A 56,459-nucleotide genomic window follows, 5' to 3' on the forward strand; every position below is an offset into this window, starting at 1 on the left:
ATTACTGTGTGAGGCTTCTGATACCTTTTGCCTGGCAGCAGATTCCGCAGAATCCGCCGCCGCATCGCGGCATCAAGCGCCCACACTTATCGGCTGTTGGTTGTTAAAGATCGGTTCGCCCACCGCGCAGCGCCTGAATCACCCGGCACCGCGTCGTTTGCGTCGCTGCGTCTGCAGCAGAGAAACGGAATTATGAACAACTTCCAGCGGATCGTCAACACCCATTTCGCTTTCGCTTAAAAAAGTTGTGACTCACTTCCGCGCGGCGTTCACCACAGCGTCGACTGGAACCGCATCAGCCATAGCCGCGTAGCCTGCGTCGCTCGGATGGATGTGATCGCCACTATCGAAAGCGCGCTGCAGATGTTCCGGCTGCGCCCGGTCACGCAGTGCCGCGTCGAAATCGACAACGCCGTCAAACGCATGACTGGTCCGAATCCACCGATTAACGGCAAGCCGGATATTTTCCCGCTCCGGCGGCAGCGAAGCCGGCGTCAACGTCGCGCCGAACACCCTGACGCCATCGCGCCGCGCGGCGGTGATCACTCGCTGGTAACCGGCAATCAGATCAGCGGCCGTGACCGACGTATGCGGAAAATCGCAGTCGAGCCCGCCATGAGGTGGCATTGCCGCGAAGTTGATGTCATTGATGCCAATCAGCAGGATCGCCGCCTTAACGCCCGGGCGGCGCAAAACGTCGCGGTCGAAGCGGCTCGCGAGCGCGTCGCCATAGCAAGGCGAGTCACTCAGAAGCCGGTTCCCGCTGATGCCGAGATTCACGATCGCGGTCGACTGTGCGCCGCTTGCCGCTACCCGCCGAGCCAGCGCATCCGGCCAGCGACGATTCTGGTTCAGGCTGGAGCGCATGCCATCGGTAATCGAGTCGCCGATCGCGGCCACGGCAGCCGTCCGCGACGGCGCCTCCACCGACAAGCCTGTCACCCATACATATTGCGTGAAGCGTCCGCGAAACGCGGCGGCGGACTCGTCGGCTGTGTGACTGCCGGGCTCCGACACATAATTCACCTGATTCGCCACGCGGTGCCACGCGACGATCCGCTGCTCCGGCCCCACCAGTGCACTGATCGCATACGGCGCGCCTTCGACGACGTCGATCGCGAACGGATCGCTGTCCAGCTCCCCGCCCGGCGGAATGCTGACCGCACCCTTGCCGCCGAACGTCACGCGACTACCGGCGCCCTCGACCGCCGCCCCGCCGCCAGCGGAGCGCGCGATGCGCAGTTCCTCGATGACGAGCGGCGTCTGGCCGTACGCATTGCTCAAATGAACTCGCGCCGTCTTCCCCGATAACGTTGGATAAACGATTTGTCGGACGGTACGCCCGGCGACATCTGGCGCGCGATACAGCGGCGGCAACTCGGCGCGCTGCGGAATCGGTTGCAGCGCGGTAGCCCACACGGCGACCCAATGCCCGGGGGCGTCGGCAGCGAACGCGCTCGAGCAAACGACGATGGGAGCAAATTGGGCTAGCAGCGCTGCGCAGCATGCCGCAGCCACGGTGCGAATGGTCATTGGGAGGATCGGTTCAAGGCGAAACGGGCATTGTGCCCGATCGTCCCGGCAATCGCCGGCAATTGAGGGCAAGTCAGCCCGCCCCTGCCCCCTGCGGCCGTACCCGCTCTAACTCACGCCGTTTGCTGACTCATCATCTTCAGCGCGACTGCTTCGGCGACCTCGATTCCGTCGATCGCCGCCGAGTAGATTCCGCCTGCATACCCCGCGCCCTCGCCCGCCGGATACAACCCCTTGACGTTGACGCTCTGGTAATCGTCGCCGCGACGCACGCGTACCGGCGATGACGTTCGCGTTTCGACACCGGTCAGCACGGCGTCATGCATCGCGAAACCGGCGATTTTTTTCTCCATCTGCGGCAGCGCTTCGCGGATCGCGTCGATCGCATAGTCGGGCAGCGCGGTGCTGAGATCAGTCGGTCGCACGCCCGGCTTGTACGACGGCATGACCGAGCCGAGCGACGTGGACGGCCGCCCCGCGATGAAATCGCCGACGAGTTGCCCCGGCGCCATATAGTTACCCCCGCCGAGCTCGAAGGCCCGCTCTTCCCACTTGCGCTGGAAGGCGATACCGGCAAGTGGGCCGCCCGGGTAGTCGTCTGGCGTAATGCCGACCACGATGCCCGCGTTCGCGTTGCGCTCTGCGCGCGAGTACTGGCTCATGCCGTTCGTGACGACGCGCCCCGGCTCGGACGTCGCCGCCACAACAGTGCCGCCCGGGCACATGCAGAAGCTATACACGGTGCGCCCGTTGCTGCAGTGGTGCACCACCTTGTAGTCGGCCGCACCGAGCTGTTTGTGGCCGGCAAATTTCCCGAAACGGCTGCGATCGATGACACCCTGCGGGTGCTCGATCCGGAATCCGAGCGAAAACGGCTTCGCTTCGATATACACGCCGCGGTCGAACAGCATCTGGAAAGTGTCGCGCGCGCTATGGCCGACCGCCAGCACCACGTGATCGCAGCGCAGCGTCTCACCTGTCGACAGCCTCAGGCCGCGCACCTGGCCGTTGTCGATGTCGATGTCCTCGACGCGCGTCTCGAAACGCACCTCGCCGCCTAGTTCGTGGATGCTCGCGCGCATCTTCTCAACCATGCTGACGAGGCGGAATGTGCCGATGTGCGGCCGGCTCAGGTACAGGATGTCATCCGGGGCACCGGCCCGCACGAACTCGTCGAGCACCTTGCGGCCGTAGTGTTTCGGGTCCTTGATCTGGCTGTACAGCTTGCCGTCCGAAAACGTACCCGCACCGCCCTCGCCGAACTGCACGTTCGACTCGGGATTCAACACCGATTTGCGCCACAGGCCAAACGTGTCCTTGGTGCGCTCGCGCACGGCCTTGCCGCGCTCGAGGATGATCGGTCGGAAGCCCATCTGCGCGAGGATCAGGCCCGCGAACAGGCCGCACGGACCCATGCCGATCACGACCGGACGAGGCGTGCTCAGTTGCGCGGGCGCCCGAGTGACGAACTTGTAGCTCATGTCCGGCGTCACGCCGCAATGCGGCACGTCGGCGAGCCGCTTCAGCGCGGCCGCTTCATCCTTGACCTCGACATCGATGATGTAGGTGAGCTTGATGTCGGCGCGCTTGCGCGCGTCGTGCGCGCGACGAAACACGGTGTATCGGATGAGTCCGTCCCGCGCCACGCCGAGTTCCGCGAGGCGTGCGCGAATGGCTGCTTCGAGGGCGCTCTCGGGGTGATCGAGCGGGAGTTTGATTTCGCTTAAACGTAACATGAGTACCGAGATGCAAATGGGCCGCAAATCGCAGCCAATTCGCAATTTTACCGGCGTACGTGCCGAAGCGGGGTCGCGGCCGCTGCCCGGCGAAGTCAACCACATGTAGGCGCAGCCATTTCCACCACGTTCACCCCGTCCGTTACGCCCCCGCTACGCCCGAACATCTGCACTACTCCGATTGAGCACTGGCTTCGCGTGACAGCCACCGCCGCTTTCGGCCGTTTCGCGATCCGCTTACACTAGGGGCCGCTCATCGCTCGGGACATCGGTTCCTGGTCGGCGAGCGGCCTCTTTTTGTCACTGCTGCCGGCTTCACTGCAAGCCCTTGCCCATGAGCACGATTCACCTCACCAACGGCGACGTCGCCGCCGAGACGCTGCGCATCGCGCTGGCCCAGGCGGGCCGCGACGATCGCGTGCAGCCGTTGCGGGACGATCTGGCGGTTGGTCCGCTACGCGGCATTGACGACGGTCCACATGTGCGCGCCGGCTTCTGGGAACGCGTCAGCGCGAACACGCAACGCGACTTCGTGCGCGAGTTTCGCGAACAGGCCGCGGTGCTCGACGGCCTCGCGACCAGCCGCGCGAACCTCGTGGTGTGGCACGGCGAAAGCGCATCCGACCAGCTGATGCTGCGGCGCGTCTGCTACCTGCTGAACCGCCGCCCGCAGCGTTTGAACGCAGTGCGTTTGTCGATTACCGACCTCACCGACCGCCGGGCGTCGGCACATACCCGCGAGGATCGCGCGACATCGGTCGGTATGTTCGCGCCCGACGTGCTGCGGACGCGCCTGCCGGACGCCGCGCCGATTTCCGCGCTGCGCATCAGCCGGCTCGCGCTCGAATGGCAGGAGGTCACGCAGGCTAACGGCGAGACGCGGCGCTGGCGCGACAACGCGTTCACGAGCGGCGGCTTTGCCGAACTCGACGCGCTGATCCTCGAACGCACGACCGACGACTGGCAGCCCGCCGCCCGCGTCGCAGCTCACGTCATGACCGCCCCGCTGGGGTTCCTCGTCAGCGATAGCATCGTGTTGTGGCGCATCCGCGAACTCGAGGCGCAGCAACGCATTCGCCTGCGCGGCGACACGAACGCATGGCGCTCGCTCGAGCTGTGCGCGGTGCCCGCCCCCTGCTCACCTCAATAAGACAAGAACACACGACTACACGACTATGGCCCGCACCCGAGCCCCCGATCACGAAACCCAACGCGAACAGATTCTCGAACTGGCCGCGGCGAAATTCGCGCAAACCAGCTATCCGAGCACGTCAATGGCCGATCTCGCCGCGGCAAGCGGCACCTCGAAGGCGCGCCTCTATCACTATTACGAGAGCAAGGAAGCCATCCTGTTCGACCTGCTCGATCGCTACACAAAGCGGCTGATGCTGATCATCGCCGAGGTGGAAGGCTCGAGCCAGCGGCGCGGACTGAGCGAACGAGAATCCTTCGCGGAGCTGATTCGAGCATTCCTGTCCGAATACGAGACGTCGCACAGCCGACACGTCGCGTTGCTGAACGATGTCAAGTATCTGGTCGACGCGCAGCGCGAGATCATCCTGAACCGACAGCGCGACGTGGTCGCGGCGTTCGCTCGCCAGCTCGCGCGCGCCTACCCCGAACGCGCGACGCGCGATAACCAGACCGCGCTGACGATGATGGTGTTCGGCATGATCAACTGGACCTTCACATGGCTCAAGCCCGGCGGCCGCATGGGCTATCGCGAGTTCGCCGAGCAGGTGGTCGGCATGGTCGAGCATGGTCTTGGAACGGCGCCGGGCAGTTGAGACGGCCGCCTGAATGAACCACCACGAGCCCGCCGAATGACGCAAAGCAACAATATGCAGCCGCACGGAGGGCGGGGCGTTGGATCCGTGCGACATCTTGCCACGAACGCCCGTTCATTTTAATTTCCCTTTATAAATCATCGACTTAAAAATTTCTCGCTGACATTCCAGGCAGTCGCCCTGGATTCTGATACGGGTTTTCCCTAGTTTGCGGCTTCCCTTTCCGCTAAAATCGGCACTGCGGTGCACAACCCCGCCTGATTAAAAGGAGAACCCGACCATGAACACGCTGACCCTTAGCACCGTTGAGCCGATCGTCTCGAAAGATCGTGCGTCGCTGTTTGCTGGACCGGCGCACGTTCTGGTCCGCGAACTCACCGCCCTCGATCGCGAACGCCTGCTCACTCATTTCCTCGCGCTTGACGAAGACGACCGTCTGCTGCGCTTCGGCCAGGTTGTGCCGGACCGAGTGATCGAAAACTACGTGCGCACGATCGACTTTAAGCGCGACACCGTGTTTGGCGTGTTCAACAGCAAGCTCGAACTGAGCGGCGTCGGCCATCTGGCCTATCTACCGGCCGAAGGCGACAAGCGCACTGCTGAATTCGGCGTCTCGGTGCTCGAAAGCGCGCGCGGCCAGGGAATCGGCTCGAAGCTGTTCGAGCGCGCCGCGATCCGCAGCCGCAACACGCACGTGACGATGCTTTACATCCACTGCCTGACGAGCAACTCGACCATGATGCACATCGCCAAAAAGGCCGGCATGAAGATCGAGTACGCGTACGGCGAAGCCGACGCCTATCTGACGCTGTCGCCGGCAGACCAGTCGAGCATCCTCGCCGAAATGCTGCAGGAGCAGGCCGCGGTGTTCGACTACGCGCTCAAGCGCCACGCGCGCCAGGCATCCCGACTGTTCGAGTCGTTCATGCCGGTGGCTGTCGCTGCCTGAATAACCGCTACGGGGAAATGAGAAGGGGGCGGCCGCACGGTCGCCCTTTTTTCTATTTGTGACGCGGCCCACGCCGCGCGCCGGACCGAGCGCGTGGAGCCTAAAGAATAGGTAGCGCCGTCGTCTCCTTGATCTTTTCGAGCGAGAAGCTCGACTTCACATCTATTACCGACGGATGCCGCAGTAACTGATCCTGCACGAAGCGCGAAAAGTGCGCCATGTCCTCCACCTGGACGCGCAGCAGGTAGTCCATTTCACCGGTCATCGCGTGACATGCGACCACTTCGGGCCACGTCCGCACCGCCGCGCCAAATAGATCGGCGTGCGTGGCCTCGCCATGCGGGCTGAACGCGCGACCGCCCCCCTTTTCCAGCCGCACGCTGACATATGCGAGCAGGTCGAGCCCGAGACGCTGTGCGTCGAGCAGCGCCACGTAGCCGCGAATCACGCCGCTTTCCTCGAGGCGGCGAATGCGCCGCAGGCACGGACTCGGCGACAGATTGATCCGCTCGGCGATTTCCTGATTTGATAAACGGCCATTCTCCTGAAGGATGGCCAGAATACGCCGGTCGATCGCGTCTATCTCGGTTTTAGCCATGTTCTGCCAGGTAACGCTCAGATTGAGCCATAAACTGGCTCAAGCCTAGCGACGCACGACTAACTTCGCAAGTTCATGCCTCTATCGCAGTTCTACACTTGCTCTATCCGGTCGCGCCCCGCCGACCGTCCCGCGCGCTCACCGCCCGCGCACTCGGCAACCTTCTCGCATGAGATTGGAGACAGACAATGCAGGTTTCAACTTGGGAGAACCCGGTCGGCACCGACGGCTTCGAATTCATCGAATACACGGCCCCGGACCCGAAAGCGCTCGGCAAGCTGTTCGAGCGGATGGGCTTCACCGCGGTCGCGCGGCATCGTCACAAGGAGGTGACGCTGTATCGCCAGGGCGGCATCAACTTCATCGTCAATGCGGAGAAGCATTCGTTCGCGCAGCGCTTTGCGCGCTTGCATGGTCCGTCGATCTGCGCGATCGCGTTTCGGGTGAAGGACGCCGCGAAGGCCTACGCCCAGGCGCTCGAGAAAGGCGCGTGGGGCTTCGACAACAAGACCGGCCCGATGGAGCTGAACATTCCGGCGATCAAGGGCGTCGGCGATTCGCTGATCTATTTCGTCGACCGCTGGCGCGGCAAGAATGGCGCGGCGCCGAATAGCATCGGCGACATCGACATTTACGACGTCGACTTTGAGCCGATCCTGGGCGCGAACCCGAACCCGGTCGGCCACGGCCTGACTTATATCGATCATCTGACACACAACGTGCATCGCGGCCGCATGCGGGAATGGGCCGAGTTCTACGAGCGCCTGTTCAACTTCCGCGAGGTGCGCTACTTCGACATCGAGGGCAAGGTGACCGGAGTGAAGTCGAAGGCGATGACCTCGCCGTGCGGCAAGATCCGCATTCCGATCAACGAAGAAGGCTCGGACACCGCCGGCCAGATCCAGGAATATCTGGACGCGTACCACGGCGAAGGCATCCAGCACGTCGCGCTCGGCACTGGCGACATTTACCGCACCGTCGACGGCCTGCGCGCGTCGGACATTTCGCTGCTCGACACGATCGACACGTACTACGAACTCGTCGACCGCCGGGTGCCGAATCACGGTGAACCGCTCGACGAGCTGCGCAAGCGCAAGATCCTGATCGACGGCGCGCCGGACGATTTGCTGCTGCAGATCTTCACAGAAAACCAGATAGGACCGATCTTCTTCGAGATCATCCAGCGCAAGGGCAACCAGGGCTTCGGCGAAGGCAACTTCAAGGCGCTGTTCGAATCGATCGAACTCGACCAGATCCGGCGCGGTGTCGTGCAGGACAAGAGCTGATCACGATGATGCATTGCGGGTAAGCGGCGCGCAGACAAAAAAAGGGCGAGGATCATAGGATCCTCGCCCTTTTATTTCGCTGCGCCGCCGCTCGCGTACAAACGGCGGCCGGTTGTCAACCGACGCGCACGATGCGGCGCGTCACGAATTCTGCCGGTACTCGTCGCCGCCGGCCGAACCGTCTATCCGGCTCGTCCCCACACGCGCCGGTGTGACCTGGGCGGTGCGAATGACCGCGTTCGACAGCGCCCCCGTGCTGCCTGGATTCGAGCGCATCGGCGCGCTCATCGCGAAAAAAGCGGCGGAAACCATCAAGAAAGTCTGGACGTTTCTCGTGTTCATGTGTACTCCTTTTCTAACGGTCCCTGCGGTCCCGAAGCCACGCAGAATGCGCGACGTTCGGCATCGCCCGCAGGTGGGGATTAGACAGTGGTTTTCACTGCGGTTCCGTGAATTTGTAGGTTTTACAGCTTGTTACATGCGCAATCGCAATACGGTCAATTTCAACCGAAATGCAGAAAAATTGCTTGCAACCTGTACGCAAGATGCGGCGAACCCGCTCGAAGTAGGGCCGCGCGCGGGCGATTTTTGATTCGCTGCGGCGGGTTTCCACCAGTGCTACCATCGCTTGAAAGCCGTCAATATGACGACCCCGGCCCCAGCATTCACGAGATGCCGGGGGCCAGAAAAGTTTTGGTGATCCCAAGCTGAAGTGGAGGAGTACACATAATGAATGCCCCGCTAGACGCAGGTCAGCGAGCCTCGCTCGAAGCCGCGTTGTCTTCCGTCACGCTCGACGACAAATACACCCTCGAACGCGGCCGCGCGTACATGAGCGGCATCCAGGCGCTGGTGCGTCTGCCGATGCTGCAGCAGGAACGCGACCGCGCCGCCGGCCTCAACACCGCCGGTTTCATCTCCGGTTACCGCGGATCGCCGCTCGGCGGACTCGACCAGTCGCTATGGAAAGCACAGAAGCATCTGTCGGCGCACCAGGTCGTGTTCCAGCCCGGCGTCAACGAAGACCTCGCGGCCACCGCCGTGTGGGGTTCGCAGCAGGTCAATCTGTACCCGAGTGCCAAATACGACGGCGTGTTCTCGATGTGGTACGGCAAGGGCCCCGGCGTCGACCGTTCCGGTGACGTCTTCAAACACGGCAACTCGGCCGGCTCGTCGCGGCACGGCGGCGTTCTCGTGCTCGCCGGTGACGATCACGCGGCCAAATCCTCGACGCTCGCGCACCAGTCCGAACACATCTTCAAGGCGTGCGGGCTGCCGGTGCTGTTTCCGTCGAACGTGCAGGAATATCTCGACTTCGGCCTGCACGGCTGGGCGATGAGCCGCTATTCGGGCCTCTGGGTCGCGATGAAGTGCGTGACCGACGTGGTCGAATCGTCCGCATCGGTCGATATCGACCCGCACCGCACCACCATCATCCTCCCGGAAGACTTCCTGATGCCCGAGGGCGGGCTGAACATCCGCTGGCCCGATCCGCCGCTCGTGCAGGAAGCGCGTCTGCTCGACTACAAGTGGTACGCGGGGCTCGCCTATGTGCGCGCGAACAAACTCGATCGCGTCGAGATCGATTCGCCGCATGCGCGCTTCGGCATCATGACGGGCGGCAAGGCCTATCTCGACGTGCGTCAGGCGCTGACCGATCTCGGTCTGGACGACGAAACCTGCTCGCGCATCGGCATCCGGCTATACAAGGTCGGTTGCGTGTGGCCGCTCGAGGCGCAAGGCGCGCAGGCCTTCGCGCGCGGTCTCGACGAAATTCTCGTGGTCGAGGAAAAGCGCCAGATCCTCGAATACGCGATCAAGGAAGAGCTATACAACTGGCCTGACGCGCAGCGCCCGCGCGTATTCGGCAAGTTCGACGAAAAGGACGGTGCGGGCGGCGAATGGTCCGTGCCGATGGGCAACTGGCTGCTGCCGGCGCACTACGAGCTATCGCCCGCGATCATCGCGAAGGCGATCGCCACGCGGCTCGACAAGTTCGACCTGCCGTCGGACGTGCGCGAGCGCATCGCCGCGCGCATCGCGGTGATCGAGGCGAAGGAAAAGGCGCTCGCGCGGCCGCGCGTCGAAGTCGAGCGCAAGCCGTGGTTCTGCTCGGGATGCCCGCACAACACCTCGACCAACGTGCCGGAAGGCTCGCGCGCGATGGCCGGTATCGGCTGTCATTACATGACGGTCTGGATGGACCGCAGCACCAGCACATTCAGCCAGATGGGCGGCGAAGGCGTCGCGTGGATCGGCCAGGCGCCGTTTACGAACGACAAACACGTGTTCGCCAATCTCGGTGACGGCACTTACTTCCACTCGGGACTGCTCGCGATCCGCGCGGCAATCGCGTCGAAGGCGAACATCACGTACAAGCTGCTCTACAACGACGCGGTCGCGATGACGGGCGGCCAGCCGGTCGACGGCGTGCTGACCGTGCCGCAGATCACGCATCAGCTCGCCGCCGAAGGCGCGGCGAAAATCGTCATCGTCACCGATCAGCCGGAGAAGTACGCGGCGAACGTCGGGCTCGCGCCCGGCGTCGACGTTCATCACCGCGACCAGCTCGACGAAGTGCAGCGTCAGCTGCGCGAGATTCCCGGCACTACGATCCTGATCTACGACCAGACCTGCGCGACCGAGAAGCGCCGTCGCAGGAAGCGCGGCACGTATCCCGATCCGGCGCGGCGCGTCGTCATCAACGAGGCGGTGTGCGAAGGCTGCGGCGACTGCTCGGTGAAGTCGAACTGCCTGTCGGTCGAGCCGCTCGACACCGAGTACGGCACCAAGCGCCAGATCAACCAGTCGACCTGCAACAAGGACTTCTCGTGCGTGAACGGCTTCTGCCCGAGCTTCGTCTCCGTTGAAGGCGGCCAGTTGCGCAAGCCGAAGGCGGCTTCCGGCGTCGGCGCCGACGCGATGCCGGCGGTGCCGGACCCCGAGTTGCCATCCATCGACCGCCCATACGGCGTGCTGGTGACGGGCGTCGGCGGCACGGGCGTCGTCACGATCGGCGCGCTGCTCGGCATGGCCGCGCATCTGGAGAACAAGGGGGTCACCGTGCTCGACGTCACGGGCCTCGCGCAGAAGGGCGGTGCCGTGCTGAGCCACGTGCAGCTCGCGAACCAGCCCGCCGACATTCACGCGACCCGCATCGCGATGGGCGAAGCGAGCCTCGTGATCGGCTGCGATGCGATCGTGACCGCGGGCGACGAATGCGTGTCGCGCATGCACGCGGATCGCACGCGCGTCGTGTTGAACAGCGCGCATACGCCGACAGCCGAGCTGATCAAGAACCCGAACTGGCGCTTCCCCGGCACGAGCACCGAGGCCGACGTGCGCGCCGCGGCCGGCAATGACAACGTCTCGACCGTCGACGCGAATCACTTCGCGGTAGCGCTGCTCGGCGACGCGATCTACACGAACCCGTTCCTGCTCGGCTACGCGTGGCAGCGCGGCTGGGTGCCGCTCACGCACGAGTCGCTGATTCGCGCGATCGAGCTCAACAACGTGCAGGTAGAGAAAAACCGCGCGGCGTTCGAGTGGGGACGGCGCGCCGCGCACGATCTGGCCGCGGTACGCAAGCTCGCGCAATTGCGGGGACACAGCGAGACGGCGGACAGCGCAAGCGGCAAGATCATCGCGCTGCATACGCCGAAGGCGCTCGACACGCTGATCGACAAGCGTGCTGACTACCTCACTGCGTGGCAAAACCGTGCATATGCGGAGCGCTATCGCGCGCTGGTATCGCAGGTGCGGGACGCGGAAACCGCGCTCGAATCCGCCGACGGCCAGCTGCCGCTCACCGAAGCGGTCGCGAAGAACCTGCACAAGTTGATGGCGTACAAGGACGAATACGAGGTCGCGCGTCTGTACAGCGACCCGGCGTTCATCGAAAAGCTGAACGCGACGTTCGAAGGCGACTGGAAGCTGCATCTGCATCTTGCGCCGCCGACGCTATCGAAGAAGGACGCGCACGGCCATCTGATCAAGAAGAAGTACGGTCCGTGGATGTTCCGCGCCATGCACGTGCTGGCGAAGCTCAAGTTCCTGCGCGGCACCGCGTTCGACGTGTTCGGCAAAACCGGGGAGCGTCGCACCGAGCGCGCGCTGATCGGCGAATACGAGGCGCTGGTGCGCGAGCTGATCGGCGGGTTGACTTCGCAGAAACGCGATCTCGCGGTCGAGCTCGCGAATCTGCCCGACGCCATCCGCGGTTATGGGCACGTGAAGGAGAACAACCTGAAAGGCGTGCGCATCAAGTGGAACGAGCTGCTTACGCGTTGGCGTTCGCCGGATGCGGGCAAGACGACGCAGCACGCGGCTTGATCGGCTCCCGCAGCTAAATTGAAAAGGCGGCGGTCATTACGGACCGCCGTTTTTTTTCGCGCGAAAAAAAACGCTACAGAACCGGAATTCCGTAGCGCTTTTGATGACGTGATCGCGAGCGCAATACTATCTACCGCGCCCGCTTCAACCGCGCGCGATACACATTACTTCGCGGTCACCGGCTTGCGCGCGTTCGCCGAAGCGACCGCCGTCATGTTGATGATCCGGCGCACGGTCGCGGCCGGCGTCAGGATATGCACCGGTTTTTCCGCGCCGAGCAGGAACGGACCGACCGTCACTCCCTCGCCGCCGACGACCTTCAGCAGGTTGTAGGCGATGTTCGCCGCTTCGACGTTCGGCATGATCAGCAGATTCGCTTCGCCGGCGAGCGTCGTGCCCGGGAAAGCGGCCTTGCGGACCGCCTCCGACAGCGCCGCGTCGCCATGCATTTCACCGTCGATTTCGAGCGACGGCGCGCGTTGCGTGATCAGTTTGCGCGCCGCGGCCATGCGCTGCGACGACGACGACGGCGCGCTGCCGAAGTTCGAATTCGACAGCAGCGCGACCTTCGGCGTGATGCCGAACTTCTCGATTTCGCGCGCGGCGAGCATCGTCATGTCGGCGAGCTGCTCGGCAGTCGGCACTTCGTTCACGTACGTGTCGCAGATGAACAGGTTGCGGCCCGGCAGCATCAGCAGGTTCATCGCGGCGAAATTCTCGACGTCTTCAGCCTTGCCGAGCACCTGCTCGATGAAGTTCAGGTGCGTGTGGTACTGGCCGATCATGCCGCAGATCATGCCGTCCGCATCGCCGAGATGCACGAGGATCGCGCCGATCAGCGTGTTGAACTTGCGCATCGCGGCCTTCGCGACGTCCGGCGTCACGCCTTCGCGCGCGCCGATCTCGTGGTACGCCTGCCAGCTCTTGTGATAGCGCGGATCGTCTTCCGGATCGACGATCTCGACGTCTTCACCGCACTTGAGCTTCGAGCCCATTTTCTTCAGCCGCATCTCGATCACCGACGGACGGCCGACCAGGATCGGTTTGGCGATCTTTTCGAGCAGCACAAACTGCGCGGCGCGCAGCACGCGCTCGTCTTCGCCTTCCGCGAACACGATGCGCGCTGGAGCCGACTTCGCCGCCGCGAACACCGGCCGCATCACCATGCCCGACCGATACACGGTCGCGCCGAGCTGTTCGCGGTACGCGTCCATGTCCTGGATCGGGCGAGTCGCGACACCCGAATCCATCGCGGCTTGCGCGACGGCCGGCGCGATCTTGATAATCAGGCGCGGATCGAACGGCTTCGGAATCAGGTATTCGGGACCGAATTCGAGCGAGTGGCCCTCGTAAGCCTTGGCGACTTCATCGCCCTGGTCGGTTTCCTCGGCCAGTTCGGCGATCGCGCGCACGCATGCGAGCTTCATTTCTTCGGTGATCGTCATCGCGCCGACGTCGAGCGCACCGCGGAAGATGAACGGGAAGCACAGCACGTTGTTGACCTGGTTCGGATAGTCCGACCGGCCCGTAGCGATGATGCAGTCCGGGCGCACCTTCTTCGCTTCTTCAGGACGGATTTCCGGCTCGGGGTTCGCGAGCGCGAGAATCAGCGGCTGGGTGCCCATTTCCGCCACCATTTCCGGCTTCAGCACGCCGGCGCTCGAGCAGCCGAGGAACACGTCGGCGCCGCGGATCGCATCGGCGAGCGAGCGGGCTTCGGTGTGCGCCGCATAGCGCTCCTTCGAAGGATCGAGATTGCCGCGCCCTTCGTAGATCACGCCCTTCGAGTCGGCGACGAGAATGTTCTTCTTCGACAGACCGAGATTGACGAGCAGATCCAGACACGCGATGGCCGCCGCGCCCGCGCCCGAACAGACGAGCTTGACTTCCTCGAGCTTCTTGCCGACCACTTTGAGGCCGTTCAGGATGGCCGCCGAGGCGATGATCGCGGTGCCGTGCTGATCGTCGTGGAAGACCGGAATCTTCATGCGCTCGCGCAGCTTCTTCTCGATGTAGAAGCACTCGGGCGCCTTGATGTCTTCGAGGTTGATGCCGCCCAGGGTCGGCTCGAGCATCGCGATCGCCTCGACGAGCTTGTCCGGATCCGACTCGGAGAGCTCGATGTCGAACACGTCGATGCCCGCGAACTTCTTGAACAGACAGCCCTTGCCTTCCATCACCGGCTTCGCGGCGAGCGGGCCGATATTGCCGAGGCCGAGCACCGCGGTGCCATTCGTAATCACGCCGACGAGGTTGCCGCGCGACGTGTACTTCTGCGCGTCGAGCGGTTCCTCGTGGATCGCCATACAGGCTGCGGCCACGCCCGGCGAATATGCGAGCGACAGATCCAGCTGGTTCGACAGCGGCTTGGTGGGCGTCACCGAAATCTTGCCGGGTTTCGGATTCTGGTGATATGCGAGAGCGCTTTGCTTGAGTTGTTCGTCCATTTCTAGGCCTGCGAGACGTAAGTGATTGGGCCCGGTGCCCCACACCATTGCAGCGCATTCATCTGTCGGACGGAAAGCCAACCGAGGCAGGGTTCGCACGCGCCCGGTCAGGCGCGATGGCTTACCTCGACGAAGACGGGACGATGTGGAGTGCTTCGCGGGTCGATCAGTGTACACCCCGAATGCTTCGATGCACCGTGTGGTTAACCGGACTCGCCACTGGCGAAACAGCCGCCGCGGATGCTGCGTCGCCGTACGCGAAACTGCGCTTGCACTTGCACCGCGTCTACCAGCTCAGTCGAGTTCGGCGCCGCGTCGCTCAGGAATCAGGAACAGTGTCGCGAAGATGTCCAGCAGATAAATCGACGCCAGCAGCGCAAGCGCCGCCCCGAATGAGTAGCGCGCCGCCAGCGCGCCCACGACAAGCGGCCCAAAACCGCCCACCGCGCGGCCCGTGTTGAACAGCACGTTCTGCGCGGTGGCGCGCGCATCGGTTGGATAGAGTTCCGATATCAGCGCGCCGTAGCCCCCGAGCATGCCGTTCACGAACACCCCCATCGCCGCGCCGCCGATCAGCAGTGCCGCCGGCGTCGTCAGTTGCGCATACACGAACACCATGACGACAGCGCCCGCCTGGTAGAACAGGAACGTCGGCTTGCGGCCGAAGCGGTCGGCGGCGATGCCGAATAGCCAGATGCCGGACGCCATGCCGAGGATCGTCGCGGCGGTCCACAGCCCGGATTTGGTCAGCGAATAACCGAAGGTCTTCGACAGATAGCTTGGCAACCAGATCATCAGCCCGTAATAGCCGAAATTTTGCACCGAGCACAGAATCACGATGCCGAGACTGGCGCCCGTCGTGCGCGCATCGACGAACAGCAGTCTGAGCGGCAGCTTGCGCATGCCGCGCGCGACGCGTTCGTTGAAAAGTGCGGGCTCCTCGACACGGCGACGCACGAAGAACGATGCCAGCGCCGGCAGCAGCCCCAGCGCGAACATGCCGCGCCAGCCGATCACCGGCAGCAGCAGCGGCGTCAGCAACGCGGCCGCCAGCACACCAAGCTGCCAGCCAAGCCCGACGTACGACGAAACCCGCGCCCGCTGCGCCGCCGGCCATGCTTCCGCGACGAGCGTCATGCCGATGCCGAATTCGCCGCCCAGCCCGATGCCCGCAATGGTCCGATAGATCAGCAGGTCCGTGTAACCTTGCGCGAGCGCGCACAGACCGGTAAACACCGCAAAGACCAGAATCGTCCACGTCAGCATTCGCACGCGCCCGTAATAATCGCTGAGCACGCCGAAGATCATGCCGCCCGCGACTGCGCCGATCAGCGTCCAGGTCACGAGCGCACCGGCCTGCGACGAGCTCAGATGCAGGTCGACGGCGATTGCCGGCAGCATGAAGCCGAGAATCAGCAGATCGAAGCCGTCCATCGCGTAGCCAAGCACCGACGCGAGCAGCGCGCGGCCCGCATAACCCTGGTTGACGGTGAGGCGGGCGGCGGCGTCGGTAGCGGGTGTGGCGGCGTTCATTGAAAGCATTCCGTAGGTCAAGGGCCGGCTGTGCACGCGGCGGCCCGGAGAAGTCGCGTGAGTGTAAAGGCCGCCTTACCCGGTCACAAGACGATGCGCGCGGCGAAGCGCTCTCGCCCCGCGGCTCACGACGGACTCGTCCGTACGACCCATTTCGGGTAAAATAACGGCCCACGCGCGCAGCAAAAGCCGGTCCGTGCTCTGCCCCCGGCCCCGTATTCCGCCTGACATGGCGCGGCATACCCCGCTTGCTGCGCCATCGGGCCCCGCGCCCGCTTCTCCCCCCGCTCATTCCGAAGGATCCGCCCATGACAGGCTTCGATCGCCAGACGATCTCCGACACTACCGCCAAGATGCTGCTCGAAGTGCAAGCAGTGCATTTCAACGCGGAGAAACCGTATATTTTCACGTCCGGCTGGGCGAGCCCGGTATATATCGACTGCCGCAAGCTGATTTCGTATCCGCGCGTGCGCCGTGGCCTGATGGAAATGGCAGAAGCGACGATCCTGCGCGACGTCGGTTATGAGCAGATCGACGCTGTCGCCGGCGGCGAAACCGCCGGCATCCCGTTCGCGGCCTGGCTGTCCGATCGCCTGATGGTGCCGATGCAGTACGTGCGCAAGAAGCCGAAGGGTTTCGGCCGCAACGCGCAGATCGAGGGTCTGCTGACCGAAGGGCAGCGCGTGCTGCTGGTCGAAGACCTGACCACCGACAGCCGCAGCAAGATCAACTTCATCAACGCGCTGCGCACCGCCGGCGCCACCGTGAACCATTGCTTCGTGCTGTTTCACTACAACATCTTCAAGGAGAGCGTGTCGGTGCTGAAGGACATCGACGTCGATCTGCACGCACTCGCCACGTGGTGGGACGTGCTGCGTGTCGCGAAGGCCAACAACTATTTCGACACGAAGACGATCGACGAAGTGGAGAAATTCCTGCACGCGCCGGCCGAGTGGTCGGCTGCGCATGGCGGCGCAACGGCTACGCCGCAGTAAAGCGCAGCCGCTTTATGCGAAATGAATGAAAAGCCGCCTGTTGCGAAACAGGCGGCTTTTTTATCGCCGCTGGGCATGCAGATAAATCGATGCGCGATGTCAGGAATCGCTGGCGGCGTCCTTACGCGAATTCGACGACAGATTCAGCAAACCATTGCTCTGAGCATACTTGAATAGTTCGGAGTCTCGATCGATTCCCAGCTTGCGCATGGCCGCGTTTTTCTGCGTGCTGATCGTCTTGATGCTTCGGTTCAAACGCTCGGAGATTTCCTTGATCGTCATGCCCGACACGAACAGGCGTACGACTTCGAGTTCGCGCCGCGACAGCTTCGAGTCGTCGCGCCTGCCGGCTGAATTGACCCGCAACCCGTCGAGCACCGCCTTCACCGACGGACTCATATAGCCGATGCGACGGCCGACGTGCTGCACCGCGAGCGCAATGTGGCTCAGATCGTCCGATTTGTTCACGACCGACGTCACGCCAAGCTCCTTGAGCCGTTTGAGCAGCGCGGCGTTCTCGAGCATGGTGAGCACGACGATCGGCAGATTCGGGAAATTGCGGCGCAAATAGTCGATGAGTTGCAAGCCATCGCCGTACTGGCCGCCGGGCATGGCCAAGTCGGTGACGAGCACGTCGCATTCGGTGGATTGCAGCATTTTGACGAGTTCCGTCGACTGCCTCGCACGCCCAACGACTTGCATACCGGGAAACTTGAGCAGCGCATGTTCTGCGCCAAACAGAATGACCGGATGATCATCCGCAACCACGACCCTGAGCGAAACTTGCATCGTCCTCCTCTGGACGGATAAACCGGTCTCCACAACTTCTAACACGTATTTCGACGTTCCAACCTAAGCGAGTGAAATGCCGTCAGGGCCGCGCGACAATGCCTGCCACTATAGCTGATTTCCTGTCTGCTAATTCCGCGAGACGCGAACATAATGCATCGCAGAGCTAATCAGCGGTGATGTTAGACTTGATTCGACCTTGGGGCACAATTAAGGACAACGACCATCGCGAGGAGATTTGCCTCGCGCCCTGACAGGAGAACCGGCAAATGCACATGCGTTGCCTGGTTGTTTCGCTGGCGTCATCGTGGCGGGATCGATCGCTCGCGCTCGGCGCGATGCTCGCGCTATTCGCGGCGCATAGTGCCGGTGCGCGGGCCGACGGCCCGTTCACGCTGACGAGCGCGAACGTGCGCGGGGGTGGCACCGTGCAAAGCGCGCAGGTGTTCGACCAGAACGACTGCAAGGGCGGCAACCATTCGCCACAACTGACGTGGCGCAACGCGCCGGCCGGCACGCGCGGCTTCGCGATCACGATGTTCGACGAGGACGCGCCGGGTCGCGGCTGGTGGCACTGGGCGGTCGCGGGCATCCCGGCTACCGTCGACAGCCTGCCCGAAAATGCGAGTTCGTCGGGTTTCCTGCAGAAACTCGGCGCGGTCGAAGCGCGCAACGATTTCGATACCGACGGATATGGGGGCCCATGCCCGCCGCCCGGCAAACCGCATCGCTATATCATCACGGTGTACGCGCTGAACTCGGACAAACTGCGTCTCGCGCAAGGACGCCCCGCGTTGATGTTCGACCATGAGATCGGCACGGCCGCGATCGGCAGCGCGCGGCTAGTGGTCAATTACGGGCGCTAGCGGTGGTCGTCGCGGCGCGCCAGCGCGCCGCATTGCGTAGGGTTTCCCGTTCACCTTTCCGCTTGCTTTGCTGGAGCTTTCCACGCGGACGATCGGCATCGTTTTTCACAGCGGCTACGGCCACCTGAAGAAAGTCGCCGAAGCCTATCTGCGATTATCGGCCCGCATTCACCTCGCAACAGGTCACGCCACTGTCACGCCCCGCGCGCATCGTCGTTTTTTCGCGCTGCAGCGCACGTGCGCGGTGTTGAAGTCTTAAAATGGCGTTCCGGCGCGGCGTCGCGCCACGTTTCCAGTGAGTGAGATCGAGATGAGCACGAAAGTTTTTGTCGACGGACAGGAAGGCACCACCGGCCTGAAGATTTTTGAATACCTGTCGCAGCGCGCCGACATCGAAATCCTGCGTATCGAAGAAGCCAAGCGCAAGGACCTCGACGAGCGCCGTCGTCTCATCAACGCGTCGGACGTCACGTTCCTGTGCCTGCCTGACGTCGCCTCGCGCGAATCCGCTTCGCTCGTCGACAACGACCGCACCGTGCTGATCGACGCGAGCACCGCGTTCCGCACGTCGCCCGACTGGGCCTACGGCTTGCCCGAGCTGGCCCGCTCGCAACGCGAGCGTCTGCGGACGGCCAAACGCATTGCCGTGCCGGGCTGCCACGCATCGGCCTTCGTGCTTGCGATGCGCCCACTCGTCGAAGCCGGCATCGTCGCGCCCGAGTTCGCCGCGCACGCCTACTCGATCACCGGCTACAGCGGCGGCGGCAAGAAAATGATTGCCGACTATGAAGCGGGCGGCAACGACAGGCTGAAGAGCCCGCGCCCGTATGCGCTCGGCCTCACGCACAAGCATCTGCCGGAAATGGCGGCGCATACGGGCCTGAAGTCGGCGCCGATCTTCACGCCGATCGTCGGCGACTTTTACAAGGGCCTTGCGGTCACCACATACTTCTCGCCGCAGCAGCTCGCGAAAAAGACTAAGCCGCAGGACGTGCAGGCTCTGTTCGCGGAGTACTACGCGGGTGAAGCGTTCGTGCACGTCGCGCCGTTCAGCGCCGAGGCGAATCTCGACAACGGCTTCTTCGACGTGCAGGCGAACAACGACACAAATCGCGTCGACCTGTTCGTGTTCGGCAACGAGGAGCGTTTCGTGACCGTGGCGCGTCTGGACAATCTCGGCAAGGGCGCATCGGGCGCGGCGATCCAGTGTATGAATCTCGCGATCGGCGCAGCCGAAGACGCCGGCTTGAAGCGCTAGGCGAACCGACCCGCGGGCGTCGGCACCAGGTCGAGCGTCTGCTGTCCCACAGAAAAGCCGGTCATCACAGACCGGCTTTTTGCTTTAAAGCGCGCTCATTTCGCGGGCCTTCGCCGACGCCGGCGTATCGCACAACGGGTTCTTCGAAGAATTCCGGGCAAAAAAAAGCCCACCTAGGTTGGCGGGCTGAATCCATATCAGTGGAGACATGGAGGAGACAAAACGTACTATAGCAAACCGCTTGGTGCGTCGCAACATGCAAATTAGGGTTGACCCTCAATGTTGCGAACATACAACGGTCACATCCCTGTGGTTCAGTTTCCCTTGCCTCTCCAGACGCAAGCTGCTCAATGACGCACTAGCGCCATCATCGCGCCGAAACCGACGAATACGCCGCCCGTCAGCCGATGGAACATCCGCGCGACGCTGCGGCTCTTCAGCTTCGTGCCGATGCGCGTGCCGAACCCCGCGTACACCAGATACCAGCTGACCTCGATCGACGCGAACGTGGCGACCAGCACGCCGAATTGCGGCAACTTCGGCTGCGCCGCATCGATGAATTGGGGCAACAGCGCGGCCGCGAACAGGATCGCCTTCGGATTGCTGCTCGCGACCAGAAAACCGTTACGAAATAGCGCCAGGCGCGAGCGCACGGGCTTCGCCGTCAATTCATCGACGTTTCGCGCGATGGTTTCGTCGACCGGCGCACGCCAGGCCTTGATACCCAGGTACACCAGATAGGCCGCGCCGATCATGCGCAGCGCATTGAACATCGTCGGCCACGCCGCCAGGAAGACGCCGAGCCCCGCCGCCGATACCGCCAGCATCAACACCAGCGCCGACAGGCACCCGGCCATGGTCGCACTTGCGCGGCGCAGGCCGTGCTGGGCGCCGTGCGTCATCACGAGCAGCATGTTTGGACCGGGAATGGCGGAAACGACGAAAACGGTGACGGCGAATAGCCACCAGGTGTGCAGAGTCATCGAAATCGGGGAGAGAGAAAATCGGGCGGCTATTATGCCTCGCCGCCCGTCGTCACTTCACGCGGCCACTCGTATCGATCGCCAGGGTCCGGCGATCGACACCTTTCGTCAACGGCCGGCGCGACGCGTCGCCACCTGACCCAGTACCGCGAAATCCTTCTCGCCGTCGCCGTGCGCAATCGCCTCGATCAGGCTGTCGCGCACCACGCTCGCGACCGGCATCGGAGTCGTCACCGCATCGGCGGCGGCGAGCGCGAGGCGCACGTCCTTCAGGCCGAGGCGCGCCTTGAACAGCGCAGGCTCGAAGCGCTGCTCGGCGATCAGCTTGCCGTAGCCCGAGTACACCGGTCCCTGGAACAGGCCGCTCGTGATCACGTCGAGGAAGTCCTGCATCGCGAGCCCGTGGCCGGTCACGAGCGCGGCCGCCTCGCCGAGCGTCTCGATCGCCGCGCCGAGCATGAAGTTCGCGGCGAGCTTCATCACGTTCGCCTGCTGCGGCAGCGAGCCGATGCGCCAGGTCTTCTGGCCAAGCGCGTCGAAAATCGGCTGAATCCGGTCGATCGATTCGGCCGGGCCGCCCGCGACGATCGTCAGCTTGCCCGCCGCTGCGACGTCAGGCCGTCCGAGCACAGGCGCGGCGACGTAGTGCACGCCGCGCGACGCGTGCGCGGTCGCCAGTTCCTCGGCGAGCGCCACGGAAATCGTCGCCATGTTTGCGTGGATCAGCCCGCGCGGCGCATGTTCGAGCAGCGACGCGGTGATGACTTCGCGCAGCGCGGCATCGTCGGCGAGCATCGAGAACACGGCGTCGCCCGCAAACGCTTCTGCCGGCGTCGCGACGATCTGCGCGCCCAGCGCGGCCAGCGGCAGCGCCTTCTCCGGCGAGCGGTTCCACACACGCACCTGGTGCCCGGCTTTCAGAATGTTTGCAACCATCGCGGCGCCCATCTCGCCGAGACCAATAAAACCGATGTCCATCTATCGCTCCGTCTTCTAAAGAACCCGAAGTAAAGCACACTCATGCGACAAGCGCAGGACAACGCGCAATCCGGGCGGTGCCATACTCTTAGGATGGTCACTGCGACATTCCGTTTCTACGAGGAGCTGAACGACTTCATCGCCCGCCCGCTGCGCCGGCGCGCGTTCACCTGCGTCTGCGCACGCGGCGCGACGACCAAGCACATGATCGAAGTGCTCGGCGTGCCGCATACCGAGGTCGAGTTGATACTCGTGAACGGCGACTCGGTCGGATTCGATCATCCGCTCGCCGACGGCGACCGCGTCGCCGTCTATCCGAAATTCGAGGCGCTCGACATCCAGCCACTGCTGCGCGTGCGCGAGCGGCCGTTGCGGGTGGTGCGCTTCATCGCCGATGCGCATCTCGGCGGCCTCGCGCCTCTGCTGCGGCTCGCGGGCTTCGATACGCTGTACGACAACCATTATCCTGACGCCGATATCGAGGCGCTCGCCGCCGCGCAACAGCGCATCGTGCTGACGCGCGACCGCGAGCTGCTCAAACGCCGCAACATCACGCACGGCTGCTACGTGCGCGCATTGCGGCCGCGCGAGCAGTTGCGCGAAGTGTTCGAGCGGCTCGATCTCGCGCGCAGCGCGCAACCGTTCCGGCTATGCCTGATATGCAACGCGCCGCTGCGGCGCATCGCGCGTGAGGAAGCCGCCCCGCGCGTGCCGCACGGCGTGCTGCAGCGGCATGACCGCTTCGTCACCTGCGACGTCTGCTCGCGTGTGTTCTGGGAAGGCACGCATTGGCAGCGGATGCGCGCGTTGATGGACAGCGTTTCGGCCGGCGAGCCGTCGCGCATCGGCTGACGCCGCGTGCTTGCGTACAATGCAGGTTGATCTATTTCGCAAAGGCCTTTCCGATGGCGATGAAAAAAACCGACCTTGAAAAGAACAAGGCACTGAAACTGGGTAACGCGATGAAGCAGGCGGCCGCGAACCGCGCCGGCAAGGGCGCGGCGACCGAGCCGAAGATCGACCGGCGCGAGCAGCGCAAGCTCGATCAGGCTCAAGGCTTGGTTCCGTTTGCATGCAAGCTGAGCAGCGGGCTGGTCGAAGAGCTGAAAACGCGCGCCGCCACCCATCCGGACGGCCTGAACGGGCTACTGGACGACGTGATCCGGCGCGGACTCGCGGGCTGATCGTCCCGCGCAAGACCCGCCGCAAAAGCAAAAAAGGCCAGAGCGCATGCTCTGGCCTTTTTTGCTGGTAACGCATCTGGCGCCACGGCTGCGTCGACCAACCGGCGGTGCGGCGCAGCGGTACGGCGCGCCCGGCGAGCGGGCGTCGGATCAGTTTTGCGTGCCCTTGTCGTTCGTGCCCGCGGCGGAAGCTTCGGCGGAAACGTGTGCTTTCTTGCCGTGCGTCTTCAGTTGCTTGACGTGATGCTTCTTCGGTGCGCTTGCGGCTGCTGCGGGAGCGGCTTCCGATGCCTGAGCGAAGGCCTGAACGGAAACGAGCGCGATCGAAGCGGCTGCGAGCGAGACGATAACTTTCTTCATGTGTTGTTCCCCAAACCAGACGACTAAGTCAATGTGAATGAATACAACAGCTGCACGGTAGAGCGGGCTGGACTTCGAGGTGCCTTGCGCTCCCCGCGGGAGAGTATTACCCAAGCGTAGGCGGTTTGTCATGCGCAAAACCCGATATGTATTTTCCGGGAGACAGCTTGCTTTCAGCGTGCCTTCGTCTGCCGGGCAAGCCATACGAAGGGCATGACCGGCTGCGCCACAAGCCGGCCGCCTCGCGCCGCGCCAACCGCTGCGGCGCGCTCAAACCAGATTCCGCAACAGGCTCGCGGTCTCCTGCAGCACCGGCAAAACACGCTGCAGCGCTATGCGGCGCCATCGCACGCGGCGGTGATCTTCAGCATGGAAGGCGTGTTCGCGCCGTTTGCGAGCAGGCTCGTGCTCGGCGAAATGCTGGCGGCTCGGGGGTTGTGACAGGTTCGGTGCGCGACTGACGCGCTGAGCGGTCAGCCGGTCTTGCCGATTTGCAGAACTATGCCGCGCGCGGATGAGCGACCGCGCCCGGTGCATCGGCGGTCGGCGGAAACACGCACCAGCAGCCGTCGTCGTGACGAAAGAAGAACAACCCTCGCGCGCCCTCTCCCGTCGACGTTTCGACCCGCACATAACGCCGGCCGCCCGTGCGCGTGCGGCTGAACTCCGTCACGTGAATCGGCTGGGCAGGCGACGGCGCTAGCCACTTCTCGACCAGAAACCGCAACGACTGCTCGCTCGCGGCTCTCACGATCTGCTCCGGAACAGTTTGTCCCGCTGTGTGTCGCGCGTGGACTCGGGACTATCTTCGCCGGCGGCGTCGACGTTCTCGTCAGCCTCGGCGGCTCCCAGCGCCATCGCCCGATTGGTCGCGGCCGCGCGTAACGTTCTGCATTGAGCCGCATGCCGAAGGTCCGAGAGAAGACGGACTAGCTGTCGTGCTGATCTGCGTTTCATACATCCCCCGCACTGCACCAGGAACCTCAGAAACCACTTTAACTTTATGCCGGATTGTTCGCTGTACAAATGGTTTTGACAAAATAGCAACAGTTGCGCTTGCAAAATAACGGTGCGCAATCTTCGTGCCGCGTTGTGAATGTGCGCATTTGGCGGCCGGAAATCTGTGCGTTGGCGAGCGCTTCGCATCACGCGAAGCGTTGGAGCGCGAGCAACGGGCCTTTATTCGCAGGACGGTTATCCACAGCGACCTCTGAACAACTTTGGGATAGCACGACGGACAGCCTGTGCGCGAAATCTTGATAAACGCGGAGGTCGGTTAACGGAGGTTCGAACTTATCCCGCGTATGTAGTTTTTCTACCGGCGTGTTCCGCAGGGTTATAGTTTTCGCATGGCGTTGAAGCGCCGGGACATTTACGAGTTATCCACAGAATCAGTTAAGCCTTGTTAACTACTACTATGTTTGTATACGTATACGGTAAACCCCATAAGGTGAATTCGCTCCGCGGTTGAAGGACAGGCTGACCGGAACCTGGTCAGCCCGAATGCGAGTGCGCGCCGCGATCACGGCACCTGCGCCGTGCCGCTCGCGGGTTGGATCGCTGCCGCCTTGTCGACCGGGTCGGCAAGTTGAATGGCCGGCGACGGGGTCGTGAGCGGAACCGGTACTGACCCGGTCAGTGGCGCGGGCGCGGAGGATAAGATTGGCGCCTGAGCCCCGACTGGCGGCGTCACACCTTCGGACGCGCCCGTTGTCGATTGAGCGAGCGCTGGCGGCATTGGGTGGACCGGAACGGCTGTCGTCGCTTGAACGGCGGCCTGAGCCGTCGCCGGCACCGGCTCGGGCACCGGCTCAGGAGTCGTCACCTGGAGCGGCGCGGCCGCCGGCAATGTTCGCGTTTCGATCGGGCTGCTCGTCACCGGCTGCGTGCGCACGACGGTCTGCAAGTAATGATCGACGAGGCTGAAAAAGCGATCGTAGAACTTGCCCGATGGAATCGTCTCGCTCGAGATCTTCACCATCGCGTCGCTATTCGAGCGGATCGGCAGCGACAGCGAACCGAGCACGCTGAGCCCGACGCTCGCCGACGTATCGCTTTTCTTCAGCGCGTAGCCGTTCTGCACGGCGTTCACATAAACGATGCTGGTACTGGCCGCCTCTTCGCCGGGCGTGCACACGACGTGAAATTCGACAGACACATGGGTATCGCTGGTCGGCTGAAAATCCTTCGTGCCGTCGACGGTATCCGGGCGCGACATCGTCGTCAGATAGCCCTGGCTCAGCAGTGCGCGGCGCGCGGCTTCGCAGCTATCGGTCGTACTCGAATTGAAATTGCGTGCGTACGGGCTTGCGCCGGTTTCGAACAGTTCCTGAGTGAATTTGGGCCGCGGCGGGGTGCTGCATGCCGTGAGGACCAACAGCCCGAACAGGGCCGCTGCGGTGGTACGGAAAAAGAGGGTCTGCATGATCAGGTGCAAGAAGCGCCTCGTGAGCGCGAATGGGAATGCATTGTAGTCCGGCCGCGAAATGTGCGTAAAAAGCGTGCAACCGGCAGCCCGCGAACTATTACGGCAGGGAACAGCATCTCAAATATCAGGCAAGCCGTCCGAGTCCTACGGCGCGTACAGACAGAAACCGGGGAAGAAGCCGCGCGCGCGACTAGTTCGACGCCGAGCGCGTGGAGCCCGCCGTCGCGCCCGAAGTCGTCCCCGAGGCCGCAGCCGGCGCCGCCGTGGCAACACCGCCCGCTGAGGGCGCAAGAAGCATCGCCGGCACGCTGAATGGGTCCGCCCACTGGTTGGTTCCGGCGCAACGATCGGCCTCGCACGAAGCGGACCGCCCATCGGCCCCCTGAGCGTCGTCCGCGGACGACGCAATCGCCGCAAAATCCCCGACGCGCAGACTCACCTTCTGCGCGTAAGCCTTCGATCCGCCATAGCTCTTCAGCGCGGCATTCAGATCGCCGTTGGCCGAGCGCATGTAGCCGTACAGGATCGCCGAGCCGGCCTCGATGTTCGCTCCCGGTTCGGTCAGGTCCTTCACGTTGTGCAGCAGCCCGCGATGCGCCTGCGGCACGACCTGCATCAGCCCCGTCGCGCCATTGGCGCCGCGGGCTTTTTCCTTGAAGCGGGATTCGATCGAGATGATGGCGAGCAACAGCGCCGGGGGGAGGGAGTATTTGGAGGAGGCGGATTGCACCGCGTCCGAAATTTTTTGAGCTCTGTCCTTCGTCAGCCCGAATTTATGCGTCAGATACGCCGATATTCGGTCGCTGTTTTCGTCGGCCGCCGCAGCTTGCGCGAGCCCGAGCGAAAGCATGAACAGGCAAAGTAACCGACTCATGACGAACGATGGAAGGTAGCAAAGATCGGCGCATTATAGCGCCGCGATCCATGCCAACACCGCTCATCCACGATTTTTGTCTTTCAAATCAATGATGATCGTAAGCTCTCGATATGAATCGCGCCTATTTTGCCTTGGGTTGGTACCCGTCGGTCAGCGTTGCGAGGAATGCAGCGACGTCGTCGATGTCGCGTTCGGACCAGACCGGGCGCTCACCCGCTTTGCGCGTCAGTGGCTTGTCGGTCGTGTCGACGTTCACTCGCAGTGCGACCGGCAGATCGTTGAATTTGTCGACTTTGCCGTGCGCATCCTTCGGATACCACTTGTCCGGGTTCGTATCGCGTTGCACGTAGAAGCGCAGCGCGTCCTTCAGTGTATGGAAGCGGCCATTGTGGAAAAACACGCGGCGCGTCGCGGTATTGCGCAGCGACACCGACTTGAACAGCCCGCAATTGCGCTGGTCACTCTGATCCCGGCGCAGCGGTCCGCACACACCCATGTCGAAATACTTCGGATCGGCGTTGACCTTCAGCTCCGGGTTGCGCGGCACGCCAAGCGCCTGGAAATTGAAGTCGGTGAAAAGCGGATGAGCGCCGTTCACGCCCGGCTGGTCGATATGACAGGATGCGCAATTGCCGCCTCTCGGGTCGTCGAACAGCTTTTTGCCGCGCAACTCTTGTGCCGTTAGTTGCACTTTTCCGTCGAGGTAGTAATCGAACTTGCTCGTGTACGGATGAAGGTCCGGATCTTCGAGCTCGAAACGCTCGATTGCGTACATCGCCTGCGTGAACGCTTTCGACGGATCGGCAAAGATGTTTTGACCGAACACTTCCTTGAAGCGCGTCGCATACGGCGCGCGCTGCATCTTTGCGAGCAGCGCGGCCGGGTCCTTGTTCGCCATCTCGTTCGGATTGAACAGCGGGAAGCTTGCCTGATCGTGCAGATAATTGAAGCGCCCATCCCAGCCGAAGCCGCCGACAGGCGCGTTATCCGTTTCGCTGAGCCGCTCGGATAGGCTCGCTGGCTGCGCATGCGTCCAGACCGGCGTACGGTTCAACACGTAGCGCAGGCTCGGCACCGCTCGCGTGCCCTGCTGATGCAGGTCCGCACCGCCCAGTTGTGCGGCGAGACCGTTGGGCGGCCCATACGCGTGCTCCGGACTGTGACAGCTCGCGCACGACATCTTCCCCGAGCTCGACAGCGCCGGATCGAAGAACATCAGCTTGCCGAGCGCGGCGGCATCGCTATAGACGGGCTTCGCATCGGCGGGCGCCGGTGTCGGAGCCGATGCAACGGCGCCCGCCGCAACGGCGCCCGACGCAACGGCGCCCGACGCAACGGCGCCCGACGCAACGGCGCCGCTCAGCATCGCGCCGCCCATCAGGGCGGCGAGTGCTATCCGGCACGCGCTCGCGCGCGCCGTGAATCGCGAGGCGGAAGGCAGCATCGAGTCTTTAGAGGTTCGTGAAGATATCGCTGCCGAATCCGACCAGACCCGCCTGCCCCGCATAACCGAGATAGCCGAGCTGGAAGATGTCCTCGATGCTCTTCAGCATCGAATAGTGGTTGTACGGCACCGTCGACACCGTGCCCGGCTTGATGAACTTCGAGATCATCACCGCGCCCGTCTGGTCGCCGCCGTAGCTCGTTTTGGTCAGGTTGATCGTGATGCCCTTATAAGCGAGCGACGAAGTCTCCGGGAACGACGGCAGGTTCGGGCCCGGTTGCTGGCTGCAGCAGGTCGTGCCGGAAAAGACCAGATCCTCGCCCGATGCGGAACTGGTGACCGTCGCGTAGCTGCTTTCGTCGAAGTTGATGATGAGCAGACCGTCTTTCTGGAACGCCGGCGACGCCGTGATGATCGGCACCCACTTCTGCAGGAACGTGTTGGCGCTCGTCAGGCCACCCGGCTCGCCGTTCACGCAAGGCGCGTCGTGACCGTCGTCGCACAGGTTCGGCGTGATCAGGTTGAAGTTCGCGGTGGTCGAAATTGATTGCAGGTCGTTCTGCAGGTTGTTCAGATTGACGACGTGCGTGCCGCAGTCCGGCGAATCGATAATCGAGTGGAAGTACATGAACGGGTTGTGGCGCGTCGCGTACTGGTCACCGAGCGGCACGGCCGCGCTCGGCGCTTCCGCCGACTGCGTGAGGTCCGTCGTGTTCAGCGTCGGGTGGCCGCAGGTGGCGGCTTCGCGCGACGGGTCGTTGCCCATGTCGCCTTCGTAGCCCTTCCATGTATAGCCCGCTGCCGTGAGCTGGTCCGGCAGTGTCTTCACGCTCGCCGGATACACACAGCCCGAGCCGATCGCCTGGCCGTCGGAGGTCATGCCGGTGAGCTTGAAGTCCTGATAGGTCGTGCAGTCGTTATCGGTCTCGTTGGTCGCCGCCTGGCCGCTGATCATCGCGATGTAGTTGTCGAGACTCACGTGGCCAGTGCCGTAGTACTGCTGCACGAGCGCGCCTTGCGAGGCGAGCGTCTGCGCCAGATACGGCGCTTTGGTGTTCGCGCCGAACGTGGTCGCGTAATTTTCGTTTTCGAGCGTGATGACGAAGACGTGGCGAATCTGCTGCTGTCCGGTCAGTTGCAGCCCGCCGGAAGAAGACGAGCCGCAGGCGGCCACGATCAAAGCGATTAAGGCCGCGCACGCGGCCATGAGGAATGCGCGTAACCCGATGCGATGTGACATGTTGTTTGCCCTCTGTTGTTGTCTCTCTGGTGCCATGTAGCGATGGCTGTTTCGATTGCGGGCAGACTTTAGGGAGCGCGCATGACATATCCATGAAAGTTGACGTTGGTTCACCATTCGATGCATTGGCGGAACGTCGAGCGTGTCGGGATTGCGCATTTGCTCGCGCGACCAGGGATCGGTCACGCGATTCATGCTTCACGCAAATTTGAGACAATGCGCGCCGGCCGGGACTATCGTTGCGCGCCGACTCAATGAACTACCCATGTTTCAAGCGATGAGCAAGACAGCGTTTATTCCCAGCGTCCCTGGCACGTCGGAAGACGATTTCGAGATTTCGGCGAGCGCGAAGATGACCGGCTACCGGCGCTTCTTTGGCGTGCTCAAGGTGGTGCGGACGACCGATGGCCGCGTGCTGTTTCCGTTCGATGGCGCGCCCGAACTGGGCCCCCACGCGAGCCGGCTCGAAGCGCTCGCGGCCGCGCAGGTGTATGGCGAACATATCGTCGCGAGCGATCTGGCGCGGCCGGAGTTATAGGAATCGTCGATCACCCGGCGATACGCCGATGCGCGAACGCACGCGGGGCGCTCAGCGCACGCGTACCCGGCTTGCCGAGCCAGCCCCCGCACGCGCTGCGAGCACGCCACCGAGCACACCGCCGATATGGCTCTGCCACGACACATCCGGATAAATAGGCAGCACGCCGAACAGCAGGCTCAGACCGTAGGTGCTGACGACGGCCAGAGCCACGAGGATCGAGACGAGGTTGCGCGTGTAGTAGCCGCGTGCGACCAGGTAGCCCGCATAGCCGAACACGAGCCCACTGGCGCCGATATGCACCGTGTAAGGCGCTCCGAATAGCCACGCGCACAGGCCCGCGCCGAGCATCGCGCCGAGGGTCGCACGAAAGAAGCCGGCGATCTCGGGCCACGTACACAGCCAGCCGAGTACGATGATCCCGCTCGTGTTGGCGGCTATGTGCCCAAGGCTCGCATGCAGCCACGGCGCGAACAGAATGCCTTGCAGGCCGGCGATCGAACGCGGCACGACGCCGTGCTCGTTCAGATGCAGGAACGGCAACGCGACCGACAAAAAGAATACAGCCCACATCGAACCGACGAACAGCGCGATCAGGACGATTCGCGACTTGAGCCTGGCGGTTAGCGTGTTGCGGGACGAGGTTTTCATGGCGACGAGGCCGCTATTTTTTCTCTCGCATGCCGGGAGTGAACGTGATACCGACCAGCAATCCTTCCGGTGAGAGAAAACGGCTGACCGTCTGACCCCAAGGCTCCAACCTGCTCTTGACGAGCATCCGATATCCTCGCGCTTCAAGCTCCGCGGTCGCCTGTTCGACATCGTCGACATCAAACTCGAGCCAGGCTTGTGGAACAGGAATGTCGTCCGGCCAGGACTGCCTGCCGAAGCACGACTGGGCCGCGTGGCTGAGTGGCCACAGGGCAAAAGAATTGGCGCCAGCGAGAGCCTCCGTATGGAGGTAACCGCCACTCTCCTCCTTGAAAGGGATGCCGAGGCTATCGCAGTAGAGCTTGCGGCTCGCCTCCGCGTCACGGACGATTGGACCAAAGCCCGCGATGAACACGATCCCGATGTTTCCGATTCGTTCCATGGCTTCACCTCTCCCAGCAATGCATACCATTCCAGACTGACCCCAGCTCACGCTGTCCAGACGGACTTGATATCACAAACACCGGCCGGCCACCGAACGTCCCTAACGTCGCGCACGCGACGCCTGCCTTTACAGCATGGGCAATTGCTCAAAGGAGACGCCGCGGCGGTCGGCCACACGGTTCCTGCCCATTCGCTTGGCTCGATACAGCATGGCGTCGGCCTGGCCCACCAACTCGCGGGCCGCCACGCCACGGCCAACATCAGCGACCGCCAGTCCGACGCTGACCGTGACGACGCCGAAACTGCTCGAAGCGTGTGGGATAACCGCTGCCTCCACGTTGGCACGAATGCGCTCCGCCACTTCTAATGCTTCGCCTTCGGTGCAGTCCGCGAGAATCACGGCGAACTCTTCGCCCCCATAGCGGGCCGCGACATCACCGCTTCGTGCTGCCGCCCCCAAAGTCTTCGCCACCCTTTGCAAACAGGCATCGCCTGCGGGGTGACCGTAGTGGTCGTTGTAGGTTTTGAAATTGTCGATATCGATGAGAAGCAGGCTAACCGTTTTCGAACCCGAAGAGGAAATTCGCCGGTCCAACTCGATGTCGAAGTGCCGGCGATTGTACAAACCCGAAAGGACATCCCTATACGCGAGACGTTCCAGCTCGAATTGCTCGGCGTTTCGTCGTTCGTCCTCAAGGGTCTTCGCGTGCACGTCGCGTATTGCGAATGCGAGCGAGGAAAAGGCATTTCCGGAGATGTCGGGAAGCGCGGACACGTGACCTTGAACCCAAAGATACTCACCGTCGAGTCGGCTAATGCGAAAATTTGCCGCGGCCTCGGTTTTCTCAAGTATGGCGCCACTAGCGGCAGCTTCGACTTTGGCCCGGTCGTCCGGATGGACGAGCTCGCTGAAAGACCGGTCGAGCAGGTCTCGTACCCCATAACCGAGCACGATTTCCACGCGAGACGAGACATACATGATCTTTCTCTCTAGCGAAAGCTGCATGACGATTTCACCCGAGCTCTCGGCTAATGCACGATACCGGTACTCGCGCTCTCGCAGCAAATTCATGAGCCGGCTGCGTTGTGACTGCAACACGCTGACTGGAAAAGCAATGGCAAGCGCCGCGAGCACCAGAAACTGCAACGCAAGTATCCGGTCGTGCGTGGTTGCGTAGGGAAACAACCAGAACGGGCCGGTTTGATTCAGCGTGAACGCTATTGCAATAACACTGGTGAGAAGAACACCGAGCAAGACTGCCGCGAGTTCTGCCTCGAAGGCAAGTAGTGCGATGGGCGGCAAAATCCAGTACATCAGTGGATACCGGGACTGACCGAACACCACAGCCGTTACGACTGCCAGTAAGGAGAGCAGCGCAGCCGTCCTTTTGCGCTTGGGAGACCGCCACAAGTGAAGAATTTCACCCGAGAAAAACACCAACGCTGCCGGCGCAAAGATCGCCATGCCAAGCGCGTCAGACACGATCCAGTTTGCAATTGACGAAAACGGATGATTACTTGCCCAACCGTCCAACAATGACATGGCGGTAACGCCGGATACGAGCGGCGCAAGCAGCACGGCCGCGGCAACGAACCGGATACACGGTCGCGGCTGAATCAGTTCCGCCGCTGTGGCGACGTTGGGAACGAATAGAAGCGCCACGCATACCTCCACCATGTCGGAACCGGTAAAGGAGGTGGATACGTAAAGACTTTCGCCTACGTAGAGATTTGCGCCGAAAAAGCCAAGGGCTCCCCCCAATAAAATGCAATAACGATGCGAGCCCTTCGATACCATGGCCTGGGCGAGCAACACGCCGTTCGCGAGCCATATCGGCGCGATTTCGCCCCACATGGCTTTCAACGTGCCGCTTCCAAGGCAAATCAGGAATGAAAGGCTGCCCGCGAGCAGCATCGCGACCAGTGGCAAGCGCCAATCGCAAGCCAAACGGTGGACCGGCGCATGCGGGAGCTGCGAACCGGATTCTCTCAGATTGACAGTAAATGTACGACGCCAGATATGGATGAGTTGCCGCACAACAATCGCTCATATTCTTGTTGTGTCCAGCAATGTACGGCACGGAAGAAAATATCTCTAGCTTGCGAACGCAAAAAATTCTTTATGTTTTTTGCCTTCCATTCATTTTTCAACTCGTCCCGGCTTGACGCGCTACCCAGCACGAAAAGCACCAATCGCATCATGGGCACCCAACGCTGAGGTCACGGCGAACGAACAGGCTTGAGCGTCGCTGCAACGAACTCGGCAACAGCCTTCCTCGCGTCGGCCGCTGCCTTCTCGTTGTATGCGAGGGTGGCACCGCGTTGGACGCAAGGGTCGTTGTACGAGAACGGCTGTCTGGTGGCGGCGTTGTAAAGCTGACCGTTTTCCCCTTCCTGCCACTGGCACTTCAGCGTCGCCTGCGCTTGGGGAAGCGCCAGAGGGGTCTTATATGCCCGCCCATCAAAAGCGTGGCCCGCCCCTTGATATTCAATCAGCTGAACGTCCTTTCCTTTGGCCTTCAATCTCTGCACATATGCGCGGCACGCTTCGATTGGAACGTAGTCATCCGCGGTTCCCTGAAACACCCGGACCGGTTGCGCTGATATGTCATCGTCGTCGCTGTACGAATAGTTACAGGATGGATAAAAAGCGACGTACGCAGCAAACCGGGCTTCTGACGACAAAAGGTGCGCCTTCTGAAACCGCATCATGCTGGCGTTGAGAGCGCTTTGACCGCCTCTCGAGAACCCCATCAGCATCACACGGCTGGAGTCGATACGCGGATGCTTCGCCAGCAGCGCGAGGGCGCGGTAGGCATCCTCCGTCTGCGCGAGTCGTCCAAGCTGGGACTGGTCGTTATTCGTGTTGACGATGTCGCGACTCGTGAAGCTGTCAACGACGAACGTGGCAACGCCCATCGAGAGAAATTCCTGCTCCCAATCGAGGACAAGGCCACAAGGGCCGCACGACCCGTGAAGCAAAATGACGAGCGGGAATCGCTCGTTGCCCCCGCGCGGCAGGCGCAATTCACCGGCGATAGTCACCGGCTTGCCGTCCTCGCGTCCGGTGAGGAACTCCTGGTCCGTCAGCGTCAATGATTCAAACGGGATGACTTCCATCCTGGCGACCTGCGCTTCTGCGTCTGCATACAGTGCTGAGGCCAGCATGCAAAGAACGAGAAGGCCTCGCCGAAACCAGGGGTTGCTGCACCATCCAGGCGTGGTCATGGCAGATTCCTCGATCATCACGGCCAATGCAGGGCTCTCCGTGCAACAAGACGGACGCATTGAAACACCGGCCGGGAAATGGGAACTGGTAAAGCAGGAAGGATTTTCTACCGCTAGTTATTGTGTACCTGGCAACCAGTCAACACCGGATTAGGCGTTACGCAAATATCGAATAACGGCCACGATTTCCGCGAAGAAGAGTAGTCACTCGAGTCTGCCCAAGCCAAACCGTGGAACGCGCTCGCCGTGCCAGAGCCGACACGGTATTGATGTACGCGGCAGCGACAGACACGACGGAAATTGTTGTAAGCATAGTTTCGATTGCACTACACGATGCCTTCGAATTCCATTAGAAATCCGCCAACATTTCGCAGGGACAAGCCACGTCAAGGATGAAACGTCACCTAGCTTCGCGCGCGCTGCTTGAACTTCTGCTGTCTGACGTTGCGACCGACAATAGTTTGCCGTGATGCCTTCTGCATCACTCCACCGTCACCGACTTCGCCAGGTTGCGCGGCTTATCCACATCCGTGCCACGCGCACAGGCGGTGTGATACGCGAGCAACTGAAGCGGCACGACGTGCAGAATCGGCGACAGCAAGCCGTAGTGCTCCGGCATCCGGATCACATGCAGCCCCTCGCCGTTGACGATCTTCGTATCCGCGTCGGCGAACACATAAAGCTGGCCGCCGCGCGCACGCACTTCCTGGATGTTCGACTTCAGTTTTTCAAGCAGCGCGTCGTTCGGCGCGACCGTCACCACCGGCATCGCTTCGGTTACGAGCGCCAGCGGTCCGTGCTTGAGTTCGCCTGCCGGATACGCCTCGGCGTGGATATACGAAATCTCCTTGAGCTTCAACGCGCCTTCCAGCGCGATCGGATAGTGCATGCCGCGTCCGAGGAACAACGCGTGCTCCTTGCGCGAGAACTCCTCTGACCACGCGATGATCTGCGGCTCCAGCGCGAGCACGCTGTTGAGCGCAGCCGGCAGGTGGCGCAACTGCTTCAGATAATCCGCTTCCTGCTCGTCGTTCAGGCGTCCGCGCAGCTTCGCGAGCGTCGCCGCCAGCGTGAACAGCGCGACCAGCTGCGTCGTGAACGCTTTGGTCGACGCGACGCCAATCTCGCGGCCCGCATGCGTGAGGAATGACAGCTCCGTCTGCCGAACCATCGCGCTCGTGCCGACGTTGCAGATGGCGAGCGTATGCTTGTGGCCGAGTCCCTGCGCGTGCTTGAGCGCCGCGAGCGTGTCCGCGGTTTCGCCTGACTGCGAAATCACCACCACCAGCGACTTCGGATTCGGCACCGACTCGCGATAGCGATACTCGCTAGCGATTTCGACCTGAGTCGGAATCCTCGCGAGCGATTCGAGCCAGTACTTGGCGGTGAGCCCCGAGTAGTAGCTCGTGCCGCACGCGAGAATCAGCAGGCTGTCGATGTCCGCGAACACCTGGCCCGCGCCTTCTCCGAAGATCGACGCATCGAACGCATCGGTCTGGGCGATCGTGTCGGTGATCGCGCGCGGCTGCTCAAAAATTTCCTTCTGCATGAAATGGCGATACGGGCCGAGTTCGACCGCGCCCCCATACGCCGCGACCTGCCGCACCTCGCGTTGCGCGGCCTCGCCCTGGCGATCGGCGATGCGCACGCCATCGAGCGACAGTTCGCAGACGTCGCCTTCCTCGAGGAAGATGAAGCGCTCCGTGCTGCCCGCGAGCGCGAGCGCGTCGGACGCGAGGAAGTTTTCGCCCTCGCCGAGGCCGACCACGAGCGGCGAGCCCTGGCGCGCGCCGACCACCGTGTGCGGCTGGTCCTTGTGCAACACCGCGATCGCGTACGCTCCGTGCAGTTGCGCGACTGCGGCGCGCACCGCCGCGAACAGATCGCCGCGATACAAGCTGTGGATCAGGTGCGCGATAACCTCGGTGTCGGTCTGCGAGATGAACTCGTAACCCTTGCCCCGCAGCATTTCGCGCAGCCCTTCGTAGTTCTCGATGATGCCGTTGTGTACCAACGCGAGCGCATCTCGCGAGAAGATCGGATGCGCGTTGTCGGTAACTGGCGCACCGTGTGTGGCCCAGCGCGTATGCGCGATCCCTGTCACGCCTTCGAGGTTTCCGTCGCGCACCTGGCCTTCGAGGTCGGCGACGCGCTCAACGCTGCGCGCGCGGGTCGGGCCGCGAGCGTCGAGCACGGCGACGCCGCACGAGTCGTAGCCGCGATATTCGAGGCGTCGCAGTCCTTCGATCAGGACGGAAACGATATTACGTTGCGCAACCGCGCCGACAATGCCGCACATGTGTATTCCTTTTCAGTGCCGGATTCAGTGAGCGCGCCTCGCGGGCGCGCCAGATCGATCAGCTTTTCTTTTTGACCGGGCGCACGTAACCGATCCTGCTCGTTTGGGTCTTGTCGTTCAACACCAGCGCGTCGGCGGCGACGTCCTTCCAGACCGTGGTGCCGGCCGCGATGGTCGCGCCGCGCTGCACGCGCACCGGCGCGACCAGTTGCGTGTCGGAGCCGACGAACACGTCGTCCTCGATCACGGTGCGGAATTTGTTGGCGCCGTCGTAGTTGCAGGTGATCGTGCCCGCGCCGATATTCACGCGCGCGCCGATATCCGCATCGCCGATATAGGTGAGGTGGTTGGCTTTCGAGCCATGACCGAGCACCGCGTTCTTGACCTCGACGAAGTTCCCGACATGTGACTCGTCCTGCAGCGCCGCGCCAGGACGCAAGCGCGCGTACGGACCGAGAACGACCTTCGCGCCGACTTCCGCACCTTCGATGTGGGTGAACGCGTCGACGCGCGTGCCCGCGCCGATGCTCGCGTTGCGGATCACGCAATTCGGCCCGATGCTGACGTTGTCGGCCAGCGTCACCCGGCCTTCGAACACGCAGTTCACGTCGATCGACACGTCGCGCCCGCATTCGAGCGTGCCGCGCACGTCGACTCGCGCAGGATCGGCGAGCGTCACGCCCGCGACGAGCAGCGCGTCGGCGACATTGCGCTGGTGAATCCGCTCGAGCTCGGCGAGCTGCTGCTTGCTGTTCACGCCGAGCGTTTCCCATTCGTCGTCGGGCTGCGTGGTGACGACTTCGAGACCGGCCTCGATCGCCATCTCGACCGCGTCGGTCAGATAGAACTCGCCTTGCGCGTTGTCGTTTTTCAGCGCCGCGAGCCAGCCGGCGAGGCGCGCGGTCGGTGCGACCATGATGCCGGTGTTGATTTCGGCGATCTCCAGTTGCTCGGGGCTGGCGTCCTTCTGTTCGACGATGCGCTGCACCTTGCCATGCTGATCGCGCACGATGCGGCCGTAGCCGGTCGGGTCGTCGAGCGTGACGGTGAGCACGCCGTAGCCGTCCTGACCGGCGCGCCCGGTCAGTGCACGCAGCGTCTCGGCGCGCGTGAGCGGCACGTCGCCATAAAGCACCAGCGTGGGCAGTGAGGGGTCGAGCAGCGGCAGCGCCTGCTGTACCGCATGGCCGGTGCCGAGCTGCTGCTCCTGCACCGCGAATTGAAGATCGGGCGCCGCGACGGCTTCACGTACGGCTTCGGCGCCGTGGCCGATCACGACGATCAGACGCGCAGGCCTGAGCGTGCGAGCGGTGTCGATGACATGAGCGAGGAGCGGCCGGCCGGCCAGAGGATGGAGCACCTTGGGGAGCGCGGACCGCATGCGCTTGCCGGTACCTGCCGCCAAAATCACGATGTTCATGGCGTCGGCAAATAGACGAGTTTGGAGCCGAGGATTCTATCATGCTGCACCTGCAAAAAAGGCCGCTGACGCGGCCTCGGCAGGGGTGGCAAACCGGCGGAAAACCGCCGGAACGCCTGCAGACCAGGCACTTTTCGGCAGACGCGCTCAGAGATCGTCGAACTGGACCAGCGAGATGGTCTTCGCGCCGTTGAGCGGTGCGCCTTCCTCGCCCGTTGAGCAGGGTTCTTCGTCGAACGCGATATCGCCTTGCGGATCGGCCTCGCCCGTCGCGCGCAGCCCCGCGAACGGAAACAGCTGATGATCCATCAGATGCGACGGCACCACGTTCGACAGCGCGTTGAACATGTTCTCGATGCGGCCCGGGAAACGCTTCTCCCAGTCGCGGATCAGCGCCTTCATTTCCGCGCGCTTCAAGTTCGGCTGGCTACCGCACAGATTGCACGGAATGATCGGAAATTCGCGCAGCTCCGCGTACTTCTCCAGATCGGTTTCCTTCACGTAGGCGAGCGGCCGGATCACGATGTTCTTGCCGTCGTCCGATTGCAGCTTCGGCGGCATGCCCTTCAGCTTGCCGCCATAGAACAGGTTCAACAGCAGCGTCTGCAGAATGTCGTCGCGATGATGGCCGAGCGCGATCTTGGTCGCACCAAGCTCGCCCGCGACGCGGTACAGGATGCCGCGCCGCAGCCGCGAGCACAGCGAGCAGGTGGTCTTGCCCTCCGGCACGAGCCGCTTGACGATGCTATAGGTGTCCTGGTTCTCGATGTGAAACGGGATGTCGAGCTGCGTCAGGTATTCGGGCAGCACGTGCTCCGGGAAGCCCGGCTGCTTCTGGTCGAGGTTCACCGCGACGATGTCGAAATTGATCGGCGCGCGCTCGCGCAGCCGCATCAGGATGTCGAGCATCGCGTAACTGTCTTTGCCGCCCGACAGGCACACCATCACCTTGTCGCCGTCCTCGATCATGTTGTAGTCGCCGATCGCCTGTCCGACCTGGCGCGCGAGGCGCTTGAACAGCTTGTTGTTCTCGTACGCTTCCTTCTGCTCGCGGCGCGTGAGCGGCGATTTCGGAGCGCGGGCGGTGTGCGTGGCCTCGGCGGCTTCGGTGCCCTGGTTCAGCATTTCCGGTGCATGCATCGCTCAATCCTCCTTGATGCGGAAGACTTCGACACCGACCGCATCGCAGTCCGGATAGACGTCCGGCTTCTCGGTCGACACGCGCGCGCCGCGCACCTGCGGATGTTCGAGCATGACGCGCACGAGGTCGTCGCACAGCGTTTCCTGCAGATGGATATGGCCTTGCGAGACCCGCTTGGCGATCGTCGAGCGCATGAAGTCGTAGTCGACGACTTCGTTGAGCTTGTCGTGCACCGGCGTGGACAGCGCGAGCGGCACGAACAGTTCGACGTTGATCACGACGCGCTGTTCGCCACGCTTTTCGAAGTCGTGCACGCCGATATTGATGTGCACTTCGTAATTGCGCAGAAAGAGCCGGCGGCAATCGGCGAGCCGGGGGTGCGAAAGAGCGGCAAACATGTTCGTTCCAGTCAAAAAGGCGTGCGTTTGCACGCAAAGGGGCACTTCACCACGCGCGACGGCTGCCTCGGCGAGGCGGGCCGCGCGCGTGTCAGGCGCCCGTCAAAAACATCACGTCGCGCGGCAGCGGCACGAGATGCTGCCCGCCGTCGACCACCAGCGTCGTTCCGGTGACGCCGGCTGCATCCGCGAGATACAGCGCGGCGGCGACGATATCCTCGGGCCGCGACGCACGGCCAAGAGGCGTCATACGGTGAGCGGCTTCAAACCCTTCATGGGTCTGATCGGCCGATTGCATGGTCAGGCCGGGAGCAAGCCCGACCACCCGGACCTTCGGCGCGAGCGCCTGGGCGAGCGCGACCGTCGCGGTCTGCAGCGCCGCCTTCGACAGCGTGTACGACAGATAGTCCGGGTTCATGTTGTACAGCTTCTGGTCCAGCACATTGATGACGACACCGCGCTGGCTTTCGTCGCGCAAGGCGGCATCCGGCGTCGCGTCGTACAGCATACGCGCGAGCACGAGCGGCGCGCCGACGTTCATCGCGGTCAGCTTCAGCAGCAGCTCGTAGCCGACGTCGCGCGCCGTGTCTTCCTCGAAGCGCGACGCGTTGTTGACGATGCACGACGGCCGGCCCAGCGCCGCGGTACAGTCCGGCAGCAGCCGCACGACCTGCGCTTCGTCGCCGAGATCGGCGTGCAGCGCGACCGCGCGGCGGCCCATCGCGATGATTTGCGCGACCACTTCGTCGGCTTGCTCGCGCGAGGCGCCGAAGTGCACGGCCACATCCCAGCCGCGCGCGGCGAAGCCGAGCGCGAGCGCCCGCCCGATGCGGCGCGCGGCGCCGGTAATTAGCACGACGCGGGGCGTTTCGGCCGCGTGGGCGGCGAGGTCCGGAGAGACGGTCATTTACAATGCGGGGATGAATCCGAAAGCTCACGAACCCGATAGTTTACCTGCTCCCGGCCCGAGCGCGCTCGCGCAGTCCGACGCACTCGTCGCTGCGATCCGCGCGCAGCTCGACGCGGCCGGCGGCTGGCTGCCGTTCGACCGCTACATGGAGCGCGCGCTGTACGCGCCGGGGCTCGGCTACTACAGCGGCGGTGCGCGCAAATTCGGCCTGCGCGCCGAGGACGGCAGCGACTTCGTCACCGCGCCGGAACTATCGCCCCTGTTCGCCGCGACGCTCGCGCGCCCGGTCGCCGAAGCGCTGGAGGCGAGCGGCACGCGCGACGTGATCGAGTTCGGCGCCGGCACCGGAAAGCTCGCCGCGGGGTTGCTCAATGCGCTCGACACGCTCGGCGCGGAGTTCGACAGCTACTCGATCGTCGATCTGTCGGGTGAGCTGCGCGAGCGGCAGCGCGAGACGATCGCGGCGGCCACGCCCGCGCTGCTCGCGAAAGTGCGCTGGCTCGACGCATTGCCGGAGCGCTTCGAGGGCGTCGTGATCGGCAACGAGGTACTCGACGCGATGCCGGTACGGCTCTTCGCCCATCGCGGCGGCGTCTGGCACGAGCGCGGCGTGGTGTGGCGAGAGGCCGCATTCGGATTCGACGACCGACCGGTCGCGGCTGCCGCGGACCTCGCGCTGCTCGCCGAAATCGACGCGACCCGCGACCCCGCCGGCGACGACTACGTGACCGAAACGCACGAAGCCGCGCGCGCCTTCACGCGCACCATCTGCACGATGCTCGCGCGCGGTGCGATTTTCCTGATCGACTACGGCTTTCCGCGCCACGAGTACTACCACGACCAGCGCACGCAGGGCACGCTGATGTGCCACTACCGGCACCGCGCGCACGGCGACCCGTTCCTGTACCCCGGCCTGCAGGACATCACCGCGCACGTCGAATTCACCGGCATTGCCGAAGCGGGCGTCGAGACCGGCGCGGACCTGCTCGGCTTCACGTCGCAAGCGCGCTTCCTGCTCAATGCGGGCGTCACGGAGGCGCTCGGCGAAATCGATCCCGCTGACACCGCTCGTTTTCTGCCCGCGGCCAATGCGGTGCAGAAGCTGCTGTCCGAGGCGGAGATGGGCGAGCTGTTCAAGGTGATCGCGTTTTCGCGCGGACTCGACGACACGCTACGCGCCTTTTCGAGCGGCGACCGCTCGCATACGCTGTGATTGTGAATCCGCCTTGGCTTAAGGACTCGCGATGATCCGCTGGCTGCTGACTACCTTCGTTGCCGTCGCGGTGCTGTCGTCGTGCTGGCCGTGGCTGAAGAAGCTCGGCATCGGCCGGATGCCCGGCGATGTGACCTTGCGGCTGTTCGGCCGCGAGTATCCGTTTCCGTTCATGTCGACGCTGGTGCTGTCCATGTTGCTGTCGCTGCTGGCGCGGGCGTTGTAGGCGCCGCGCACCGCTTTACGCCAGCGACATTTCAGGCGAGCGCCGCGTCCACCGCGCGCACGCGCTCCTCATGCACGGCGTCCCTGATGCCGGCCGGCGCATCGGCGAGCCGCTTCGCGACCGCTCCCGCATCCACGCCTCGCGCGGCGACCAGCGCAACCCTCAGCCGCTCCGCCTGCGGGTAGTCGCTCATTTCGAAACCGAGCCGGCCGCGCGCATCGGACTCGCACGCCTGCAACGCCTCGGCAAAGCGCGCCGGTTTGCGGATCGCGTCGCTGCGCTCGAGCAGGCGCACCAGCGCCGCCGCCCCCATCTCCATCACGCGATGAATCGTGCCGTGCTCGCGCGCGACCAGCACGGCGAGATCGCGGCACTCGTTCGGCACGCGCAGCCGCTCGCACAGCGGCTTGAGCAGATCGACACTGCGCCCTTCGTGGCCGATATGCCTCGGCAGCACGTCCTCCGGCGTGGTCGCCTTGCCGAGGTCGTGCGTCAGCGCCGCGAAGCGCACCGGCAGCGTGTAGCCCTGCTGCGCGGCATGGTCGAGCACCATCATCACATGGATGCCGGTGTCGACCTCGGGGTGATAGTCGGCGCGCTGCGGCACGCCGAACAGCGCGTCGATCTCCGGCAGAATCCGCGCGAGCGCGCCGCATTGGCGCAGCACGTCGAACATCCGCGACGGCTTCTTCTCCATCAGTCCGCGCGAGACCTCCTGCCACACGCGCTCGGCGACCAGCGCATCGGCTTCGCCATCGGCGACCATCTCGCGCATCAGCGCCATCGTTTCCGGCGCGACCGTGAAATCGACGAAACGCGCCGCGAACCGCGCGATGCGCAGAATCCGCACCGGGTCTTCGAGGAACGCAGCGCTGACATGGCGAAAGAGCCGCGCCTGCAGATCGGCCTGACCGTTGAACGGATCGATGACCGGGCCGGTCGGCTCGCCGTCCGGGCGCACCTCGCGCGCCATCGCGTTGATCGTCAGATCACGGCGCGCGAGGTCCTCTTCGAGCGTCACGTCGGGCGCGTAGAAAAACTGGAAGCCGTGATAGCCCGCGGCCGTCTTGCGCTCGGTGCGCGCGAGCGCGTACTCCTCATGCGTCTGCGGATGCAGGAACACTGGAAAATCCTTGCCCACCGGGCGGTAGCCCTGCGCGACCATCTGCTCGGGCGTCGCTCCCACCACCACATAGTCGCGGTCCTTCACCGGTACGCCGAGCAATTCGTCGCGGACCGCGCCGCCTACTGCGTAAATGTTCATGGGCATTCGTCTTGATAGGCAATGGCGTGCGTTTCGCGGCGCGCGGCGTCGATCCATGCATTGACCGCGGGCAACGCGGTCAGCCGCTCGACATAGCCGGCCGCGCTCGCCGACAGCGGCGGCTTCCATGTGTTGAAGCGCATCGCGACCGGCGCGTACATCGCGTCGGCAATGCCGAATTCGCCGAACAGGAACGGGCCGCCGTAGGTATCGAGGCAGTCACGCCAGATCGTCGTGATTCGCGCGATATCGGCGAGCGCGCCGGCCGTGGCGTTCTTGCCCGGGAACGACGCGCGAATGTTCATCCACATGTTCGAGCGCAATTCGCCGAAGCCCGAATGCATTTCGGCGCTGACGCTGCGTGCGTGGGCGCGCGCCGCTGCGTCGCGCGGCCATAGCGCGTGCTGCGGATAGCGCTCGGCCAGCGTTTCGGCGATCGCAAGCGAATCCCATACGGCTTGCCCCGCGTCGTCGATCAGACACGGCACCTTGCCCGGTGCGCGCGGCGCCTGGGCGCAGACCTTCGCGTTCGTGTCCGGCTCGTTCAGGAAGATCAGCTCCTCGTCGAACGGAATGCCGAAGTGCGTGAGGAGCAGCCACGGGCGCATCGACCACGATGAATAGTTCTTGTCACCAATCAGTAGTTTCATGCCTGTCATCAGGGAGCGAGGAATGAGTTTCAGCGTCCCGCGGTGGCGCGGAACGTGTCGAGTCGTGAACCTTTGGCCGCGCCGGTCAGATACGCCGGCACGATTGCTTCGATGCTGACCGGCTCGAGTCCGAGTTCGGGCGCGAGCGGTGCGCTCAGAATATTGGCGACCTTCATCGAATCGAGATTGTCGCGCGAAATCACCGGTTCGCCCGGCGCCATTTCGAAGCTCAGCGCCTGCAGGCGCGCGAGCGGTTCGGGTAGACGGATGATGCGCGCGTGCTTGCCGATCACGTCGCCGCAATACGAGACCAGCTCTTCGAGCGTATAGATGGTCGGGCCGCCGAGCTCGTAGGTGCGGCCGTTCGCGCCATCGAGATCGAGCACGTTGACGATCGCCTTCGCGACGTCGCCGACATACACCGGTTGGAATTGCGCGTCGGGCATCGCGAGCGGAATGACCGGAAACACGCGCTGCAGGAACGCGAACTTGTTCAGAAACGCGTCCTCCGGGCCGAACACGACGGACGGCCGGAAGATCGTCCACGCGACGCTCGCCGCATGCACGGCTTTTTCTCCGTCGCCCTTCGAGCGCGAGTACATGCTCGGGCCGTTCGGATTGGCGCCAAGCGCACTCAGGTGAATCAACCGATGCACGCCCTTGCCTTCACAGGCGGCGACGATGCGCGTCGGCAGCTCGACGTGCGCATGCGCGAACTCCTGCCCATAGGGCTTGCCGCGTCTACCGTTGAGGATACCGACGAGGTTGATCACGCAATCGGCGCCTTCGACGAAGCGCGCGAGCTGGACCGGATCGAATACGTCGGTTTCGAGCACGTCGATCGGCAGCATGGTCAGATGGCGAGCGTTGTAGCGTCGCCGCGTGGCGAGACGCACGTCCTTGCCCATCTCGACGAGCGCATTGACGAGGTAGCTGCCGATGAACCCGGAGCCGCCGATGACTGCGATGGCTTGATGTCGCATTTTCGACTCCCTGTTGGAAGCCGCGGCAACGGCTGGCGAAGCGCGCCGCAACTTCGAAGCGAAATTGCGGCGGCAAGGCGCTTACGGTGCGATGTAACCCAGGCGCGCCTTCAGCGATTGCGGACGGCCTTCGAACAATGCCGCGTAGTAGACCGTGTTGGACAGCACATTCTTCACGTAGTCGCGAGTCTCCTGGAACGGAATCGCCTCGGCGAAGATCGCGCCTTCGACCGGGCGCTGCAGCGACTGCCGCCAGTTGCGCGGACGGCCCGGACCTGCGTTGTAGCCAGCGGTGGCCAGCACGGCGGACCCGTCGAACTGATTGTAGATCATCGCCAGGTAGTTCGTGCCGAGCAGGATGTTGGTGTTGATGTCGTTCATCTGCTCGCGCGACACCGGGCCGAGACCGATCTTCTTCGCGACCAGTTGCGCGGTGGCCGGCATCAACTGCATCAGGCCGCCCGCGCCGACGTCCGAGCGCGCGTTGATGATGAAGCGCGACTCCTGGCGGATCAGCCCGTACGCCCACTCGACGTCGAGCCCGCTCGACTGCGCGTCCTGCTCGACGATGTTGCGGAACGGCGAAAGGTAACGCAGCGTGAAGTCGTGCTCGCTCTTCGTGCGGTCCGCGGTGTTGACGGTGCGGTCGTACAGCTCGATGCGGCGCGCGTATTCCGCGGCAGCGAGCAGTTGCCGGTCGGTCATGTTGCGCAACGGCCAGTTCCACTCGCGATTGCCTTCGAGCCGCAGATTCAGCATATAGAAACGCCGCGCGAGGTCGAAGCCCGGCGTGGTGCCCGCTTGCTGCACTTCAGCGTCGGTCACGGCGGTTTTCGACGGCACGGTGATCTTCTGGCCGAGCTCTTCGAGCGCAAGCTGACCGTAGAAGTTGAAGTTCGACGCGATCGATTCGAATTCCTGATTGGCCGTTGCCGTGTCGCCGGCCTGCTTCAGCGCGCGCGCGTGCCAGTACACCCATGACGGCTGTTTGCGCAGCGATTCGGGCATCTGTTCGATCGACCAGCGCACCATGTTCCAGTCGCCGGCGAGCAACGCGCTGCGCGTGCGCCATTCATAGGCGGGATTCGACAGCGGCGCGTTCGCCGACAGCCGGAACCAGTCGACCGCGCCAGGTATCTGCTTGAGCGCGGCCTGGTAGCCGATCGTGCCCCAGCCGATCGCGCGCTCGGGCGCATTCAGCGACGGCGCGACCGACGCGAACGTGGCCGCGGCCATAGCCGGATCGTTGCGCGCCATGCGCGTGATGGCGAGCAGCGCCAACTGATGCGACTGCGCGTCGGGCCCGACGCCGCGCGCGAGCAGCAGCGGCGGCGTACTGGTCGCCTGGCTGAACAGCACCGGGTCGGGTGGCTGGTCGCCGAGCGCGTCGACGAGCTTGGCTCCGGTGCTCGTGTAGTTCTGCTCGTACGCGAGACGGATCTGCTGCCAGATGTCGTCGGGGCTGAACTGGCGGTTCGCGCCCAGCACCGTGATCAGATCGACGCAGCCGTCGCCGTACCATTTCGGCTCGACGAGCAGCGCGCGCGCTGCGTCCGCGACGTTCTCGCCGCGCGACGCGCGCGATTCGAGCGCATAGCACTTCACCTGGGTGTCGTCGTCGAGCACGAACTTCGCATATTGCTGGTCGAAGTTGCGCCAGTCGTGGCGCATGCCGAGCACCGTCAGGTAGTCGTTGCGCATGCGATCGGCGATCGCCTGGCCGTCGTACTTCTGCAGGAACGCGAGAACGGGGGTATCCGGCGCGTCGATGAGCGCATGGCCGCTCGAATCGAACAGTTGCGGCTTGATCTGAAAATATTCCAGATACGACGGCGCCGGATAATTGGGGATCATGCTCGCGAGTTGAGCTGCCCGCGGCGCGTCGTTAGTGCGCGCGGCTTCGCGAAGCTGGACGAAGATTTGATCGTCGTTCGTGAGTTGCGAGATCGGGAGAGGCTTGACGGCCGAGGCGGTGCTGCACGCGACGAGCGCCGCTGCGGCCAGCGCGATACCGGCCGCGCGATATACTCGAAAAAGGCGTTTTGACATCGTTGTTTCTGGAGCGCGAATTGGACCCAAGCATAGCATGCAACCCTGTCCCGCCAGCGAAAAAGGCACTCCGCCGGACCTTGCTGGAAACCCGTCTGCAAGCGGCTTCCGAGCCCGCGACGAATGCCGCGCTCGGGCGTCGGGTGCTCGATGCGCTAAAGCACTACGCAGTACAAAGCGTGGGGTTCTACTGGCCGCTCGCCGGCGAATTCGACGCGCGCGGCGCGATCGCGATCTGGCTCGCCGCGAACCCTCATCACGAAGCCAGTCTGCCAATCATCAAAGAACGTGGCACGCCGCTCGAATTCCATGCGTGGACGCCCGTGACACCGATGAAAATCGGCCATCACAAGATTGCCGAGCCCACCTCGGGGCGAGTCGTGCTCCCCGAGCTGCTGTTCGTGCCCTGCGTGGGTTTCGATGCCGACGGCTATCGCCTCGGCTACGGCGGCGGCTATTACGATCGCACGCTGGCCTGCTGGCCGGCCGCGCGCAAACCGATCACGATCGGCATCGCATACGAAGCGTGCCGCACCGGCACGCTGGAACGCGAGGCGCATGACATTCCGCTCGACCTGATCGTCACCGAGGCAGGGTTTCATCCGGCGCTGCCGGGTTGAACGCGCGCCACGCGGCATGTGATGCGCGGCGCTTGCGCGGTATTGCGCGGTTAGAGCGAAGCCGCCGCGCGCGCCGCCGTGTCGTACAGCCCCGACGCATTGCGCAGCAATTGCGCAGCCTCGCCGATCTGCTCGTTGGTCAGGCCGCTTTCTTTCAGCGTCGAGATCAGGCAGTTTTCGCGCACCTCGCGATACTTCAGGCAGAGCTCGCGGCCTGCGTCGGTCGCGGAAAAGAACACTTCCTTGCCGGTTTTTTCGCTTTTTACGTACCCTCTAGCTACGAGCTTCTTCAATGCGTAAGTCGCGACGTGCGTGTCCTCGATGTTCAGCACGAAGCAGATGTCCGCGAGTTTCTTGCGACGTTCGCGATGGCTCACGTGGTGCAGCAGCGACACCTCGATCGCGGTCATGTCCTTGTCGCCGGCTGCCGACATGCAGCGCACCATCCAGCGGTTGAATGCATTGCCCGCCATGATCAGCGCGTATTCGAGTTCGGATAGTTCCGCGCTGGTCTCGGAGACGAGGTGTTCCGACGAAACGATCTTGGTGGGATGACGCGTCATACGAGGTTCCCGGGACGAAATGGGCTGGAAAAGTGCCGCAAGTGTACGACGACACCCCTCGCCGGCGAGCCTGGCAAAAACGCTTATTGTTAAATTGTCAATATTTTATTGATAATGTACGCTCCACACGTCGTCGACTCCTTCATCCTCCGATTCGATCCGGGCCGTCCACCATGAGCCAACCACGAATCTTTCCGCTCGGCGATGCCGCGCTCGTCTGCGAAGCGCCGCCGCCCGCCACGCTGGCGTGTCAGCAGCGCGTGTGGGCCGCGGCCGAAGCTGCGCGCGACTGGCCGCATGTGCTCGAAGTCGTGCCCGGCATGAACAATCTGACACTCGTGTTCGATCCGCTCGCCACCGACGCCGACGCGCTCGGCGAACAGTTGCTCGCCGCCTGGAACGCGGCCGCCCAAGTGGCCGCGCCGGCGCGCGAGGTCGAGATCCCCGTGCGGTACGGAGGCGAATTCGGCCCCGATCTGCAGACGGTCGCCGAACATGCCGGGTTGAGCGCCCGTGAGGTCGTCGAGCGTCACTCGGGCGGCGCCTATGTGGTGTTTTTTCTCGGCTTCCAGCCGGGCTTCGCCTATATGGGCGGGCTGGACGCCGCGCTGTACACGCCGCGCCGCGCGTCGCCGCGGCTCGAGGTGGCGGCGGGCTCGGTCGGCATCGGCGGCGAGCAGACCGGCATCTATCCGGCCGTGTCGCCGGGCGGCTGGCAACTGATCGGCCGCACCGAGGTGCCGCTGTTCGATGCGGCGCGCCGCCCGCCCACGCTGCTGCAGCCCGGCGACCGCGTACGCTTCACGATCGCGGAGATCCACGCATGATCGACGTGATCCGCGCGGGTCTCCTGACCACCATCCAGGACCTCGGCCGCCACGGCTACCGGCATCTCGGCGTCGCGATGGCGGGCGCGCTCGACCGGCTGTCGCTCGAAGTCGGCAACCGGCTGGTCGGCAACCGCCCCGACGCGGCCGGCCTCGAAATCACCTTCGGCCCGACCGTGCTGCGCTTTCTGCGTGCCACGCGCGTCGCGATCACCGGCACGGAGTTCGGCGCGACGCTCGATGGCAAACCCGTCTATTCATGGTGGAGCCTGCCCGTGCAGGCCGGCCAGGAACTCGTGCTCCACGCGGCGAAACGCGGCATGCGCGGCTACGTCTGCGTGGCGGGCGGCATCGACGTGCTGCCGATGCTCGGCTCGCGCAGTACCGATCTCGCCGGCCATTTCGGCGGACTCGGCGGCCGCGCGCTCAATGACGGCGACCGTCTGCCGGTCGGCGCACCACTGCAGCGCGGCCGTCTCGGCTTCACGCCAGAGGCGCCAGGGTTCGGCGTGAAGGCGCCCGCCTGGTGCAAGTTCGTGCAGGTCCACGAGCCGCTGCGGCGTGGCCGTCATCCGTCGGGCGTGCCGTGGGCCATACCGATCCGCGTGCTGCGCGGTCCCGAATACGACAGCTTCACCGCGGACGCACAGCAGTCGTTCTGGTCCGACGAGTGGCTCGTGACCCCGAACAGCAACCGCATGGGCTACCGCCTTGCCGGCACCGAGCTGCAACGCATGCACCAGACCGATCTGCTGTCGCACGCGGTGCTGCCGGGCACGATCCAGGTGCCGCCGAACGGCCAGCCGATCGTGCTGATGAGCGACGCGCAGACCACCGGCGGCTATCCGAAGATCGGCGCAGTGATTCAGGCCGATTTGTGGAAGCTCGCGCAAGTGCGCCTGAACGCGGCGATCCGTTTCATCCCGACGACGCCTTACGAAGCGCGCCAGGCTTTGCTGGAAGAACGCACGTATCTGCGGCAGATCGATGCCGCGATCGCGATGCATGAAGAGCGTTGCGTGCGCCAGGCGGCGCTCGAGACGCAGTAACACCAAGTCAAGGAATCGCCATGGAAATCGATCTGAACGCCGATCTCGGCGAAGGCTGCGGCTCCGACGAAGCGCTGCTCGACCTCGTGAGCTCCGCCAACATCGCGTGCGGCTGGCATGCGGGCGGCCCCAACGCGATGCGCGACTGCGTGCGCTGGGCCGTGCGCAAAGGCGTGTCGATCGGCGCGCATCCGAGCTTCAACGATCCCGAGAACTTCGGCCGCAAGGAAATGGATCTGCCGGCGGGCGAGATTTACGCGGGCGTGCTGTATCAGCTCGGTGCGTTGTCCGCGATCGCGCAGGCCGAGGGCGGGCGCATCGCGCACGTGAAGCCGCACGGCGCGCTCTACAACCAGGCCGCGCGCGACGCGAAAATCGCCGACGCGATCGTCTCCGCCGTGCACGACTTCGATCCCTCGGTGGCGGTGTTCGCGCTCGCCGGCAGCGGACTCGTGAGCGCCGCGCGCAACGCGGGTCTGACCGCGATCGAGGAAGTGTTCGCCGATCGCGGCTATCGCGCGGACGGCTCGCTCGTGCCGCGCAAGGAGCCGGGCGCGCTGCTCGACGACGAGGACGAAGTGCTCGCGCGCACGCTCACGATGATCCGCGAGCAACGCGTGCAGGCCGTTGACGGTCAATGGGTGGCGCTGAACGCACAGACCATCTGCCTGCACGGCGACGGCCCGCACGCGCTCGCCTTCGCGCGACGCATCCGCGGCGCGCTCGACGACGCCGGTATCGAAGTGCACGCGGCGGGCGCCGCGCGCGTTTGAGCATTCGCATCAGCGCCCTCCGCACCGCGCGCATTTACCCGATCCAGCGCGCGTGACCGATCCAGCGCTTCGCTCCCGGGCGGGGCAGGTAAAGAGAGTTCGACGCGGCCGCACAGCCGCGGCAGCACACCGGCGCATGAGACCGCATGCGCCGGTTCAGGTAAGCCGCCAACCGCGGCGAAGTTGAACAATCTCTAGGGAGACCCTGATGCAGACAACTGTCAGTCTATGGCCGCTCATCGGTGTGGCCGTCATCATCGCCGGCTTTCTGTTGCGCTTCAATCCGATGCTGATCGTGGCCGTCGCCGCGATCGTCACCGGTTTCGCCGCGCACTTCCCGCCGGAAAAAATCCTCGCGCTGATCGGCACCGGCTTCATCAAGACGCGCAACATCCCGCTGATCATCCTGCTGCCGCTTGCGGTGATCGGCCTGCTCGAACGACACGGCTTGCGCGAGCGCGCACAGGCGTGGATCAGCGGCATCAAGGCGGCGACCGCCGGGCGACTCTTGATCGTCTATCTGGCCGTGCGCGAGCTGACCGCCGCGGTCGGCTTGACCGGGCTCGGCGGCCATCCGCAGATGGTGCGTCCATTGATCGCGCCGATGGCCGAGGGCGCGGCCGAGAGCCGCTTCGGCAAGATCAGCGACGCGGTGCGCTTCCGGCTGCGCGCGTTTTCCGCCGCGACCGACAACGTCGGCCTCTTCTTCGGCGAGGACATCTTCGTCGCGTTCGGCGCGATCGTGCTGATGACGACTTTCCTGAAGGAAGCGGGCATCGTCGTCGAGCCGATTCACGTGGCGGTATGGGGCATTCCGACCGCGATCAGCGCGTTCATCGTGCATGGCTTCCGGCTCTGGCTGCTCGACTGGCGGCTCGAACGCGAACTGCGCGGCACCGCGCCGGGCGGCAGTTCGAGCGCGGCCGCATCGACGCCTGCTTCGGCCACGCGCGCTACCGGAGACGAAGCATGACCTTCACGATCACTTACCTGTTCTGGCTGCTCGGCATCGTGCTGCTGGTTATCGGCGGCATGATCGTCACGGACCGCGAGCACCCGCGCCGCTTCACCGCGGGAGGCTTCTGGATTCTGTATGCGCTGATTTTCCTGATCGGGGACCGGTTGCCGACGGCCGTCGTCGGTGTCGCGGTGATCGCGATGGCGCTGATCGCGGGCTTCGGCGGCGTCACCGCGGGCAAGCCGAAGACGCTGTCGCTCGAAGCGCGTCAGGCGCGCGCCGCGCGTCTGCGCAACAAGCTCTTTATACCGGCGCTGACGATTCCGGTCGTCACCGTGATCATCACGTTCGCGGCGAGCCACCTCGTGTTCGGCGGCGTGCCGCTGATCGAGAAGGCCAACGTCACGCTAATCGGCTTTGGCCTCGGCTGCGTGATCGCACTCGTGATCGCCTGCGTGATCACGCGCGATACGGTCGGCCAGTCGATGAAAGAGGCGCGCCGCCTCGTCGACGCGTTGTCGTGGGCGGCGGTGCTGCCGCAGATGCTCGGCATGCTCGGCCTCGTGTTCTCGGACGCGGGCGTCGGCAAGGCGGTCGCGCACGTGACCACGTCGTATATCAGCCTCGATTACCGTTTCGTCGCGGTGGCTGTCTACTGTATCGGCATGGCGCTGTTCACGATGGTGATGGGCAACGGCTTCGCCGCGTTTCCGGTGATGACGGGCGGCGTCGGCGTGCCGATCCTCGTCGGCGTGTTTCACGGCAACCCGGCCGTGATGGCGGCGATCGGCATGTTCTCCGGCTACTGCGGCACGCTGATGACGCCGATGGCCGCGAACTTCAACATGGTGCCGGCCGCGCTGCTCGAATTGCCGGACAAGAACGCGGTGATCAAGGCGCAGATTCCGACTGCGCTGCCGCTGCTGGCGATCAATATCTTGCTGTTGAATTTTCTGATGTTTTTGTAGTGTTTCGGTTTTAGCGCTTAACCCTCACCCCGCCTCAACCACGAAGCCGTGCTGCCGCAATAGCTGCAGCACGCCTTTCGGTCCACCGAGGTGCAATGCGCCGATCGCGACGAACAGCGGCCTGTTCGGCGCGGCGAGCTGCAAGATCCTTGCAACGAAGCGGCGATTACGCTCATAGACGATCCGGTTATCGATCGAATCGGAAACGCGCCGGTCGCGCGCGAGCTTTTCCGATTTCGCGGCCTGCCACGCGGCGATCGCATCGGCATCGCCAACCTGCCACAGCCGATGCAGCGCACGCACGTCCTCGACATTCTGCGCGGGCGTCTGCACCAGATCCTGCGCGAGCATCTCGCGCTGCTGCGCGGCCGATAGTCCGGTGAACGCATGCATCTGCTGCGCGAGCGTTTCGAGTCCGACGATCTTGCCGCGCGTTTTCAGATAAACGTTCTGCAATTGCGCTTCGGTGCCGTACTCGGTTTGCAGACCCGCCGAGAGCGAGTCGTAGGTCTCGACCACCAGCGACGCGAGCCACGGCCGCATCTTCTTGATCGCATCGAGCGCGGCCTGGTTGCCGCGCAGCCGCAACGCGAGCTTGCGCCACAGCGGTTCGGGCAGCAGACCCGGCAGGCAGTCGTTTTTGCACACGCCGTACTTCGACACGTCGTCCTGCGACACCAGCAGTTCGTCGGGCGACAGTTCGAGCGCGAGCGTCGGCGACGCCGCGAGCGCCGCGAGGATCGGCGCGCGGAACGGCTGTCCCGCCGGATAGTCGGCAGGGTCGCCGACGTGCAGCGTGCCGAGCACGTAGATGGTGATATTGCCGCGCGTCGCGACATAGAAAGGCATGCGCGCCGGTTGCTGGCGCACCGGGCCGCTCGCCGTGGTGCCGGGCACCGGCGGCGCAGCGGGCCGCGGTGGCGTGCCGGGCACCGTGACCGTCGGGCGCACCTGCTGGCCTGGCGCATTGGCCGCCGCGCCGGCCGCGTAAGCGATGCCGGTGACGGCCGCGCCGGCCGACACCACGCAGGCGAGACGAAAAAAAATGGAAAAGGACGCGCGAACATAGGCTGGACAAACCGCGCGCGCGAACGCATGAACCAACGCGCCGGCGCAGCTTCCAGCAAACGCGCCGCAGAGCGCGGCGCCTTTCAGCGCACGCGCCCGGCAGCGCCGCGTGAAGGCGCCGCCTTCACACAGACGGCGCGCAAGACGACGCGCCGCCACCGCATCAGGCATCCACGTCCCCCACCTCTTCGGCGCGGTGACATGAGACGAGACGGCCATCCACTTCACGCAGCTTCGGCTCCTCGCTGCGGCAGCGGTCGATCACGTACGGGCAGCGCTGATGGAACGTGCAGCCCGACGGAGGATTCAGCGGCGACGGCATTTCACCTTGCAGCTTGATCTTGATGGTGCGGTCCGCCTCGAAGATCGACGGGGTCGCCGACATCAGCGCACGCGTGTACGGATGGCGCGGCTTCGAGAAGATGCGCTGCTTGTCGCCCAACTCCGCGACGCCGCCGAAGTACATGACCATCACGTCGTCGGCGATATGCTCGACCACCGACAGATTGTGCGAGATGAACACGTAGCTCGTCTTGAACTCGTCCTGCAGGTCCATGAACAGGTTCAGGATCTGCGCCTGGATCGACACGTCGAGCGCCGACACCGGTTCGTCCGCGACGACGATCTGCGGATCGAGGATCATCGCGCGCGCAATCGCGACGCGTTGACGCTGGCCGCCGGAGAACATGTGCGGATAGCGCTTCGCGTGCTCGGGCCGCAGGCCGACCGTGCGCATCATCTGCGCGATGCGTTCGGCGCGCTCAGTCGCGCTCATCTGCGTATTGATCGCAAGCGGCTCGCCGAGCGTCTGCTCGACGGTCTTGCGTGGATTGAGCGACGCAAACGGGTTCTGGAACACCATCTGCACGCGCCGCCTGAGCGCCGCGATCTTCTCGTGACTGGCACCGGCCACATCCTCGCCGTCGATCAGCAGGCGGCCCGCGCTCGGCGTTTCGATCATCGTCAGTTGACGCGCGAGCGTCGACTTGCCGCAGCCGGACTCGCCGACTACGGCCAGCGTCTTGCCGCGTTCGAGCGCGAACGACACGCCGTTCAGCGCCTTCACCGTGCCATGCGCGAACATGCCGCGCTTGACCGTGTAGTAGCGCGCGAGCCGATCGGCGACGAGCACGTGATCGCCAGTACGATCCGGCTGGCGGCGGGTTTCGGGTACTGCGCTCATCGGGCGCCTCCTTGCGTGTGAACGTCGGCGTCCTTCTCGAGGTTCAGCGGCTTGATGCAGCGCACGCGCGTGAAATCGGCGTGAGCGGGCAGCGGCGCGAGCGCGGGGCGGCCCTTCATGCAGTCGTCGACCACGTACTTGCAGCGCGGCGCGAACAGACACCCCTTGGGCCGGTCGTCGCGACCCGGCACCATGCCCGGCAGCGCCGCGAGCCGCACCGCGCCCACGTTGTGCTCGGGAATCGCGGCCAGCAACGCTTCCGTGTATGGATGATGCGGCGCGGTGAAGATGTCCGGCACCTTGTTGGTCTCGATCACCTCGCCCGCGTACATCACGGCGACGCGCTGCGCGACCTCGGAGACCACGGCCAGATCGTGCGAAATCAGCACGAGCGCCATGCCGCGCTCCTTCTGCAGGCGCATCAGCAGTTCCATGATCTGCGCCTGGATCGTCACGTCGAGCGCGGTGGTCGGCTCGTCGGCGATCAGCAGTTTCGGGTTGCAGGCGATCGCCATCGCGATCATCACGCGCTGGTTCATGCCGCCCGACATCTGATGCGGAAACGAGCCGATGCGGTTCTTCGCGTCCGGAATGCCGACCTGATCGAGCAGCTCGAGCGCGCGTTTTTCCAGCGCCGCGCCGCGCAGGCCTTCGTGCAGCTTCAGCACTTCCTTGATCTGATAGCCGACCGTGTAGCTCGGGTTCAGGCTCGTCAGCGCGTCCTGGAACACCATCGCGATGTCCTTGCCGATGATCTGGCGGCGTTGCTTCGCGGAGGCCTTCAGCAGATTCTTGCCGTCGAACGTGATTTCGTCGGCGGTGACCTTGCCGGGCGCGTCGATCAGGCCCATCAGCGCCATCATCGTCACGCTCTTGCCCGAGCCCGATTCGCCGACCACGCCGACCACTTCACCGGGCGCGACGTCGAGATTGATGCGGTCGACCGCGGGCAGGCCGCTGAAGTTGACCGCGAGATTGCGGATGGTCAGTAGGCTGTTCATGGTCAGGCCATCCGTTTCAGTTTGGGGTCGAGCGCGTCGCGCAGCCCGTCGCCGAGCAGGTTGATCGCGAGCACCGAGATCAGGATGGACAGGCCCGGCATCGTGACGATCCACCATGCGCTCTCGATGTAGTCGCGCGCCGACGCGAGCATCGCGCCCCACTCGGCAGACGGCGGTTGCACGCCGAGGCCGAGGAAGCCGAGCGCGGCGGCGTCGAGAATCGCCGACGAAAAGCCCAGTGTCGCCTGCACGATCAGCGGCGCGGTGCAGTTCGGCAGCACCTGCGAGAACATCAGCCGCAACGTGCCCGCGCCCGCGACGCGTGAAGCGGTCACGTACTCCTTCTGCAACTCGCCCTGAGCGGAAGCGCGCGTCAGACGCACATAGCCCGGCAGCGCGACGATCGCGATCGCGAGCATCGTGTTGACGAGA

At 63.9% G+C, this 56,459-nt stretch carries 53 protein-coding genes and 1 pseudogene (1 of these 54 running past the window's edge); 22 read left to right on the forward strand and 32 right to left on the reverse strand.

What is annotated here, in order from left to right; genetic code table 11:
* Positions 1-196, forward strand: a 196-nt coding sequence (locus tag LJ655_RS27295; protein ID WP_230564283.1) for a hypothetical protein, incomplete at its 5' end; no start/stop codon positions are given.
* Between the two features lie 56 nt (positions 197-252).
* Here the strand turns inward: LJ655_RS27295 and LJ655_RS27300 are convergent.
* Together LJ655_RS27300 and LJ655_RS27305 are read right to left on the reverse strand one after the other, a co-directional pair.
* On the reverse strand, positions 253-1,533 hold the full coding sequence (locus LJ655_RS27300) for an SGNH/GDSL hydrolase family protein (RefSeq protein WP_230564284.1): 1,281 nt from the start codon (positions 1,531-1,533) through the stop codon (positions 253-255).
* Between the two features lie 113 nt (positions 1,534-1,646).
* Positions 1,647-3,269 (reverse strand): NAD(P)/FAD-dependent oxidoreductase, encoded by a 1,623-nt coding sequence (locus LJ655_RS27305; protein WP_230564285.1) that lies wholly within the window; start codon positions 3,267-3,269, stop codon positions 1,647-1,649.
* 334 nt (positions 3,270-3,603) lie between these two features.
* Here LJ655_RS27305 and LJ655_RS27310 point away from each other — a divergent pair, with 334 nt between their 5' ends.
* The 3 genes from LJ655_RS27310 (at position 3,604) to LJ655_RS27320 (ending at position 6,005) form a co-directional block, all read left to right on the forward strand.
* A complete protein-coding gene (locus LJ655_RS27310) occupies positions 3,604-4,419 on the forward strand; it encodes a DUF1835 domain-containing protein (RefSeq protein WP_230564286.1) in 816 nt (271 codons plus the stop codon).
* 25 nt (positions 4,420-4,444) lie between these two features.
* Complete coding sequence (locus LJ655_RS27315; protein WP_230564287.1) at positions 4,445-5,056, forward strand: TetR/AcrR family transcriptional regulator; 612 nt, start codon at positions 4,445-4,447, stop codon at positions 5,054-5,056.
* A gap of 280 nt (positions 5,057-5,336) precedes the next feature.
* Complete coding sequence (locus LJ655_RS27320; RefSeq protein ID WP_230564288.1) at positions 5,337-6,005, forward strand: GNAT family N-acetyltransferase; 669 nt, start codon at positions 5,337-5,339, stop codon at positions 6,003-6,005.
* A gap of 100 nt (positions 6,006-6,105) precedes the next feature.
* Here LJ655_RS27320 and LJ655_RS27325 read toward each other — a convergent pair whose 3' ends face one another.
* A complete protein-coding gene (locus LJ655_RS27325; protein ID WP_230564289.1) occupies positions 6,106-6,603 on the reverse strand; it encodes an Lrp/AsnC family transcriptional regulator in 498 nt (165 codons plus the stop codon).
* Positions 6,604-6,791: 188 nt separating this feature from the next.
* Here LJ655_RS27325 and hppD point away from each other — a divergent pair, with 188 nt between their 5' ends.
* The 3 genes from hppD to LJ655_RS27340 all read left to right on the forward strand — a co-directional run bounded on the left by hppD (position 6,792) and on the right by LJ655_RS27340 (position 12,221).
* Positions 6,792-7,889, forward strand: coding sequence for a 4-hydroxyphenylpyruvate dioxygenase (hppD, locus tag LJ655_RS27330; RefSeq protein ID WP_230564290.1), 1,098 nt, complete (start codon positions 6,792-6,794; stop codon positions 7,887-7,889).
* A 229-nt stretch (positions 7,890-8,118) separates the two neighbouring features.
* Entirely contained in the window at positions 8,119-8,481 is a 363-nt protein-coding gene (locus LJ655_RS27335) for a hypothetical protein (RefSeq protein WP_230564346.1), read from the forward strand.
* Positions 8,482-8,618: 137 nt separating this feature from the next.
* Positions 8,619-12,221: an indolepyruvate ferredoxin oxidoreductase family protein gene (locus LJ655_RS27340; protein WP_230564291.1), complete on the forward strand. Its 3,603-nt coding sequence runs from the start codon at positions 8,619-8,621 to the stop codon at positions 12,219-12,221.
* 164 nt (positions 12,222-12,385) lie between these two features.
* Here LJ655_RS27340 and LJ655_RS27345 read toward each other — a convergent pair whose 3' ends face one another.
* A complete protein-coding gene (locus tag LJ655_RS27345) occupies positions 12,386-14,668 on the reverse strand; it encodes an NADP-dependent malic enzyme (protein WP_230564292.1) in 2,283 nt (760 codons plus the stop codon).
* Between the two features lie 294 nt (positions 14,669-14,962).
* A complete protein-coding gene (locus LJ655_RS27350; protein ID WP_230564293.1) occupies positions 14,963-16,201 on the reverse strand; it encodes an MFS transporter in 1,239 nt (412 codons plus the stop codon).
* A 308-nt stretch (positions 16,202-16,509) separates the two neighbouring features.
* Here LJ655_RS27350 and LJ655_RS27355 point away from each other — a divergent pair, with 308 nt between their 5' ends.
* Complete coding sequence (locus LJ655_RS27355) at positions 16,510-17,196, forward strand: orotate phosphoribosyltransferase (protein WP_008919476.1); 687 nt, start codon at positions 16,510-16,512, stop codon at positions 17,194-17,196.
* A 99-nt stretch (positions 17,197-17,295) separates the two neighbouring features.
* Here LJ655_RS27355 and LJ655_RS27360 read toward each other — a convergent pair whose 3' ends face one another.
* Positions 17,296-17,985: a response regulator gene (locus LJ655_RS27360; protein WP_230564294.1), complete on the reverse strand. Its 690-nt coding sequence runs from the start codon at positions 17,983-17,985 to the stop codon at positions 17,296-17,298.
* A 269-nt stretch (positions 17,986-18,254) separates the two neighbouring features.
* On the opposite strand from LJ655_RS27360, the gene LJ655_RS27365 reads away from it, so the two are divergent.
* Both LJ655_RS27365 and argC read left to right on the forward strand, forming a co-directional pair.
* Entirely contained in the window at positions 18,255-18,851 is a 597-nt protein-coding gene (locus LJ655_RS27365) for a YbhB/YbcL family Raf kinase inhibitor-like protein (RefSeq protein WP_230564295.1), read from the forward strand.
* A 310-nt stretch (positions 18,852-19,161) separates the two neighbouring features.
* The gene (argC, locus tag LJ655_RS27370; RefSeq protein ID WP_230564296.1) at positions 19,162-20,109 is read left to right on the forward strand and encodes an N-acetyl-gamma-glutamyl-phosphate reductase; all 948 of its coding nucleotides are present in this window, start codon (positions 19,162-19,164) and stop codon (positions 20,107-20,109) included.
* Between the two features lie 347 nt (positions 20,110-20,456).
* Here argC and LJ655_RS27375 read toward each other — a convergent pair whose 3' ends face one another.
* The gene (locus LJ655_RS27375) at positions 20,457-21,092 is read right to left on the reverse strand and encodes a LysE family translocator (RefSeq protein WP_230564297.1); all 636 of its coding nucleotides are present in this window, start codon (positions 21,090-21,092) and stop codon (positions 20,457-20,459) included.
* 108 nt (positions 21,093-21,200) lie between these two features.
* Positions 21,201-22,070: an NAD(P)-dependent oxidoreductase gene (locus LJ655_RS27380; protein WP_230564298.1), complete on the reverse strand. Its 870-nt coding sequence runs from the start codon at positions 22,068-22,070 to the stop codon at positions 21,201-21,203.
* Positions 22,071-22,163: 93 nt separating this feature from the next.
* Here LJ655_RS27380 and LJ655_RS27385 point away from each other — a divergent pair, with 93 nt between their 5' ends.
* Positions 22,164-22,922: a Mut7-C RNAse domain-containing protein gene (locus tag LJ655_RS27385; RefSeq protein ID WP_230564299.1), complete on the forward strand. Its 759-nt coding sequence runs from the start codon at positions 22,164-22,166 to the stop codon at positions 22,920-22,922.
* A 53-nt stretch (positions 22,923-22,975) separates the two neighbouring features.
* A complete protein-coding gene (locus LJ655_RS27390; RefSeq protein ID WP_230564300.1) occupies positions 22,976-23,254 on the forward strand; it encodes a hypothetical protein in 279 nt (92 codons plus the stop codon).
* A gap of 150 nt (positions 23,255-23,404) precedes the next feature.
* Here the strand turns inward: LJ655_RS27390 and LJ655_RS27395 are convergent, their stop codons facing one another.
* Positions 23,405-23,614 carry a hypothetical protein gene (locus LJ655_RS27395; RefSeq protein ID WP_230564301.1) on the reverse strand — a complete coding sequence of 70 codons (210 nt, stop codon included), beginning with the start codon at positions 23,612-23,614 and terminating at the stop codon, positions 23,405-23,407.
* Positions 23,615-23,941: 327 nt separating this feature from the next.
* On the opposite strand from LJ655_RS27395, the pseudogene LJ655_RS30425 reads away from it, so the two are divergent.
* Positions 23,942-24,052, forward strand: a pseudogene (locus tag LJ655_RS30425) (EamA family transporter); the annotation flags it as partial.
* Between the two features lie 61 nt (positions 24,053-24,113).
* Here LJ655_RS30425 and LJ655_RS27405 read toward each other — a convergent pair.
* The 5 genes from LJ655_RS27405 to LJ655_RS27425 form a co-directional block, all read right to left on the reverse strand.
* Entirely contained in the window at positions 24,114-24,365 is a 252-nt protein-coding gene (locus tag LJ655_RS27405; protein WP_230564302.1) for a hypothetical protein, read from the reverse strand.
* Between the two features lie 771 nt (positions 24,366-25,136).
* A complete protein-coding gene (locus LJ655_RS27410) occupies positions 25,137-26,039 on the reverse strand; it encodes a DUF2242 domain-containing protein (RefSeq protein ID WP_230564303.1) in 903 nt (300 codons plus the stop codon).
* A 193-nt stretch (positions 26,040-26,232) separates the two neighbouring features.
* Positions 26,233-26,916 carry a lytic transglycosylase domain-containing protein gene (locus tag LJ655_RS27415; RefSeq protein WP_230564304.1) on the reverse strand — a complete coding sequence of 228 codons (684 nt, stop codon included), beginning with the start codon at positions 26,914-26,916 and terminating at the stop codon, positions 26,233-26,235.
* Between the two features lie 124 nt (positions 26,917-27,040).
* The gene (locus LJ655_RS27420) at positions 27,041-28,297 is read right to left on the reverse strand and encodes a cytochrome-c peroxidase (protein WP_425605842.1); all 1,257 of its coding nucleotides are present in this window, start codon (positions 28,295-28,297) and stop codon (positions 27,041-27,043) included.
* A gap of 73 nt (positions 28,298-28,370) precedes the next feature.
* Complete coding sequence (locus LJ655_RS27425; RefSeq protein ID WP_230564305.1) at positions 28,371-29,603, reverse strand: alkaline phosphatase family protein; 1,233 nt, start codon at positions 29,601-29,603, stop codon at positions 28,371-28,373.
* A 277-nt stretch (positions 29,604-29,880) separates the two neighbouring features.
* On the opposite strand from LJ655_RS27425, the gene LJ655_RS27430 reads away from it, so the two are divergent.
* Positions 29,881-30,141, forward strand: coding sequence for a DUF6723 family protein (locus tag LJ655_RS27430; RefSeq protein WP_230564344.1), 261 nt, complete (start codon positions 29,881-29,883; stop codon positions 30,139-30,141).
* A gap of 51 nt (positions 30,142-30,192) precedes the next feature.
* On the opposite strand, the gene LJ655_RS27435 is transcribed toward LJ655_RS27430, so the two are convergent.
* The 9 genes from LJ655_RS27435 to LJ655_RS27475 form a co-directional block, all read right to left on the reverse strand.
* A complete protein-coding gene (locus LJ655_RS27435) occupies positions 30,193-30,792 on the reverse strand; it encodes a rhomboid family intramembrane serine protease (protein ID WP_230564306.1) in 600 nt (199 codons plus the stop codon).
* A 13-nt stretch (positions 30,793-30,805) separates the two neighbouring features.
* Positions 30,806-31,234, reverse strand: a complete 429-nt coding sequence (locus LJ655_RS27440) for a VOC family protein (protein ID WP_230564307.1) — start codon at positions 31,232-31,234, stop codon at positions 30,806-30,808.
* 129 nt (positions 31,235-31,363) lie between these two features.
* The gene (locus LJ655_RS27445; protein ID WP_230564308.1) at positions 31,364-33,274 is read right to left on the reverse strand and encodes a sensor domain-containing diguanylate cyclase; all 1,911 of its coding nucleotides are present in this window, start codon (positions 33,272-33,274) and stop codon (positions 31,364-31,366) included.
* 182 nt (positions 33,275-33,456) lie between these two features.
* Positions 33,457-34,482: a dienelactone hydrolase family protein gene (locus tag LJ655_RS27450; protein WP_230564345.1), complete on the reverse strand. Its 1,026-nt coding sequence runs from the start codon at positions 34,480-34,482 to the stop codon at positions 33,457-33,459.
* Between the two features lie 463 nt (positions 34,483-34,945).
* Positions 34,946-36,763: a glutamine--fructose-6-phosphate transaminase (isomerizing) gene (gene glmS, locus LJ655_RS27455; protein WP_230564309.1), complete on the reverse strand. Its 1,818-nt coding sequence runs from the start codon at positions 36,761-36,763 to the stop codon at positions 34,946-34,948.
* A gap of 58 nt (positions 36,764-36,821) precedes the next feature.
* Positions 36,822-38,183, reverse strand: a complete 1,362-nt coding sequence (gene glmU / locus LJ655_RS27460) for a bifunctional UDP-N-acetylglucosamine diphosphorylase/glucosamine-1-phosphate N-acetyltransferase GlmU (RefSeq protein ID WP_230564310.1) — start codon at positions 38,181-38,183, stop codon at positions 36,822-36,824.
* 147 nt (positions 38,184-38,330) lie between these two features.
* Positions 38,331-39,308: a tRNA 2-thiocytidine(32) synthetase TtcA gene (ttcA, locus tag LJ655_RS27465; protein ID WP_425605843.1), complete on the reverse strand. Its 978-nt coding sequence runs from the start codon at positions 39,306-39,308 to the stop codon at positions 38,331-38,333.
* An 18-nt stretch (positions 39,309-39,326) separates the two neighbouring features.
* A complete protein-coding gene (locus LJ655_RS27470; RefSeq protein WP_230564312.1) occupies positions 39,327-39,722 on the reverse strand; it encodes a dihydroneopterin aldolase in 396 nt (131 codons plus the stop codon).
* A gap of 91 nt (positions 39,723-39,813) precedes the next feature.
* A complete protein-coding gene (locus LJ655_RS27475; protein WP_230564313.1) occupies positions 39,814-40,629 on the reverse strand; it encodes an SDR family oxidoreductase in 816 nt (271 codons plus the stop codon).
* Positions 40,630-40,642: 13 nt separating this feature from the next.
* Here LJ655_RS27475 and LJ655_RS27480 point away from each other — a divergent pair, with 13 nt between their 5' ends.
* Together LJ655_RS27480 and LJ655_RS27485 are read left to right on the forward strand one after the other, a co-directional pair.
* Entirely contained in the window at positions 40,643-41,845 is a 1,203-nt protein-coding gene (locus LJ655_RS27480; RefSeq protein WP_230564314.1) for a class I SAM-dependent methyltransferase, read from the forward strand.
* Between the two features lie 31 nt (positions 41,846-41,876).
* Positions 41,877-42,071 carry a DUF2905 domain-containing protein gene (locus LJ655_RS27485; protein ID WP_230564315.1) on the forward strand — a complete coding sequence of 65 codons (195 nt, stop codon included), beginning with the start codon at positions 41,877-41,879 and terminating at the stop codon, positions 42,069-42,071.
* Positions 42,072-42,102: 31 nt separating this feature from the next.
* Here LJ655_RS27485 and LJ655_RS27490 read toward each other — a convergent pair whose 3' ends face one another.
* The 4 genes from LJ655_RS27490 to LJ655_RS27505 all read right to left on the reverse strand — a co-directional run bounded on the left by LJ655_RS27490 (position 42,103) and on the right by LJ655_RS27505 (position 47,017).
* Complete coding sequence (locus LJ655_RS27490) at positions 42,103-43,335, reverse strand: multifunctional CCA addition/repair protein (protein ID WP_230564316.1); 1,233 nt, start codon at positions 43,333-43,335, stop codon at positions 42,103-42,105.
* The gene (locus LJ655_RS27495; protein ID WP_230564317.1) at positions 43,332-43,985 is read right to left on the reverse strand and encodes a glutathione S-transferase family protein; all 654 of its coding nucleotides are present in this window, start codon (positions 43,983-43,985) and stop codon (positions 43,332-43,334) included. The genes LJ655_RS27490 and LJ655_RS27495 overlap by 4 nt, the downstream gene beginning before the upstream one ends.
* Before the next feature lie 29 nt (positions 43,986-44,014).
* A complete protein-coding gene (locus LJ655_RS27500; protein ID WP_230564318.1) occupies positions 44,015-44,968 on the reverse strand; it encodes a complex I NDUFA9 subunit family protein in 954 nt (317 codons plus the stop codon).
* 81 nt (positions 44,969-45,049) lie between these two features.
* Positions 45,050-47,017 carry a lytic transglycosylase domain-containing protein gene (locus tag LJ655_RS27505; protein WP_230564319.1) on the reverse strand — a complete coding sequence of 656 codons (1,968 nt, stop codon included), beginning with the start codon at positions 47,015-47,017 and terminating at the stop codon, positions 45,050-45,052.
* Between the two features lie 20 nt (positions 47,018-47,037).
* Between LJ655_RS27505 and LJ655_RS27510 the strand changes: the two genes are divergently transcribed.
* On the forward strand, positions 47,038-47,637 hold the full coding sequence (locus LJ655_RS27510; RefSeq protein WP_230564320.1) for a 5-formyltetrahydrofolate cyclo-ligase: 600 nt from the start codon (positions 47,038-47,040) through the stop codon (positions 47,635-47,637).
* A 50-nt stretch (positions 47,638-47,687) separates the two neighbouring features.
* Here LJ655_RS27510 and LJ655_RS27515 read toward each other — a convergent pair whose 3' ends face one another.
* Positions 47,688-48,200, reverse strand: a complete 513-nt coding sequence (locus tag LJ655_RS27515) for a winged helix DNA-binding protein (protein WP_230564321.1) — start codon at positions 48,198-48,200, stop codon at positions 47,688-47,690.
* Positions 48,201-48,373: 173 nt separating this feature from the next.
* Here LJ655_RS27515 and pxpB point away from each other — a divergent pair, with 173 nt between their 5' ends.
* The 5 genes from pxpB (at position 48,374) to LJ655_RS27540 (ending at position 52,775) form a co-directional block, all read left to right on the forward strand.
* Complete coding sequence (gene pxpB / locus LJ655_RS27520; RefSeq protein WP_230564322.1) at positions 48,374-49,027, forward strand: 5-oxoprolinase subunit PxpB; 654 nt, start codon at positions 48,374-48,376, stop codon at positions 49,025-49,027.
* Positions 49,024-50,076 (forward strand): 5-oxoprolinase subunit C family protein, encoded by a 1,053-nt coding sequence (locus tag LJ655_RS27525; protein ID WP_230564323.1) that lies wholly within the window; start codon positions 49,024-49,026, stop codon positions 50,074-50,076. Before pxpB ends, LJ655_RS27525 begins: the two co-directional genes overlap by 4 nt.
* A gap of 20 nt (positions 50,077-50,096) precedes the next feature.
* Entirely contained in the window at positions 50,097-50,849 is a 753-nt protein-coding gene (gene pxpA / locus LJ655_RS27530) for a 5-oxoprolinase subunit PxpA (RefSeq protein ID WP_230564324.1), read from the forward strand.
* 208 nt (positions 50,850-51,057) lie between these two features.
* A complete protein-coding gene (locus LJ655_RS27535) occupies positions 51,058-51,822 on the forward strand; it encodes a DUF969 domain-containing protein (protein ID WP_230564325.1) in 765 nt (254 codons plus the stop codon).
* On the forward strand, positions 51,819-52,775 hold the full coding sequence (locus LJ655_RS27540) for a DUF979 domain-containing protein (RefSeq protein WP_230564326.1): 957 nt from the start codon (positions 51,819-51,821) through the stop codon (positions 52,773-52,775). Before LJ655_RS27535 ends, LJ655_RS27540 begins: the two co-directional genes overlap by 4 nt.
* 24 nt (positions 52,776-52,799) lie before the next feature.
* Here LJ655_RS27540 and LJ655_RS27545 read toward each other — a convergent pair whose 3' ends face one another.
* The 4 genes in view from LJ655_RS27545 to LJ655_RS27560 are tightly spaced (at most 2 nt apart) and all read right to left on the reverse strand, a layout consistent with a single transcriptional unit that may run on beyond the window.
* Positions 52,800-54,014, reverse strand: coding sequence for a TraB/GumN family protein (locus tag LJ655_RS27545; RefSeq protein ID WP_230564327.1), 1,215 nt, complete (start codon positions 54,012-54,014; stop codon positions 52,800-52,802).
* Positions 54,007-55,026 carry a peptide ABC transporter ATP-binding protein gene (locus LJ655_RS27550; RefSeq protein ID WP_230564328.1) on the reverse strand — a complete coding sequence of 340 codons (1,020 nt, stop codon included), beginning with the start codon at positions 55,024-55,026 and terminating at the stop codon, positions 54,007-54,009. The genes LJ655_RS27545 and LJ655_RS27550 overlap by 8 nt, the downstream gene beginning before the upstream one ends.
* A complete protein-coding gene (locus LJ655_RS27555) occupies positions 55,023-56,027 on the reverse strand; it encodes an ABC transporter ATP-binding protein (RefSeq protein WP_230564329.1) in 1,005 nt (334 codons plus the stop codon). Before LJ655_RS27555 ends, LJ655_RS27550 begins: the two co-directional genes overlap by 4 nt.
* 2 nt (positions 56,028-56,029) lie before the next feature.
* On the reverse strand, positions 56,030-56,459 hold the 3' portion of the coding sequence (locus LJ655_RS27560) for an ABC transporter permease subunit (RefSeq protein WP_230564330.1). The gene runs 488 nt beyond the window's last position; the window shows 430 of its 918 coding nt (coding positions 489-918); its start codon lies off the right edge, out of view — the gene reads right to left on this strand; the stop codon is at positions 56,030-56,032.

The sequence above is a fragment of the Paraburkholderia translucens genome (assembly GCF_020881035.1).
In the GTDB taxonomy this organism is placed as follows: Bacteria; Pseudomonadota; Gammaproteobacteria; order Burkholderiales; family Burkholderiaceae; genus Paraburkholderia; species Paraburkholderia translucens.

Bases quoted from the DNA above. Each gene is read 5' to 3' on its own strand.
- LJ655_RS27300 (WP_230564284.1), bottom strand. From the start codon at position 1,533: ATGACCATTCGCACCGTGGCTGCGGCATGCTGCGCAGCGCTGCTAGCC.
- LJ655_RS27305 (WP_230564285.1), bottom strand. From the start codon at position 3,269: ATGTTACGTTTAAGCGAAATCAAACTCCCGCTCGATCACCCCGAGAGC.
- LJ655_RS27310 (WP_230564286.1), top strand. From the start codon at position 3,604: ATGAGCACGATTCACCTCACCAACGGCGACGTCGCCGCCGAGACGCTG.
- LJ655_RS27315 (WP_230564287.1), top strand. From the start codon at position 4,445: ATGGCCCGCACCCGAGCCCCCGATCACGAAACCCAACGCGAACAGATT.
- LJ655_RS27320 (WP_230564288.1), top strand. From the start codon at position 5,337: ATGAACACGCTGACCCTTAGCACCGTTGAGCCGATCGTCTCGAAAGAT.
- LJ655_RS27325 (WP_230564289.1), bottom strand. From the start codon at position 6,603: ATGGCTAAAACCGAGATAGACGCGATCGACCGGCGTATTCTGGCCATC.
- hppD (WP_230564290.1), top strand. From the start codon at position 6,792: ATGCAGGTTTCAACTTGGGAGAACCCGGTCGGCACCGACGGCTTCGAA.
- LJ655_RS27335 (WP_230564346.1), top strand. From the start codon at position 8,119: ATGACCGCGTTCGACAGCGCCCCCGTGCTGCCTGGATTCGAGCGCATC.
- LJ655_RS27340 (WP_230564291.1), top strand. From the start codon at position 8,619: ATGAATGCCCCGCTAGACGCAGGTCAGCGAGCCTCGCTCGAAGCCGCG.
- LJ655_RS27345 (WP_230564292.1), bottom strand. From the start codon at position 14,668: ATGGACGAACAACTCAAGCAAAGCGCTCTCGCATATCACCAGAATCCG.
- LJ655_RS27350 (WP_230564293.1), bottom strand. From the start codon at position 16,201: ATGAACGCCGCCACACCCGCTACCGACGCCGCCGCCCGCCTCACCGTC.
- LJ655_RS27355 (WP_008919476.1), top strand. From the start codon at position 16,510: ATGACAGGCTTCGATCGCCAGACGATCTCCGACACTACCGCCAAGATG.
- LJ655_RS27360 (WP_230564294.1), bottom strand. From the start codon at position 17,985: ATGCAAGTTTCGCTCAGGGTCGTGGTTGCGGATGATCATCCGGTCATT.
- LJ655_RS27365 (WP_230564295.1), top strand. From the start codon at position 18,255: ATGCACATGCGTTGCCTGGTTGTTTCGCTGGCGTCATCGTGGCGGGAT.
- argC (WP_230564296.1), top strand. From the start codon at position 19,162: ATGAGCACGAAAGTTTTTGTCGACGGACAGGAAGGCACCACCGGCCTG.
- LJ655_RS27375 (WP_230564297.1), bottom strand. From the start codon at position 21,092: ATGACTCTGCACACCTGGTGGCTATTCGCCGTCACCGTTTTCGTCGTT.
- LJ655_RS27380 (WP_230564298.1), bottom strand. From the start codon at position 22,070: ATGGACATCGGTTTTATTGGTCTCGGCGAGATGGGCGCCGCGATGGTT.
- LJ655_RS27385 (WP_230564299.1), top strand. From the start codon at position 22,164: ATGGTCACTGCGACATTCCGTTTCTACGAGGAGCTGAACGACTTCATC.
- LJ655_RS27390 (WP_230564300.1), top strand. From the start codon at position 22,976: ATGGCGATGAAAAAAACCGACCTTGAAAAGAACAAGGCACTGAAACTG.
- LJ655_RS27395 (WP_230564301.1), bottom strand. From the start codon at position 23,614: ATGAAGAAAGTTATCGTCTCGCTCGCAGCCGCTTCGATCGCGCTCGTT.
- LJ655_RS27410 (WP_230564303.1), bottom strand. From the start codon at position 26,039: ATGCAGACCCTCTTTTTCCGTACCACCGCAGCGGCCCTGTTCGGGCTG.
- LJ655_RS27415 (WP_230564304.1), bottom strand. From the start codon at position 26,916: ATGAGTCGGTTACTTTGCCTGTTCATGCTTTCGCTCGGGCTCGCGCAA.
- LJ655_RS27420 (WP_425605842.1), bottom strand. From the start codon at position 28,297: ATGGGCGGCGCGATGCTGAGCGGCGCCGTTGCGTCGGGCGCCGTTGCG.
- LJ655_RS27425 (WP_230564305.1), bottom strand. From the start codon at position 29,603: ATGTCACATCGCATCGGGTTACGCGCATTCCTCATGGCCGCGTGCGCG.
- LJ655_RS27430 (WP_230564344.1), top strand. From the start codon at position 29,881: ATGAGCAAGACAGCGTTTATTCCCAGCGTCCCTGGCACGTCGGAAGAC.
- LJ655_RS27435 (WP_230564306.1), bottom strand. From the start codon at position 30,792: ATGAAAACCTCGTCCCGCAACACGCTAACCGCCAGGCTCAAGTCGCGA.
- LJ655_RS27440 (WP_230564307.1), bottom strand. From the start codon at position 31,234: ATGGAACGAATCGGAAACATCGGGATCGTGTTCATCGCGGGCTTTGGT.
- LJ655_RS27450 (WP_230564345.1), bottom strand. From the start codon at position 34,482: ATGATCGAGGAATCTGCCATGACCACGCCTGGATGGTGCAGCAACCCC.
- glmS (WP_230564309.1), bottom strand. From the start codon at position 36,763: ATGTGCGGCATTGTCGGCGCGGTTGCGCAACGTAATATCGTTTCCGTC.
- glmU (WP_230564310.1), bottom strand. From the start codon at position 38,183: ATGAACATCGTGATTTTGGCGGCAGGTACCGGCAAGCGCATGCGGTCC.
- ttcA (WP_425605843.1), bottom strand. From the start codon at position 39,308: ATGCTGAACCAGGGCACCGAAGCCGCCGAGGCCACGCACACCGCCCGC.
- LJ655_RS27470 (WP_230564312.1), bottom strand. From the start codon at position 39,722: ATGTTTGCCGCTCTTTCGCACCCCCGGCTCGCCGATTGCCGCCGGCTC.
- LJ655_RS27475 (WP_230564313.1), bottom strand. From the start codon at position 40,629: ATGACCGTCTCTCCGGACCTCGCCGCCCACGCGGCCGAAACGCCCCGC.
- LJ655_RS27480 (WP_230564314.1), top strand. From the start codon at position 40,643: ATGAATCCGAAAGCTCACGAACCCGATAGTTTACCTGCTCCCGGCCCG.
- LJ655_RS27485 (WP_230564315.1), top strand. From the start codon at position 41,877: ATGATCCGCTGGCTGCTGACTACCTTCGTTGCCGTCGCGGTGCTGTCG.
- LJ655_RS27490 (WP_230564316.1), bottom strand. From the start codon at position 43,335: ATGAACATTTACGCAGTAGGCGGCGCGGTCCGCGACGAATTGCTCGGC.
- LJ655_RS27495 (WP_230564317.1), bottom strand. From the start codon at position 43,985: ATGAAACTACTGATTGGTGACAAGAACTATTCATCGTGGTCGATGCGC.
- LJ655_RS27500 (WP_230564318.1), bottom strand. From the start codon at position 44,968: ATGCGACATCAAGCCATCGCAGTCATCGGCGGCTCCGGGTTCATCGGC.
- LJ655_RS27505 (WP_230564319.1), bottom strand. From the start codon at position 47,017: ATGTCAAAACGCCTTTTTCGAGTATATCGCGCGGCCGGTATCGCGCTG.
- LJ655_RS27515 (WP_230564321.1), bottom strand. From the start codon at position 48,200: ATGACGCGTCATCCCACCAAGATCGTTTCGTCGGAACACCTCGTCTCC.
- pxpB (WP_230564322.1), top strand. From the start codon at position 48,374: ATGAGCCAACCACGAATCTTTCCGCTCGGCGATGCCGCGCTCGTCTGC.
- LJ655_RS27525 (WP_230564323.1), top strand. From the start codon at position 49,024: ATGATCGACGTGATCCGCGCGGGTCTCCTGACCACCATCCAGGACCTC.
- pxpA (WP_230564324.1), top strand. From the start codon at position 50,097: ATGGAAATCGATCTGAACGCCGATCTCGGCGAAGGCTGCGGCTCCGAC.
- LJ655_RS27535 (WP_230564325.1), top strand. From the start codon at position 51,058: ATGCAGACAACTGTCAGTCTATGGCCGCTCATCGGTGTGGCCGTCATC.
- LJ655_RS27540 (WP_230564326.1), top strand. From the start codon at position 51,819: ATGACCTTCACGATCACTTACCTGTTCTGGCTGCTCGGCATCGTGCTG.
- LJ655_RS27545 (WP_230564327.1), bottom strand. From the start codon at position 54,014: ATGCCTGATGCGGTGGCGGCGCGTCGTCTTGCGCGCCGTCTGTGTGAA.
- LJ655_RS27550 (WP_230564328.1), bottom strand. From the start codon at position 55,026: ATGAGCGCAGTACCCGAAACCCGCCGCCAGCCGGATCGTACTGGCGAT.
- LJ655_RS27555 (WP_230564329.1), bottom strand. From the start codon at position 56,027: ATGAACAGCCTACTGACCATCCGCAATCTCGCGGTCAACTTCAGCGGC.